Origin of the sequence: Lentilactobacillus sp. SPB1-3 (assembly GCF_026913205.2) — a bacterium.
Lineage (GTDB): Bacteria > Bacillota > Bacilli > Lactobacillales > Lactobacillaceae > Lentilactobacillus > Lentilactobacillus terminaliae.
Genome location: NZ_CP168151.1, coordinates 1,038,085 through 1,095,755 on the forward strand (window position 1 = coordinate 1,038,085; position 57,671 = coordinate 1,095,755).

Sequence of the window (57,671 nt, forward strand, 5' to 3'; positions counted from 1 at the left end):
GTAACGTTTAAGCCAGATCCAAAAGTTTTTACCAGTACCGTATATAATTTTGGAACAATCGCAGAAAGAATGCGCGAAGCAGCCTTTCTGTTAAAAGATACTAAAATAACTCTAACTGACGAAAGAACGAACCCAATCACTGAAGAAGAATATCACTTCAAAGATGGAATCAAAGAATTTGTCGGTTACTTGAACGAAGACAAGCATACATTGGGAAACGTGATGTACTTTGACGGCTCTAAACAAGGCGTCGAAGTTGAAGTCGCGGCCCAATATAACGACGGTTATTCTGAAACCCTACTTTCGTTCGTTAATAACGTTCGGACTAAAGATGGTGGAACTCATGAAGCCGGACTTAAAAATGCTTGGACTAAAGCTTTCAATGAATATGCCCGCAAGGTCAATTTGCTGAAGGATAAAGATAAAAATCTTGATGGTGCAGATGTTCGAGAAGGATTATCTGCAGTTATTTCATTGCGCGTTCCTGAAGAATTGCTTCAGTTTGAAGGCCAAACGAAGGAAAAATTAGGAACACCAGAAGCAAGAGCCATAGTAGATAGCGTTGTTTCGGAACAACTCGGCTATTACCTAATGGAAAATGGGGAGTTTGCCCAAACATTGGTACATAAGGCACTTAGAGCTCGCCAAGCTCGCCAAGCTGCCCGCAAAGCCCGTGACGAAAGTCGAAACGGCAAGCATAAGAAAAAGCAGGAACGGTTACTATCAGGTAAACTAACTCCTGCTCAATCAAAAGATTCTAGCAAAAACGAATTGTTCTTAGTCGAAGGTGATTCGGCTGGTGGTTCTGCCAAACAAGGTCGTAATCGTCGTTATCAAGCCATCCTGCCTCTTCGAGGAAAGGTTCTTAACACAGAACGTGCTAAGCTTGAAGATATTATGAAGAACGAAGAAATCAACACCATGATTTATACGATTGGTGCTGGAGTTGGTGCAGACTTTGAAATTAAGGATGCTAACTACGACAAAATCATCATCATGACCGATGCCGATGATGATGGAGCCCACATTCAAATCTTATTATTAACCTTCTTCTACAAGTACATGCGTCCAATGATCGAAAGTGGGCGAGTATTTATTGCCTTACCACCTCTATATCGTCTACAAAAGGGATCTGGCAAGAAAACGCGTACTCAATATGCTTGGACAAATGAAGAACTTGATAAACTCTCCAAAGAATTTGGTAAGGGCTACAGTCTTCAACGGTACAAAGGTCTTGGAGAAATGAATGCTGATCAGCTTTGGGAAACCACTATGGATCCTGATACTCGAACTTTAATTCGCGTTAGAATCGATGATGCAGCTTTAGCAGAGCGTCGTGTCACCACGCTAATGGGAGATAAAGTTGAGCCTCGCCGTCGTTGGATAGAGAACAATATTAAATTTACCCTTGAAGAAGATGGGAGTATTTTAGACAATACTTCAGATCAGTAGGAGGCACAATTAATTGAGTAAAATTGAAGATTTAACACTTGAAGAGGTTATGGGCGACCGCTTCGCAAGATATTCAAAATCAATTATTCAAGAACGGGCCCTTCCAGATATCAGAGATGGTTTAAAACCCGTTCAACGAAGAATACTTTATGCCATGAATAAGGATGGCAACACGTATGACAAGGGCTTTCGTAAATCTGCTAAATCTGTTGGTAACGTCATGGGTAACTTTCACCCCCATGGTGATAGTTCAATCTATGAAGCCATCGTTAGACTTAGCCAAGATTGGAAGTTGCGGGAACCATTAATCGAAATGCATGGTAACAATGGTTCAATGGATGGAGATTCAGCTGCCGCAATGCGTTACACGGAAGCTCGACTTAGCAAAATCTCAACAGAAATGTTGCGCGACATTGACAAGGATACAGTTGATTGGGTATTGAATTTTGATGATACTGAATATGAACCAACCGTATTACCTTCTAGGTTTCCCAATCTGTTAGTTAATGGTTCCACAGGGATTTCAGCCGGTTATGCCACGGATATTCCACCTCACAATTTAGGTGAAGTCATCGACGCAATTTTATATTTACAAAAGCATCCGGATGCTAGCCTCGATGAATTGATGCAATTTATCAAAGGACCTGATTTTCCAACTGGTGGAATTGTTCAGGGAATTGATGGTATTAAAAAAGCCTATGAAACTGGCCATGGTAAAATTGTGATTCGATCAAAGACCACTATCGAGAATCTTCGTGGTAACAAATCACAAATTGTGATTACCGAAATTCCATACGAAGTAAATAAAGCTCAATTAGTCAAAAGAATTGATGAAATTAGACTAAATAAGAAAATCGATGGAATTGCTGAAGTTCGTGATCAAAGTGATCGAGAAGGTCTCTCAATTGTTGTCGAATTAAAACGTGATGTTGATAGTCAGGGTGTCTTAAATTATTTATTGAAGAATACTGACCTACAAGTTTCTTATACGTTTAATGTGGTCGCTATTAATCATATGCGTCCCGAAAGATTGTCATTACGGACTGTTTTGACTTCCTACTTAACATTCCAACAAGAGATTGTTAAGAAGCGAACTCAGTATAGTTTGAACAAAGCATCTAGTCGCCAACACATTGTTGAAGGGTTGATCAAAGCTTTATCCATCCTGGATCAAGTAATTAAAACAATTAGAGCTAGTAAAAACCGAAAAGACGCTCGTGATAATTTAGTTCACGAATATGAATTTTCTGAAAATCAAGCTGATGCAATTGTTGCATTACAACTTTACCGATTAACTAATACTGATGTAACTGATCTTGAAAATGAGTCTAAAAAACTTTCTGAAGAGATTGCCGAATATACCAAGATCCTAAACGACGACAAGGAGCTTAATCGCGTTCTTGCCAAGGAGCTTAAAGCTATCGGTAAAGAATATCGAAATGATCGAAAGACTGAAATTCAAGATAAGGTCGCTGACATTAAGATCAATACTGATGTTATTGTTCCCGATGAAGACGTTATGGTATTAGTATCACACGACGGTTATATCAAGCGAAGTAGTCTTCGATCATTCACCGCTTCAGCTGATGAATCAGGGTTGAAAGATGATGATTACGCAATCTTCACTAAAAAGGTAAACGCGCGTGATCACTTGTTCATGTTTACAAGTCAAGGTAACTTGATTTATCGACCAGTCTTTGAAATTACTGATGTGAAATGGAAGGATACTGGTGAGCATATATCTCAATCAATCGGTTTAGATATCAACGAAGAAATTATCGCTACTTACAGCTTTACTGATCTTAAAGCTGCTGGCTGCTTCTTGATAGCTACTAGTGATGGATATATTAAACGGGTTAACTTTAGTGACTTAATTCCAGGAAGAACATATAAGAAACATGCATACACATATGTTAAGATGAAGACAGATGATGCCAGTGTGGTTTCAGTTAATTTCATTGATGATGCTCAGAAAGATCAAGAAATTTTGCTTGCTTCCAAACGTGGTTTAGCACTTAGATTCTCAATCAACGAAGTATCAATGTATGGCCCTAGAACTAGTGGGGTTAAATCTATGTCCTTAGCAGACGATGATAACGTAACCGACTTGGCAATCGTCAGTGAGTCTGACACGTTAGGATTTATCACTCAGCGTGGTTCGTTTAAGAAGATGGCGGTATCAGATGTGCCTGTTACGTCAAGAGCACGTAAGGGAATCAATATCCTTCGTGCATTGAAGGCAGAACCACATGAAATCGTTGATTTCACTGTATTACCATCAGCAAATGATCCATTAGAAGTGATCACATCGAGAAGAAAGTTCCACGATATCATTCCTAGTGACTACTCATTAGGTGGTAGGTACTCTAATGGCTCTTTCGTTGTTGACGTTCAGACAGAAGGAACTCCAGTAGTAATCAGACCTAAAACACAAGAAATTTCTATCGTTTAATTAAGAAAGATTAAATTTAAGGATAATGTTTGATAATCCATTATTTTGGCATTATAGTAGTTATAACAAATATTTATGATGTTAATTTTATTTTTAAGGAGAGTCAATGTGAAAACTACACAAGAGAATATATTTTCATCCAAAACCCTGACTTACTTTTTACAACTATCAGAAACTATGAACTACACGCAAGCTGCCCAAATCCTTGGAATTACTCAGCCAGCGTTAACACAACAAATTAAGAAACTTGAACGGACTGTGGGAACCAACTTATTTTATTCAGTAGGTAAGAAATTAAAAATGTCTGATGCTGGTTACATTATGCTTAAAGCAACCCACCAGATTTATGACATTTTGAACCAAGCCACTGATGAGATTCAGACGACTACAAGTTCAACCAATGGTGAAATCAATTTAGGAATCTTAGCTTCAATTGAAACTAAGGTCTTCGAAAAATTCGCTCTACAACTTTACAAAGAAAATCCTGACTTGGTCATTAACTTTCATATGTTGACCAGAAAAGAAATTTGGGAAAGTTTAGAAAACAACAAAATTGATTTAGCAATTATGTACTTGCCTGATGAATCAATTAAAAACTGGAAACCTTACAGTTCTCAAAAGATCATTTCAGATGATTTATGGTTGATCCATCATAACGAGAAAAATGCCGGTAAGAAGAAGATTAAGCTTAAAGATGCTAATGATCGTGGTTGGGTCGTTTATCCAGCTGAGTATTACTTAAGCATCGCTATCAAGGAAATCTTTAAGAACAACATGGTTGATGCTCCTAAAGTTCAAGCAAGATTTACTATGCCAGAACAAATTCTAAACTTTGCTGTTCACGCTGGTTTAAACACTGCTTTGCCAAAGTCTTACTTGCTCAATGTTGATTTAGACAAGTTAAGAGAAAAGGGACTTTACACTGCTGAATTAGAGCCAAACGTTGATTTCGATTTAGAATTTGTGTATCGTAAAAACAAGAACGAAATTCCTCGAATTGGTCGTTTCCTCGATAAGTTCAATGCATACCTTGAAGAAAAAGACTATATTTCGAGATTAACTGAAAAAGACGAATAGGGAGATTTTTATAATGAGTAAAGAATTAATTTTTGGTCATTCAAATCCTGATACTGATGCGATTGTGGCCGCAAAAGCATATTCATATCTACAAAACAAGCTTGGTTACGACACTGAAGCAGTTGCTTTAGGCGAACCAAATCCTGAAACTCAATTCGTGTTGAATTATTTTGACGAATCAACCCCTAGAGTTATCAAAGAAGCTTCTTCAGAAGTTGATGAAGTAATGTTAGTTGACCACAACGAAAATCAACAAAGTGTGAGTGACATTGATAAAGTAACTGTTACTCATGTTGTTGACCATCACCGTATCGCTAACTTCAGTACTACATTGCCTTTGTACTATCGTGCTGAACCAGTTGGATGTACCAGCACTATTTTGACTAAAATGTTTGATGAAAACAAAGTTGAAATTCCTGCTCAACTTGCTGGTTTGATGCTTTCAGCAATTATCTCAGATACTTTATTGTTGAAGTCACCAACTACTACTGATGATGACAAAATTGCTTTAAAGACTCTTGCAGAAATTGCTGATATCGATGTTGATAAGTATGGTATTGAAATGCTTAAGGCTGGTACTAATACCGATGCTAAGAGTGATAAAGAGTTAATCGATTCAGATGCTAAATCATTTGATTTAGGTGGTAAGAGTGTTCGCATCGATCAAATCAACGTTGTTGATTTTGATGATATTTTAAAGCGTAAGTCAGACATTCTAAAAGCTATGTCCGATGAAGCTAGTGCTGAAAATTATGATTTATTCTTAGTATTAGTTACCAACGTGTTGAACAGTGATTCTAAGCTTATCGTGCTTGGAGAACCTAAAGATGCTGTTGAATCTGCCTTTAATGAAAAAATTAATGACGACATTATGGAACTTCCAGGAGTTGTTTCTCGTAAGAAACAAGTCGTTCCACAATTAACTGATGCAATGGTTAAGTAATTGTAAAGGAGACTGCTAATGGCAGTCTCTTTTATTTACTATTCATCTACTTTCATTATAATGATAATTAGTTGTGTACAATTTAATCGTTTTTTGCATGGAGGTAAGATAATGGATAAATCAGATTTAAAAAAGAAATTAACTGATGAACAGTATCGAGTAACTCAAGAAGCCGCTACTGAAGCTCCGTTTACTGGCCAGTATGATGATTTCTATGAAGATGGTATATATGTTGATGTTGTATCTGGTGAGCCACTATTTTCATCCACGAATAAATACGATGCCGGCTGTGGTTGGCCATCATTTACAAAACCAATTGATAAAGATAAGATAAATAACAACATGGACTTATCTCATGGCATGATTCGTGAAGAAGTTAGAAGTAAGGAAGCCAATTCTCATTTAGGACATGTCTTTCCAGATGGTCCTAAAGATCAAGGCGGCAATCGTTTTTGCATTAATTCAGCCGCTTTGAAGTTCATTCCAGTTTCTGAATTACGCGATGCAGGCTACGAGAAGTACCTACAATTATTTACAAAATAGACATAAATACAAAGGAGGTTGATTGATTTGACTGAAACAGCAATTTTTGCCGGTGGATGTTTTTGGTGCATGGTCAAGCCTTTCGACGAAATGCCCGGAATTGAAAAAGTTGTGTCTGGCTACACAGGTGGCCACGTTGCTAACCCCACGTATGAACAGGTTAGCAGTCACACCACTGGACACACAGAGGCAGTTAAAATTACCTTTGATCCTGAAGTTATTAGCTATAGAGATTTAGTGCAGATTTACTGGCAACAAACTGATCCAACAGATGCGATGGGACAGTTCCAAGATCGCGGCGATAATTATCGACCAGTCATCTTTGTCAAAGATGATGAGCAAAGAAAGATTGCCGAAGAATCTAAACAAGCGCTTCAAGAAAGCGAAATGTTTGATAAACCAATCGTTACTAAGATTGAAAAAGTTCAACCTTTCTATGATGCCGAAGAAGAACATCAAGAGTTCTATAAGAAGGATCCACTACGTTTTGAACTCGAAGAACGTGGTGGCCGTGAACAATTTAAACAGCAACATTGGAATAATTAAGCAAAAAACACAGATGAAGTGATCTATAAATCACTTCATCTGTGTTTTTATTTAGTCATTATTTTCATCATGTAGGTTGTCCAATGCGGCTCGTTGCTTAGTATCAACAATATGAGTGTATAGACTAGTTGCCTTGGTCGAAGATTGACCCAATTGAGTGGCCACAAGACGTTCGTTATTAGTTTGTAAGTAAAGCTTCGAAGCTAATGTATGACGTAACTTATGAGGCGTTATACGAACACTATTAAATGCTTGAGAGTATTTACCAACTAATAGTTCCACTGTTGCTGTAGAAATTCTTCTGGGTCCCTCAGTCCCCTTTGTTAAAAAAAGGGCAGGGGTGTTTGTGGTAGCCATGTATCTTTGATTCCTGATCAATAGGTAAGGTTCTATATACTTAATAACCCAGCTTGCAATGGGAACAGCGTCCCATTTACCACCTTTACGACGAACAGAAATGGTGTTTTTTGTTAAATTCAGGTCTTTAAAATTAGCATTGGTAAGTTCAGACACACGAATTCCAGTACCAAGTAATAAAGCATTAATGGCAACATCACGTTCTTTATCACGCTCATACATCTTTAAGATACGTTTACCAGTTATTTGCTGTGAATACTCAGATTGAATAAAGTCTAGATAATGGACATCAGTGTCACCAAGCATTAACTTATCTTTGATATTATTGGCTCTAGTTTGATAAGTTTCACTATCTTGTACAAGATTGATTTTCTTCATCACGTTACGGTAAAAATAAGGCTCACCATCGTCGTTTTCTGATTCCACAGTTAAGTACCTAAAAAGTGCGGATAAAGCGTTTAAAGAGCGATTTACGGTACTGTGTGCCAGTGTACTTCGTTTATCAGAAGAATTTTCTTTAGATCTATTTAACAGATAGGACTTGTACAATTCCATATCTTGTTTTTTCAAGTGCTCAAGATCGGTTAAAGAAACATCAGCAATCTTATTAGCAGAGGTGATACCAGTATCGATTAACCAATTAAAGAAGCGATTAAATTCATTCAAGTATTGGTAAAGCGTGGCTGGAGAGAGTGGAATCGTTGATTTTTCAATATAATAATCATTAACATACGCCGGTAATGAAGAAATTAATTGTTCATTGTGTTTAATATAATCATTTTTACGCATTTTAAAAACTCCTAAAAATTGAAGATTTTTGGTGGGGCTTCTTTTCTTTTTAATTATAACTTGATAAAACTTATATTTTACTAATTTAATTGTATCATACAAAATGCGTAAAACCAATGTATTTACTAGGATTGATAGGCTCAGTTTTATAAGAGCTAGGACATTTTTAAACGATGTTAATTTCTGCAACTAAATGGCTTTATCTCAATATCATAATTGGTACCGCGGACTTAGGTTTCAAATATATGTCTGATCCTGGTTCGTCCGGAGCCATCTGTTCCTATAGTTTTATATAGTATTGAAGAATTGTTAATTGAGACTATCTTAAGGACATAAGTTAGCAAAGATCCTCAATTAATACCCAAATTGCTGATTCATCGGTGCTTCATGGGAATAGCAAATCTATCTGCATTTGAGACGTTATATAAACGCGTTTTGACGACATGTTTAATCAGTAGACCATCACTTTATCCAGATAATGAATCACTTCATTAGACGATTATTTAAAACAATGTTCATTTGTGAGAATATGATATGAAGTCTAACCAAAGAATATTTACGTTAGCAAGCAACAGTTACATTTTTAAATAGTATTCAGCATATGTAGCGATCAATACAGGCCAGATCGTTAATGATTCATCAAAATGAATTTGAAATCAAAGTCGATAATAGAATTTGGATTTAACATTTAAGCAATATTTATTAAAAGTCGATTTGTTTTGTTGATGATACTATTTAAGTCATAAAAAGTATAAGAGTAAATATTCATTCAAAACAAAGAATCCGCCTTGAACCACATTAATTTTTGCTAACTATATACTTCGTATAATATATATTATGTAAAGTAGAAAATGTAAAACTAAATATATCTGTTTTCTTGCTGTCCCCTTACAAAAAAATCCCTAAATCCTATTCTATAGAATTCAGAGATTAATTGTCTATGAAATTAATTATTCAATTACATCATCACAACTGGTCGACCAGACGCTGTCCAAGCTGTAGAAATATCAGCCAAACTAAACTTATTAACGTTTAACTGCAAGTTACCTTCAGCAGCATAAGCATATAATTTTGGTAGTTCGTTTTGTAGATACTTCATAAAGTCCTCTCCTGAGAAACTACCAATTCCAGAACCAACTATAGTTAAATCACGACCACGAAGTAGCTGTGACGCCAAATTAATTTCGGCACCAGCCATTTGACCGATTGTCACGTAGGTCAACGGCGTAACCAATTTAATACGACTAAGTGCATTAAGAATAATTTCGGCTGGATGTCCCCATAAATAATCAACAATGACACTAAATGAAGAATTAGCATACAAATCTTTGATCTGTTTTTCAATCTCCTTATCATCATCGGTCAATTTGATAACTTCATCAGCACCCATTTTTTTAAGTTCTGCTAACTTGGATTCACTTCTACCAGTGGCAATAACTTTACTTGCACCACGATATTTTGCCATTTGAACGGCCATCATACCAGTAGAACCAGTTGCACCGTTAACTAAAACGACGTCGCCAGGCTTAACTTTACCACGAAGAGTTAATGCAATGTCTGATCCCATTAACACATTGGGCATTGCCGCGGCGAGTGCTGGATCTAAGTTGTCAGGTATTGGAACTAACTGGTTCTTATTCACAATTGCCTTTTCTGCCATCATTCCAGACAATCCCATAGCAAATACTAGTTTACCGTCATCTGTTCTGACCACACCATCCATACCCATAACTGCAGGCAAAGGATCAAAATTGGTGTAATGCTTACCAGCTGCCTTACCAATATCCAATCTCTTGATCGATGACGCCACTGGAGTAACAATAATTTGATCCTCGTTGTGAGTTGTAGGATCTTCAATATCTTGATATACAGGAACTTGCCCATATTCATTTAATACTGCTGCCTTCACTAAATTCACCCCATCATTCACCCTTGAATTGTCATTATTCAAGCGGAAAATTTTATTACAAGTATATTATGTTACTGAATGAATGACATTGCAAAGCATTTAGAACTTAGCACCATGATCAATTAAGGGAGCTAATAACTATCGATAGTTGTATAATACAATTATTCAAATTGCATTATACAATAAGCCTATAAATCAGTACTTATCACTTATGCAAAAGAACACCATTAATACTGTCGTATTAATGGTGTTCTGACATAATTATTTAACTATTTTATCTTTAATACGGGCAAATTGTGATGATTTTAAAATCGTATATACGATACCCATTTGAATTGGTGTCATAATTAATTCCTTGAGTCCCCGAGTCGCTATCAAGGCTATAAAAGGTGTTTGATACATTAATGAAATCCATAGTGTATTTAAAAGTAGATTTACAAATATGCCAATTAATAATTGTGCAACGACTACTCTAGTTAATTTAACTGGTCTATCGTACAATAACCAGCCATAAATTAGCGCGCCTAGAATTGCTGATATCGTGAAGCCAACGTTATACACTTGACCAGATATCAAAGTACCAATAATATCAGTTAAACCGGCAACTGTCGCTGACCATATTGGCCCGTACAAATAACTAGCCATGACAACAACAATGAACCCAGCGCCAATCTGTATCGACTTGGTACTAAATGTTAATCGATCGGCAATCAACCCCAATGCCATGATGATTCCTAGCATTGCTACATCAAACGTGTGAAGCTTAGAAAACCTAAAAACTGAAGCCATAATAATGCATCTCCTCAACGGAGCTCACCAATATTGGGAATTTAAAGATAAATAAATTCGAACGGTGAATGCGGGTATAGCACCGCAAGTAAAGAATTACTTTTCGTTCAGAGTTCACATTCCGTTCCTCTGACACTTAACGCGCTATATCCTACCCCAAAATTTTAATTCGAAGATAAGTATATCACAGTAAACAAAAACAACCATAAATTAATTATGGTTGCTAAATACATTTTTTATAATTCGTCTTTTTCAAAATCTCTAAGCCAGGCAAGAGCCAGAGCTTTTTCACCCAAATGAGTACCAATGACCGGTCCAAAGTAACTTCTTTCAATCGGAATATCAGGGTACTGCTCATGAATGGTTTTAGCCCATTCTTCACCAGATTTAGGGTCATTAGCATCTAAAATTAATGCTCTTAAGGGATAATCAAGTGTTTTTTGAGCTTCAGCAAACTTTTCTTCGACTCGTCTAAGGGCTTTTTTGCGTGATCTAATTTTTTCAATAGCAATAATTTCATGACTATCGTTATCAAACGTCAATAATGGCTTAATCTTTAACAAACCACCGATAAATGCTGAAGCGTTCGAAAGTCGGCCACCACGAACCAAGTTTTGTAAGTCATCAACAACAAAAAGTTCGTCATATGTGGAACGTAAGTCATTCAAATAAGCAATAATTTGTTCAGGAGTTCGGCCTAATTTTGCCATTTTACTAGCTTGAATAGCTAAGTAGCCCATCAATTTAACAGTGATTTGTGAATCATAGGGAATCACTTTGATTTTTTCTATGGTTGGGGCAATCGTTACTAGCGAGCTATACATACCAGAAATGGTACTAGCTAAATGGATACTAATTACGGCGTCATAACCTTCGTCTGCAAGTGAATTATAAACATCGATCATTTCACCGACTGGAGGTTGTGAAGTGCTAGGAAATGATTTTGAAGTTGCCAATTTTTCATAAAACTCTTCATTAGTAATATCAATTCCTTCTTTGTATTCTCTACCATCAATAATTAATGGTATTGGTACGACCGTAATATTATATTTTTCAACTTCCTCTTCAGAGAGGTAAGCTGTACTATCAGTTACAATTGCAGTTTTCATTTTTCACCCATCCAATATTGTTTTAGCTTCGGTTAATGCTATTATCTAACCGATTAATTAATATTTTTAATAATCTGGTTTCTTCTTCTGTCCAACGATTAAATACCGCTGTTTTTTGCTCTTCAAGCTGTTCACTGACACTATGACTAACGTTGACGCCATTTTCAGTAACAGAATAAATCAGTTGCCGTTTATCATCACCAATTGGTACTTTGATAATCATCTGCTTGGCTAACAATCTTTTTAATTGTCTTGATAAAGTAGAAGTATCAAGTTTGGTTACTGCCGAAAGTTTCTCTTGGGTATTCTCACCGCTAATAATATTTTGAAGCAGACGCCATTCAGCAAGAGTCAAATTACCCTGTTTAATAATTCTAACAGATTTTTCAGTATATGCATTAGCAGAATCAATTAATCCATCCAGAATTTCTTTCATTACGTGCCTCCTGAGACAATGAATTACTTAAAACAAGCATTATTCCTTCGCAGTCACTTAAATTTAGGATATACTAGAGGTTGCAGTTTTTATGCATAGAAAGGAAGTGGAACTATGTCATTTGATGGTTCATTCACTCATTCGATGGAAAAGGAGCTAACTTCGCTATTGGTAACAGGCAGAGTTAGCAAGATCAATCAACCCTATCCTAACGAACTTTTACTTACAATCAGAGCTCATAGTAAAAATCACACTGTTTTATTATCAGCAAATCCTAGTTATGCTCGGGTACAAATTACTAAAATTCCAGCCGCTAATCCTGCGGTTCCAAATAATTTTACCATGGTCCTCAGAAAACATCTGAGCGGTTCTATTTTAACTTCAGTTAATCAACTGGATAATGATCGAGTATTACAATTTCACTTCTCAGGCCGCAACGAAATTGGTGACCAAACTTCATTAATGCTGGTCGTTGAGATCATGGCTAGACATAGTAACGTTATTTTAGTTGATGAAACTACCAACAAGGTAATCGATGCTATTAAACGAGTTGGTTCAGATGTTAACCGTTATCGAACTTTACTTCCAGGATCAACTTATGTTAATCCACCTAAGCAAGATCTATTAAATCCTTTCACATTAACCAATTTTGAAATGATTCAAAAATTGATTATTCAATATCCAAATGTCGATGTCCTAGCTGAACAGCTTAGAAGCACTTTACAAGGTCTTGGTAACGATACTTCACTAGCTCTTGCTCATGAGCTTCATCAAGAGGGAAATTTAGCAGATAACTTTAAGAACTTTTTTAAGAAATTTGATGAACCCACCCCTGTTCTTAGTGAACTTGATAATAACAAAATCAATTTTACCGCATTTCCATATCCTGATACAGTTGAAAATAAAACTTTTTCAACCTTAAGTGAATTGTTAGACGCATTTTACGCTTCAAAAGCGCAACGAGACCGTGTTCGCGAACAAGGTGCAGTCTTAATTGCAGTTGTGCGCAAACAGCTTAAAAAGAATCGAAATAAGCTAAAGAATCTCGATAAGGACTTGAAACAAACCGAACACGCCGATTCATTTAGAATTCAGGGAGAAATTCTCACTACCTATCTAAATCAAATCGAACGTGGTTCTAACAATATAGAATTACCAAACTTCTACGACGATAATAAACCTATTACTATTCAGTTAGATAATAGTATTTCGCCATCTGAAAACGCACAAAAATACTTCAAAAAATATCAAAAGCTAAAGAATGCCGTTAAGTATTTGCATGAGCAAATCGAAATCACTCAGTCTGAAGTTGATTACTTTGAAAGTATTCAAAGTCAAATTGAATTGGCCAATCCTGAGGACTTGGTTGATATCCGCCTGGAACTTGAACAAGAAGGATATCTGAGAAACCACGATCAACACAAAAAAGCCAAAAAGAACCGCCAAAAAATCAGCAAGCCAGAAAAGTATGTTTCTAGTGATGGCACAGAGATTTTAGTCGGTAAAAATAATCTACAAAATGAAAAATTGACGATGCATACTGCTGATAAACGTGAGACTTGGTTGCATACTAAAGATATTCCAGGTTCCCATGTGATTATCCGAAGCTTTGATCCTAGTGAAGAAACTATTACTGAAGCTGCTAACTTGGCCGCGTACTTCTCTAAAGCTCAAAACTCAACTAAAGTTCCGGTAGACTACACCAAGGTTAAAAACATCAGAAAACCTAATGGAACCAAACCTGGTTATGTGATTTATGATAATCAAACGACCTTGTTAATTGATCCAGATGCTAATTTGGTTGCCAAACTTCGTCAATAGTCTATCTGAATTATATAGAAACAATTATTTTGAATCATTTGAAAAAATTGATAAATAAAAATCCGTGATTATTTAAATCACGGATTTTTTTATTTAGTCTAGTTGATAATTTTCAAAATTTTGGTAACTTATCTTCGCACCGATTTCCTGAGCAATCGTGCCATCAGTCAAACTAGACTGCAGAGCTTCGAATGGAAAAACTGCATTCAAATATGCAAATCGCTTATGCGTAAATGAACGTAATTCTTCTTCAATTAATACAGTACTATCTATGTTGAGGTACTTCTTAACTAACAATGAGATCCAATCAATTCCAGTGACTTTACTTAAAAATGTTGTTTCAGTTATAGTCATTGGCCGAATTCCGATACACTCAAACTCATCATCATGCTTGTTATAAAGCACCTGAACTAATCCTTGCCAATCGTTAGGATTGATTTCATTGATGGCTAGATTAACCAGTCTAGAAGCATCTTGCTTCCAATTAGTCATCGGAATCTGTATTTGTGTTAGAAATTTCAATTTATTCTTACCCTGAGGATTAGAAAAACTAACAGTCGTGATTGGAATGACATTTTCCCCATCAATAAAGAAATCCACCGCGTTAGAAACTGTTCTTTCATTGAATTCAGAAGTCTTTTGATCAGGTGGTAAGATAACTACATTTAAATCATCGAATTTTTTCAATTGGTTAGATAAGAAATGTCGGTTACCTGGAAGAAAAATAACATCAGGATGTTCTAGGTTCACGATACTTAAAATATTACCAAGTTGAATTGGTTCGATGTACTGTTTATCACTAATGCTTGGAGCCAAAGAGACCGCATTAGGATTGGTATTCATGATAATTGTTTTGTAACCAGTCTTCCTGAGCTGTATCAATATTTGCGCAGTATAGTAATCAGCACCTGTGTTAGGCCCAAGTTGGTTGCCGCCTCGGCCAATAACCAAGGCGACTTTACTGTTCTCAAATGGATGACTCTCGTTCTCGTTTTCATAACTTGAATAAAATACATTCGTATTGTTGATCAGCTCACCGCCAGTGGGTTCGATGCCCTTAAAGGTGATCTTATGACTGACATTGCTATTCATTCTGATGATAGTCGAGATGCTGACTTGCCATAGTTCCGCCAGCATTCCATCACCAAATCCATATCGATGTCCGACTTCAATTGAATGCTCAGATAAAGGATGGTCAATAACATAATCCTGCGCTTTGAGGAGTTGATTCAACTTATAAAAATAGAATTTATCTACTTTTGTTAGCTCAGATAACTCATCAATTGAAAATCCTCTTCGTAAAGCTTCCATAAGAATTAGCATCCGACTCGCCAACGGATGAATCAATTGGTTGATCAGTTCATCATCGTTCACCTTAGAAACACTTGGTAAAATATCTCTGGGAGATAATTGAGAACTATGCAGAGCCTTAATGATAGCCTCTTCAACAGTTCTACCAACTCCAATTGTCGAACCAACTGATTTCATAATGGTATTAAGGTGCTGATCAACATCTTCAATGTCTTCAAACGGCCATATTGGAACTCTAACCACGATATGATCGGTGGTTGGTTCCATAATACCCATAAACTTATTGTAACGACTAGGGAGCTTAATTTCGGTCAATGAATAACCCAGTTCAAGAAATGTGGCTACATACGACAGAGGATAACCAGTTGCCTTAGCTGCTAGAGCAGTATTTCTGGTGAAGTAAGGACTAACTTTAGTAACAAAGTGACTGTTTTCCATTCTGTGTTGAGCAAACTGCACGTGACAAGTGCCTGTAATACCTAGAGCATCCATAATTCGAAACGTTGCAGTTCGTAAACGTTGATACTCTTCGTTTAATAACGTTTGAGTAGGAGCAAATATAATCGAATCACCAGAGTGAATTCCGATGGGATCCATATCTTCCAATCCAGATACTAAAACTTTGTTTCCTTGTGCGTCACGAATACCAACCATTTCGATTTCTTTGTATCCCACAATACTTTGCTCAATAGAGCAGCGTTTAATATAAGTTCTCTTAAAACTCACCTCAAGCGCTTCTTCTAGTTCCTCTGTATTATTACAAATGAACCGACTTGTATCGTGGTTAGGAGAAATCGGCTTAACGATGACTGGGAAATCAACTTTGCGAACAAAATCGATGGCTTCGTCTTCATTGGCAACAATCACAGATTCAATTGTTCGTTCATTGATTTGAGTTAATGTCCGTTTTAATTCGACGTTTTCTACGACCTTAGACAAGTTGGTATCTCGGACCCCGACCAAAGAAACATTATTTTCAGCCAAAACACCACTTTCAGATAACTGCCAAGCGATTTGCATCGCTTTTAGGCCACCATTGGTGGGCATGATTGCATCTGGATGTTCCCGCTCAATAATATTTACCACGTTGGTGAAATTAACTTCTAGTACGAATACGTCAGCTGCCTGAATCTCTTCAGCCATGACTGAAAACGGATTGTTATCGATCAGTAAAATTTTGGCACCTGTTTTACGCAATGCCGATAGTCGTTCTAGTCCAGACGCATCAAATTCATTTTCGATGCCAACATTGGTTGGTCCACTGCCGATAATCAAAACTTTTTTAATATCTAGAGGCATTGTTTTCCCTTCTTCTGGCCATGATTTCTATAAAGTCATCGAATAAGTCAACACTATCTTTAGGTCCTGGCGCTCCATCAGGTGAAAATTGAACTGAAAACGCAGGATAATCTCGATGTCTTAATCCTTGAACCGTGCCATTAATTAAATCAATGTGCGTAATATAGAGGTTGTCATGATCGATGGATTGCGAATCGACAACATATCCTTGTTCTTGACCTGAATAAAAAATTTCATTAGTAATAATTTCTCTAATTGGATGGTTACTACCGTGATGCTCAATCGGTAACTTTTCGACATTAGCACCATTCGCCATGGCAAAGAGTTCATGACCCAAACCAATCGCAAACATAGGAACAGTTTGTTGAACTTCACGAATCATATCCAAAACAGAATCCGGTAAACTAGCAGGATTACCAGGCCCAGTGGATAAAACAACTCCGTCTGGATCTAGGTCTAGAATTCGCTCACTTGAAAAATCTGCTGGAACAACCGTAATGTTACAATTTCTCTTCGATAATTCTCGAAGAATACCACTTTTCAATCCAAAGTCGACAACGATGACATTGTCACCATCACCAGGATTTGCATATGGTCTGGCGGTAGCAACTTGAGATACCTGTTGATTAGTTAAGACGGTTGCATGTAACTGATCAAAAGCATGTTCGTCATCAACGTCGACAATACTGGCCTTCATATTTCCAAACCTATGTAGATGATGAACTAATTCACGGGTATCAATATCATAGAGGCCCGGAATCTTATGCAATTTTAAATAACGATCAAGCGAAATACGCTTGAATTGATCTGTTGTTAAGTTTTCATATTCCCGTACTATCACACCTTTAGCAGTTGGTAATACGGATTCATATGCGTTTTGAGCCAAACCAGTATTTCCAATCGACGGCTGGGTAAATACAATAATTTGGTTATGATAAATTTGATTAGAAATTATTTCCTGGTAGCCATTCATCGTTGAATTAACAACAATTTCACCGGTCGTTGTAGAAGCCGCACCGAATGCTTTGCCACGGTATGACGTGCCATCTTCAAGAATCAAATATCTATCTGCCATACCACACCTCGTTTGTAATAATTATTTAGTAAGTTCAACCGCATCACGATCATCAACTTCTTCAACCATCACACGAATCTTTTCTTTTTGTGAACTTGGAATGTTTTTACCAACAAAATCAGCTCGAATAGGTAATTCCCGATGACCACGATCAACTAATACTGCCAAGTTGATAGATTTGGGGCGACCTAGATCCATCACTGCGCTAAGTGCCGCTCTCACAGTTCTGCCAGTGTATAAAACGTCGTCAACTAAGATCACACGTTTATTTTCAACTGAAAAATTAACCCCATTATTAGCAATGCGAACTTCAGTACTCATAGAATCATGTTCTATGTCATCGCGATAATTAGTAATATCAAGTTCCCCAACTGGAATCGTAACATTTTCCAACTGTTGTAGGCGATTGGCAATTCTGGTCGCTAGAAAAATTCCTCGTGTCTTAATGCCAATCAAAACAAGGTCATCAACACCCTTGTTACGTTCAACGATTTCATAAGTGATTCTAGTTAATGCTCTTTGCATCGCCATTTTATCTAATATAATTTTCCCCATCGTATCTGCTCCTTAAAAAGTAAGTTCTAATTCAGAATAATTTATATTAAAGATTTATGTCACATCGGGATTTCGGTTGCGGCCAATTTTTTGAGTTGTTTCTCAAAAAAATCAGGAAGAGGTGCTGAAAAAATCATCAACTCGCCAGTTTTCGGATGCTCAAATCCTAACTCCTGTGCATGTAAAAATTGCCCATGATCACCGACAACTTTCTTCGGCCCATACAGTGGGTCACCTAATAATGGATGTCCAATATACTTCAAGTGTACCCTAATTTGATGAGTTCGTCCCGTCTCTAATCGACATTCGATCAAAGTGTATTTTTCAAATCGTTTAATCACTGAAAAATGAGTAATCGCTGGTCGACCATCATCCACTATAGCTTGCTTTTTCCGATCACTCTTTGATCGACCGATTGGGGCATTGATGACACCCTGGTCCTCTTTAATTGTTCCATAGACTAATGCAACATATTTTCGTAAATTCTTTTGCTCTTTCAGTTGAGCTGACAGTTCAGCATGAGCTTGATCATTTTTAGCTACCATTAACAGTCCTGAAGTATCTTTATCGATTCTATGAACAATTCCTGGTCTAAATTCGCCATTGATCGTCGACAATGGGCTGTGAGCTAATAAGCCATTAACCAGAGTGTGATTTTCATGTCCAGCTGATGGATGCACTACCATTCCAGAAGGTTTGTTGACCACAATAACGTCACTATCTTCATATACGATATCCAGGTCCATTTTCTCTGGTATTAGATCAATTTCTTGAGGTTCTTCGTTAACGATAGTTATTTTATCGCCAGCAGACACTTTATATTTAGGTTTCACCACCGCTTCATTAACCGAAACGCTACCTTCATCACTCAATTTTTTTGCTCGTGACCTAGAAATACTTGGTTCTATCTCAGCGATGACTTTATCAATTCGCCCAGTTTGATCAGTTACTTGTAATTTTATCATTAATTAATCCCTTACAATCTTAATCGCAAGAATAATAATTCCAACGGTTAAAAACATATCTGCACAGTTAAAAATCGGAAAGTTGATAAAATCCAATTGGAACATATCAACTACATATCCATTTAAAATTCTGTCTATTAAATTACCTAAAGTTCCAGCTAATAGCAAAGTTAAACTAATCTGGTAGACCGTCTGTCCTTTAAATTTGAACAAATAATAAATTATGAATGCGGCAGCAACAAGAGCAATTACCACAAACAGCCATCTCTGACCTGTCAACATACTCCATGCAGCACCGTCATTGTTTAATCGTGTGATAGAAAAAACACCACTGATTACGGAGTTGACCTGACCAAGTTGCAAGTGACTTACGACCTGACTTTTTACTATCTGATCAATTCCGATTAGTAAAGCACTAATCAATACATATATAAATGGCATAATATTCCTCTCTAGAACAATCCTGTAATTTTGCCATTTTCATCAATATCCATATTCAAAGCAGCTGGATGAGTTGGCAAACCAGGCATAGTCAATACTTTTCCAGTCAAGGCAACAATAAAGCCCGCTCCTGAACGAATCAATAAGTCAGAAACATGAATGGTAAAGTCTGTGGGAGCGCCCAACACTTTAGGATCATCAGTGAATGAATATTGAGTTTTAGCCATACATACAGGTAATTTGTCATAACCCATTTTCTTGATTTTCTTTAGCTGAGTTTTAGCCTTGCTAGACAATTCTACATGGGCCCCACCATAAATCTTGGTGACAATTTTATCCATTTTAGATTCGATACTGTCGTCCGCTTCGTAAACTGGAGTAAAATCTTTTGATTCGTTGACTGCAGAAAGAACTCCCTTGGCTAAATCGATAGCGCCTTTACCACCCTTGGCAAAGTTTTCAGAAATATAGGTCGATAATCCCAAATTATCTTTAATTAACTTGGTCAATAATTCAACTTCAGCGTCGGTATCCGTATTAAATTTATTGATAGTAACAACAACTGGTACATTAAATCTACACATTGATCTAACATGACGGTATAAATTAGCAGCTCCCTCTTCAAGAGCTTGTAGATTCTCTGTAGTTAACTCGTTTTTGTCCATGCCACCATTTAGCTTTAAAGCTCTAATCGTAGCTACAACTACAACACAATCTGGTGTCTTACCCAGTTTAGGAGTAACGATATCCATGAATTTTTCAGCACCTAAATCAGAACCAAAACCGGCTTCGGTCAATGCAATATCTCCATAATGCATTGCGGCTTTGGTTGCTAAAATACTGTTACAACCATGGGCGATGTTAGCAAATGGTCCTCCATGAATAAAAGCTGGAGTATGTTCAATTGTTTGAACCAAATTTGGTTTGATTGCGTCTTTTAGTAGTAATGTTAGTGCCCCTTGAACCTTTAAATCGCGAACATAAATTGGTTCACGATCATATGTATAACCAATTAAAATATTAGCAATTCTTTCTTTTAAATCGATGAGGTCCGTTGATAAACAAAGAATGGCCATCAACTCACTAGCAACTGTGATATCAAAACCATCTTGGCGAGGAACTCCTGAAGTACGTCCGCCTAGTCCAACAACAGTTTGTCTTAATTCACGGTCATTAACGTCTAGTACCCGTTTCCACTCGATTTGTCTAGGATCGATATTTAATTCATTACCATGATGAATATGGTTATCGATCAATGCAGCTAGTGTATTATGCGCCTCAGTAAGTGCGTGAAAATCACCAGTAAAGTGAAGATTGATATCCTCCATAGGAACGACTTGAGAATATCCACCACCAGTGGCTCCACCCTTCATACCCATGACTGGTCCAAGAGAAGGCTCTCTTAGAGCCAACACAGGATTTGCACCAAGTTCAGTCAATGCATCACCTAGACCGACGGTTAAAGTTGTTTTTCCTTCTCCGGCAGCTGTCGGATTGATTGAAGTAACAAGCACCAATTTACCTTGATTATCATCAACGTTTTTTAAAGAAACTTTGGCTTTATAATGGCCGTATGGTTCTAAATCTTGGTTTTCAATACCGATTTTCTTTGCAATTTCACTAATTGGTTGTAATTCTGCATTTTGGGAAATCTCTACATCACTTTTCAAATTAATTCCTCCTCTTGTTTTGCGCCTCAGCAATTAAACTGCTGATTTCAATTACTGAATTAGAAGGTAAAATAAAACTATATATTTTACCCTGGGCAACAAATCCTAACTGGTATTTATTTGTTTGCACATTGGTAATTTCATCTAAATCAGCGACTAACCACTTGGGATTAATGATTCGTCCCACGACTAAGGTGCCATCTTCAATGGAAATCTTGCGAAAATGAATTTCTGACCAACTAATGAAGGCAAACATAACGAAACAGGCTAATGTAATCCATTGAAAATGAGTGATCTCTAACCAAATAATTACTCCGATAAAAAATACTGCTAACGTCCAACTCCAACAGATAATACTGCTTAATGGGTTGGGCTGATATAAAAATCGTCTTTTTTGCGTTATCATGTTTTTAAAACTCCTTAGGAAGTGAGACCTTATTAATGATTAAACTATATACTGATGCTGCAGTAAACAGAAAATACCAAAAAAGTGCTGCAGGAATCTTAATTATTAAAAATTCTAAACAAATTCAACTATCGAAGCCGTTGTCTACAACTGATAATCACGAAGCAGAATTTCAGGCAGCTTTACTTGGATTCCAACAAATTAGTCAAACTAATGAATCAGAAATTATCTTTTTTTATACGGATAGCAAAATAGTCGCTGAGGCCATTGATAAACAATATGCTAAACATTATCAAACATATGTTGATCAAATAATTGAGATTCAATCAACCATTGGCACCGTAATTACTGAATGGATTCCAGATAAAGAAAATAAAGGAGCCCATAATTTAGCATTACAGGCTCTTCATCATTTGGAACGAATATAGGTATCGACTGGTTTTGTAAATAATTCTAAAGCTTGTGGCGCCGTTTGGAAAATAATCCAATCGGCAATTTTTTTGCCAATGATCGGTCCAGTTGTAAGTCCTGATGAACCTAACCCACCAGCCACAAAGACATTTAGCTTTGGCGTTAATTTGCCAAAGAATGGGGCAAAATCAGATGTATACCCTCTTGTTCCAACCCGAATTGCAACCTGAGTTGCTGAATTCAATTCTGGAATGAACTTACTGCCACTCTCAGTTAGTTCCTCAATTTCGTTTTCAGTTGGCTCTAAATCAAATCCTTGATCATTTTCATGAGTGGCACCAATAGTAACAATACCATCTTTGAATGGAATAATATCATTTTCAGATTCCGGCATCATAACTGGTAAACGATCAGTATTTTTATCAGTAAGTCGAAAATCGACTAATTGTCCCTTTTGAGGTCGGATATCAACTTCATATCCCAGAGGTGTCAACAATTCTTTCAAAAATGCTCCAGGAGCCAACACCAAATAATCAAATTTTGATCTCTCATCGCCAAGAATGACTTCGTTATTATTTGAAATTTTCACTCGGTGCTTAACTGTGGTCATTCCGTTACCTTCAGCTGCCGAAATCAAGTGATTTACTAGCTTTTGACCATTAATTTTAGCGCCACCAGATACGTAAATTCCTGATTCGTCACAATTTACGATTGGCATGATCGCTTCAATTTCGTCTGCAGTTAATTTTTTGACAGTGCCGATGGCTTTGGTATCTTGCAATCGACTCATCGCCAAATTGTATAAATCGTCGACGGCCGCATCATCTTTTCGAGTAACAATGGTTCCCGTTTGCTCGTAAATATTTTCATCCAAATTAGCATCGTCAACTAATTGTTCATAGAACTCGGCACCAGCAGAAGCTAAATTATACCACCGTTTATTTCTTCTTTTTGACAACCATGGTGAAATAATTCCAGATGCCGCCTTGGTTGCTTGGCCATGTGAATCATCAAATAGTGTGACCTGCAAATCAGAATCTTGTGCTAAATAGTATGCAGCGGTGGCACCAATAATTCCACCACCAATAACAGCAACTGTTCTCATAGCGGCCTCCTATTTACGATTGTGGTTTCTTTGTGCCCAAAATTGGAAATAATCCGTTCTTAAGGCACCGTTGTATAATTTACGTTTTTTGGTAGCCTTTTGACCATAATACTTTTCAAAGTCCAAATCAGAAGTGATGATATATTTTGACCAATCGGTTAATGGGGCAAATGCTTGGCCCATTTGACGGTAAAGCTGGTGAACTTGTTCTTGTTCACTCATACGTTCACCATAAGGTGGGTTGGCAACCATTACTCCACCAGTTAAATCAGTTTTAAAATCAGCAATGGCAACTTGTTTAAATTGAATGTCTTGGGTCAAACCAACTTCACGAGCATTAGTTTTAGCGATTTCGATCATTGAGCCATCAATATCAGAAGCATGAATTTCTAACGGTGTGTCATAATCAGCTAAATCATCAGCTCGATCACGTTCATTTTCAATGATACTCTTATCCATAAAACCAAATTGTTCAAATGCAAAATCTCGATTGAAGCCAGGAGCAAGATTTCTACCAATTAGTGCGGCTTCAATTGGTAATGTACCTGAACCACAGAATGGATCCCAAAAGGGCATGTCTTTGTGCCAATTAGTTAAGAGAATCAATGCGGCAGCCAAATTTTCTTTTAATGGCGCAGTTCCTTTTTCAACTCTGTATCCACGTTTAAACAAGGATGATCCAGTAGTATCCAATGTCAAAATGACATGATCTTTGTTAATTGCGACTTCTAATGGATACTTGGCGCCAGTTTCTGGCAATCTCGTAGTTCGATGATACACATTAGAAAGTGAGGTTACGATGGCTTTCTTAGTGATAGCTTGGACATCTGGCACACTGTGTAACGTTGACTTTTGAGATTTTCCTTCAACAGGAAATGCTGCGTCCATTGGTAAATAGTTTTCCCAAGGAATAGTAGCAGTTTGATCAAATAGTTCAGTAAAAGATTTTGCTTCAAACTCATCCACGATGATTTTGACACGATCTGCCACTCTCAACCAAAGATTAGTTCTGACGATATCAGTTTCATCTCCACTGAACCTTACTCGACCATTTTCGGTCTGAACAGTATAGCCCATATCCTTAAGCTCATTCGCCACAAGTGATTCAACACCGGCAGCACACGTTGCAATTAAATTAAATTTCATATATATCTATCCCGATTCTTTTTTTAATTATTTTTAGGTAATAAAAAAGTGGGAGCAAGCTCCCACAAATTCCTGAATGGTGTAAATCCCTGTAAGCCATGTTTTGTGCTTATCAATTCCCCAGGACAGGAACGACAAGTAGTAATCATCTATCTCGAAAGCAATAAAGCTTTCCCCCCACACTTGGTTTGTTTTCCGTGTGTGAAGCTCCCCTACCAAAGTTTGGGTTTCCCGCTCGAGGGGTTTACCGCGTTCCAACAATTAAGTTTCCCTAATTACTCGTCTCTGTGGCACCTTAAGGATCGCTAGCATAGTCTGACGACCTTAGCCTTAAATCCGCCGTAACTCGTTAGAGTCCCCCGGCTTATTTTTTCACCGAGCACGAACACTACAGGCATTGCAGCCTGTGCGAGCATGGACTTTCCTCAGCTATCATAAAGATAGCCGCAATTACTCAGGATTTACACCATATTATATTAGAGTCTATGAGACTCGTTTGTATTGTTACCACTATCAAGTTGTGAACCAAAAACTCTTCTTTCAAGATTTGAAAGACGTTTTAAAATGTCCATGTTTGTTGCACTAGACATTGCTTGGGTTGCAGCAGGTCTTGTAACCTGACTAGCACCGGCAGAAATTCCACCTTGATTAGCAGAAAGTGATACTTGTTTATTTAATTCATCTACTTGAATCCGCAATTTCTCATTCTGATCTGTTAAATCAGAAATCTGCTTGCTATATGATTCATAATCTTTGATGATGTTATCTAAAAAAGCATCAACATCGTTAGGATCATATCCACGCATCTTTTGGCGAAATTCTTTTTGTAAAATATCCTTTGGAGTATAGTTAATATTTTCCATCTTTTCGGAACACCTCATCAATACTTTGCAACAAACTATAGATAATGATACCACACGTCATTCGTCTTGAAAACCATTATTTAAACTTTCAAAGTATTCGTCCGCCGAATTTTGAAGGTCATCAAAGCTAATCATTTTTAATGGGTATGGATGTTTGTCTGCAAATTCTTTTATCCTATTATAATCGTACTGCGTTTTTCCAGGATTGTCTAAATCATAAACCAATAAAGCACTATCTGTGTGGCTAATCATGAATTCTTGGTAATTTTTTAATTGTTTGGGTGATTGATACGGCAAATTACTTACTTCGGCAGTAAAGTCAGCCATGAGCTTGGTTTGATTATACATTGCTTGATTTACCTCATTCCAATTACTACCAAACTCTTTAAATGGCAAAATCATTGCCGTTCTAAACTCTCCTGGATATTCTTCTTTCAATTCATTTGCTGCTTGGATGGTCCATTGTTCAATACCCATTTGACCACCAGTGATGATCCAGTCCACTCCAGATTCAATGGCAGTAATGATCTCCTGTTTTAAAACATAGTCGATCACTTCTTTTTTCTTGTCTTTATTATCAAAGATTCCTAATTCGTAGCCTCGATAACCGGTTACCCATAATCTGCTCAAGTTATCACCTAAATCTATAATTATTTCAAAAATTTTTTCTCTATTGGTATAATATCATTATTAATGTGATATTTTCAGATATATCATATAATGATGTATTATTGGAAGGGATGCTTTATCAATGACGGTTAATTATCCAAGTGGCAAACCATTTGCTGCTTACAATTTAAACAAAAACGCTTTGAAACATCGACCTACTGACTTCTCAAATCGTGGAATGACGCTTGAAGATGAGCTTAATAAAAGCAACCAATATTACTTACGAAATAATATTGCTGTAATCCACAAAAAGCCGACTCCTATCCAGATTGTTTCAGTTGACTATCCCAAACGAAGTGCAGCCAAGATTAAAGAAGCTTATTTTCGTAAAGCATCCACCACTGATTACAACGGTGTTTATCGTGGAAAATATATTGACTTTGATGCAAAAGAGACTCAAAATAAAACATCATTTCCATTAAAGAACTTCCATGAACACCAAATAGAACATCTCAGGATGTGCCTTAAACAAGATGGAATTTGTTTCGCTATTATTAAATTTGTGTATAATCAATCCGTTTTCGTTTTAAAGGCCTCCGATTTAATCCATTTTTGGGATTTACAAGCATCCGGCGGAAGAAAATCAATTCCAAAGGAAACAATCGACCAAATTGGTTATGAAGTTAAGTACGGCATTAATCCTTTAATTCCTTACTTAGATGCTGTAAATCAAATAATGGAATAACTTTTTTATTAAGGAGAAACTTATGTCACAGAACAATCCGCAACACAAAAGTCCTAGCAGAAGATCCCAGCCGAAGAAAAAACGGTCATGGCTTCGTCGGACAATCAAGATAGTTATCTGGGCTATCGTAATTTTATTTGTTTTGGGCGCTGGGTTATTCACCTACTACGCTGCAACTGCACCAAAATTAACTGGCGCAGAATTATCTAGTGATAATTCAACAAAAATATATGATGCTAACAATCAAGTTATTTCCCGATTAGGTAGTCAAAATCGTGATTACGTAACCGCGAAAAACATTCCCAATACATTAAAACGGGCTGTTGTTTCAATTGAAGATCGTCGCTTCTATAAGCATCACGGAGTCGATCCCATCCGAATCATGGGAGCAGCTTTCGCCAATGTCACTGGCTCATCATTGGGCCTTCAAGGCGGAAGTACTTTAACTCAACAACTTGTTAAATTATCAGTATTTTCAACTGCTGCATCCGATCGAACAATGAAGCGTAAGGCACAAGAAGCTTGGCTAGCCATTCAAGTTGAAAATAAATACTCAAAAGATAAAATTCTAGAATTCTATATTAATAAAGTTTATATGGGTAATGGTGTTTATGGTATGCAAACTGCTGCCGAATACTATTTCAATAAACCACTATCAAGATTGACGCTTCCTCAACTGGCAATGCTTGCTGGAATGCCCCAATCACCTACCCTATATAATCCTTACAAATACCCTAAGTACGCTACTGAAAGAAGAAATGAAGTTCTAACTGCGATGGTTAAGAACAAGGCCATCACAAGTGCTCAGGGACAACAAGCTGAAGCAACCAGCGTCAAAACCGGACTTGCTACAACTCATAATAAGACTTCTACCAGTGAACGATTAAGTAAATATACAGACGCTTATTTAAAGCAAACATTGCTTGAACTTAATAAACTAGGATACAAAACTAACAGTGGTTTGAAAGTTTATACTAACTTAGATTTGAACGCCCAAAAGAAGCTTTACAACGTGTCAAACAATGATCCTTCTATCATTTATCCAAGCAAGAGATTTCAAGTTGGTGCAACTTTAGTAGATTCAAATAACGGTAAGGTTGTCGCCATGCAAGGAGCCCGGAAAACTAATGTCTCATTTGGATTAAACCGAGCCGTTCAAACTGATCGTTCATCTGGTTCAACGGCCAAGCCAATAATGGATTATGGTCCAGCTATTCAATATCTTAAGTACCCTACCTACCAACCAGTAAAAGATACACCGTATGTTTACCCAGGTAGTGATAAATCAGTAATGGACTTTGATAATAAATATCAAGGAACCATCACCATGCGAAAAGCATTGGTAGAATCTAGAAATATTCCGGCACTAAGAACTCTAGAAAATGTTGGTGTTCCAAAAGCTCAAGGATTTTTGAAGAATCTTGGTATGTCATTTGATAAGGAACTTGAACTACAAAACGGAATTGGTTTATATGTATCATCAGAGCAACTTGCCGCTGCATATGCTGCATTTGCTAACGGTGGTGTTTACCACAAGCCATACCTAATTAATAAAATCGTTCAATCTGATGGCCAAACTAAGACATTTAAATCTAAAGGTAAGCGAGCAATGTCTCCGGCAACTGCCTTCATGATTACAGATATGCTGAAAGGTGTTATGGATTCAGAAAGTGGTTCTGGTACCGCAGCTAAAGTTGACGGTCTTTATGAAGCCGGTAAAACAGGTACTACTCAGTACCCTGACGACTTCATCAACAAAGTCCCTGCAGATTCGTCAATGGATTCATGGTTCTCTGGTTACACTAAGAACTACTCACTAGCTATTTGGACGGGTTATGATAGGCAATTCTCGGCTAATTCATACATTACCGAGCCCGAGACGACAATAGCTCAACAAATCTATAAGAACGTTATGGGATACGTTTCTGAAGACAAGCCAAACACAGACTGGACTCAACCTTCAGACGTTGGTTCAAATGGAAGTGACAATTATTATGTTGCCGGTTATCCTGGTACGCAACCGGATAACAGTTCTAACCAGACAACCAGTGGCTTTACGATTGACAAGAGTGCTAGCTCTGAAACCGATTCTGTCAACGGAACCGTGACATCACCAAGAAACGATGGCGAAACATCTACTTCAGGTACTACATCTGGTTCTGACAGCGGTGCATCTCAATCAGGAACTACCACTCAGCAACCTTCAGGTGGTTCTGGAAATGGTGACGATGATAATTCAGATTCTTCTTCAGATAACACTTCTAGTGATACTAATAAAGATTCATCAACTGGAACTACTAGCGATTCTTCAAATGGTAATAGTTCTAATGATAATCAAGATAATAACAACAATGACAATCCGGACACGACTAATCAAAACAATGCTAAAGCCAATAACGCAACAGCAGATAGTGTTCAATAATTAAACAATAAAAAGAGAGCTAGGATTAAAAATCCTAGCTCTCTTTTTATTTATTTAAATCAATAAACGGAATTTCAGGCCCATTATAATCTTGATCATTATGGCGGTTATCATTACCAGTCTCGCGATTATTCAAATAATTCTGAATTTGCGTCACTGATTTGAGATTCAGCTTATCCCAATTCAACATGATCCGATCCATATACTTTAAATTATAAACTTGGTTTAAAACCGCTTCTTTTAATGCCAAAGTGATTATCTCAACGGGATAACGATCAATATCTAACCAACCACTGATTGTCTCCATTTCAATTGGTGATAGAGTTCTGCCGAACTCCTTTTCAATGGTGGTAAACAATTCAGATCGACCATTATCATCGGCAACTGGACGAGAAGATTCAACAGCAACTTCATCGTCTATGCTGACTTGCTGGTTAATTAGACTTAATAGCTTTTGATACATCGGTGAAAAATCATAAGCATCAACTCGATCATTGCCACGAGTGACAGTGGTTATCAGCGCATTTTTATGTTCAATCAGGCTATGAAACAATTGATAGATTTTATCTTTAGAAAAACCGGTCTGTGCTGCTAATTTATCAGCATCAGGCATCGGAATCACTAATTCATTATCTCGCTTAATCAAAACATAAATCAGCAACTCGTCATTAGAGACACCCAGCTTAGGATAATTGATGAGCAACAAATTATTGACGCTCGTGGCGCCCTTGAACAGATTGTTTGGATTATTATCAGTCAAAGAAATCACCTCAATTCATCTATTAAGCACCAAATTAATGATTTATGGGTAAATACGGTTTAACAATCTTGGGAATGGAATTGCCTCACGAACGTGGTCCTCACCTGTAATCCAAGTGATAGCTCGTTCAAGTCCCAATCCAAATCCTGAATGAGGAACACTACCATATTTTCTTAAATCTAAGTACCATGAGTATTCTTCTGGATCAAGCCCAGCCTGTTTAACTTGGTCTAGTAAGTAATCATAATCGACGGCACGTTCTGAACCACCGATAATTTCACCATAACCTTCTGGGGCTAACAAGTCAGCACAAATGACAACATCATCACGAGTTGGATGTGGCTTCATGTAGAATGGCTTAATTGCCTTTGGATAATTCATTACGAAAACAGGTTGTTCAAATTGGTCAGCCAAGAAAGTCTCTTCAGGAGAACCAAAATCCACGCCCCATTTAACATCAAAATCATTTTTTTGCAAAATTTCGATGGCTTCATCGTAACTGATTCGTGGGTAAGGTAATTTAGTATATTTTTTAAGTTGGTCAATATCACGTCCAAGTGTTTCTAAATCAGTTGCACAATGGTCGATAACATTTTGAACTAAGAACGCAATGTATTGTTCTTGAATTTCCAAACTTTCATCTTGATGCATGAATGCCATTTCTGGTTCAATCATCCAGAATTCAATCAAATGACGTCTAGTCTTTGATTTTTCGGCTCTAAAAGTTGGTCCGAATGTAAATACCTTACCAAAGGCCATAGCCCCTGCTTCAGCGTATAATTGGCCACTTTGAGATAAGTAAGCATCTCGATCAAAATATTCAGTATGGAATAAATCAGTAGTTCCTTCTGGGGCACTACCAGTCAAGATTGGTGAATCAACTTTAGTAAATCCTTCACGGTTAAAGAATTCGTATGTGGCACGAATTACTTCATTTCTAACTCTCATAATTGCATGAGGTCTACTTGAACGTAACCACAAGTGACGATGATCCATTAAGAAATCAATTCCGTGTTCCTTAGGAGTAATTGGGTAGTCATTTGATTCAGACACAACTTCAATATCTTCAACTTCCAGTTCATAACCGAATTTTGAACGTGCGTCTTCATGAACAACTCCAGTAACCCATAAGCTAGATTCTTGACGAATCTCCTTAGCTAATTCAAAAATTTCTGGAGCAACCTTGCTCTTAACAACTACTCCTTGAAAAAATGCCGTTCCATCACGCAATTGTAAAAACGCAATTTTCCCGCTTGATCGTTTATTAGTCAACCACACGCCAATTTTGACTCTTTCGTCAACGTACTTGGGTGCGTCAATCATATTGATTTCTTTCACGATTTTTCCTCCAACAATTATTTAGTAAAACTTTGCATGTACTCGTTAATTCGAGATACCGCCTCAATAAGATTATCAAGACTTGCGGCATAACTCAACCTAAGATATCCAGGCAACCCAAATGCAGCTCCGTCCACAGTGGCAACATGAGCTTCATCAAGTAACTTTTCGACCAGTTCGCTAGAGGAACTTAAGCCAGCGATTCTAACTGCTTCCTCAACATTTGGGAACATATAAAAGGCACCCTGTGGTTTAACTGCCATATTGAATCCAGGCACATCTTGCAGTAATGGATAAATTTTATTCAAACGGTCTTCAAAAGCTAATCTCATCTGTTCAACGACACTTTGGTCACCAGTTAGGGCTGCAATAGATGCGTATTGACTAACAGCTGCAGGATTACTAGTAGAATGTGACAAAATCGCATTAACTTTACTGATAATTTCTGGGGCAGCTGCGATATATCCAATTCGCCAGCCAGTCATAGAATAAGACTTGGAAAGACCATTCACCAAAATTGTTTGAGCAACGATATTATCATCTAGTTGAATCAATGATGTAAACTCAGCTCCGTTATAAACAAGGCTGCCATATATATCATCTGCAATGATCATGATGTTATGCATGATTGCCCAGTTACCAATGGCTGTTAATTCTTCCTTGGTATATATCGTACCCGTTGGATTTTGTGGTGAATTAATAATCAATAATCTGGTGTTCTTAGTAACTGCTTCATTCAAAGTTTCTTCAGTGATTTTGAACTCATCATTTGTCGAAACCATGACAGGATTTGCTCCTGCTAGAACAATTTGTTGTTCGTAACTGACCCATCCCGGTTTGGGGATCAATACTTCATCCCCTTCATCCACTAATACCTGCATCAATGTGTACAGTGCCATTTTGGCACCATTAGTCACACTAATGTTATCAGGAGAATAGAAGACATCAAAGTCTGCCTTGATTCGTTGAGAAATGGCATCCTTCAGTGCAGATAAGCCACTGGCTGGAGTGTAAAAGCTAGCTTTACCAGAATTTATGGCCTCTATCGCTGCCTGATCAATTGAATCAGGTGTTTGAAAATCTGGTTCCCCGATACCTAAATTAATGACATCGATTCCATCCGCAATCATCTGCTTAGCTTTATTGGAAACTTTCACAGTTGCTGATGGCTTAACTGCCAGTGAACGTTTAGAGAATTTCATATCAAATGCCCCCTTTAAATGTTTTGAATTAGTTGTTTAATTGTGCCTGTTTTGTAGTTTAGCGTGGCAAAACATAGTTTATTTTGCTTGTTCATATAACTGACGATCCAATAAGGTTTTGATTGAATCAACGTAATTGCAACACTGTTGATTTTCTTAGGATGTTGACGCTGCTGAATAAGTGTTTTAATTTGATTGGCACTCATCCCCGCCTTTTGGTCAACTACCGTTACCTTGCCACCTTTTTTGGCAATCACGGCATAAATAGCTTTACCACGATTATCATTTCCAGCAACCGTATAGTAAGTTTGTTTACCGAGATTTTCGCTATAAAATCCAGTAACCTTCCCCATCTTGGCTGAATTTTGCGCAATTTCAATCGCTTCAGTTTTAGCATTAGCAATTGGTGATTCTGCCTGATGAAAAACAATAAAGCCGCTGAATAGTATAACTACCACAACGATTGCAGTAATAATCCAGATTCTGCGGTTAGACTTCTTCATTCTTCGTTGACGTTGCATAATCTTACTCCCATCACTTTTTGGATATTCTCATAGTATATCAAATATTTACCAACCGATTTTTTCCAACTAACGTTTTTCATAAAAACTTAGCATTCTTAAAATCGATTCATCTAAACTACCAGTTTCCACAGGAATGGTGCTATCCATATTAGCCATCATGATGGTCCCGTAGTGTTTAGAAACAATACGAGAATCCAAGACGAATACTGTCCCAACATCATCCTTAGTCCGCAATAGTCTGCCAATTCCTTGTCTCATCTTTAACGTCGCGTTTGGCAAACTGATGGAATAAAAAGGATTTTGCTTGTTTGCACGTGCCCGTTGGTACAATGCACTATTGTATGGGTCAGTTGGCACATCGAATGGTAACTGAGCGATTATTAGGGTTTCCAATAAATCTCCTGGGAAATCAACTCCTGACCAAAAAGTCCCTGTACCCAGCAATATCGCTGGCTCTTGTTGGCCAAAGGTCCGACTGATTTTGTTAGCAGTTCCGTTGACTCCTTGCGCCAAAACATTATGGTTCTCAGTAAAACCATCTTCGGCCATAAAATGATAAGTTTTTCTAATTGCCTCTAGCGAATTAAACAACACCATCGTTTGTCTAGGAGAGTTTTTATATATTCTCTGAATTGAATTTCCTAAGTATTTAAAATACTCATCACTATTTACTTGTTTGTCATCAGCAAAGTTATTTACTAAGAACATTTTCGCGTTAGTCGTATCTTTAAAATCATTTTTCAAACGTTTTGATACTGTTTCACTCCGGTCTAAACCTAGAGTATCAAAAATATACTTAGCTTTTCTGGAAGAAAATATGGTGGCACCGGTAAATGTCGGCTGAATAAAGTGGTCATAAACCGTATTTTGTAAATAACGATTAGTTTCAAATAGTGCCCAATTAAAAGCTAAACTCTCGTAATTTGAAATGTCTTTTACTGTGATCCAGAAGACTTGCTCGTCAAAATGATTGATATATAAATTGATCATCACAGCCAAATCACTGAGTCCTGTAATCAATTTGGTTAACTGATTTAGCCAATTGTCTATCATTTGCTTATCCGACTCTGCTGTGGTTTGGCTATTTACCTTTAATTCTCTTTGGAGTTTTTTACTGAGCTTACCAAGTTTTTTTATCTGTGGTTCGATCTCATTTTTTAAATTGGTCAATAAGTCTAAGTACCCGGTGCGATTATGAGCATCAATATTAACACTTAGCTCAGTATTAGCGCGTTTATAACTTGCGTTAGCAATGACTTGACTAAAAATCGTCGAAAATGTTTCATTAACGCTAGCTCTAGTTGAACTTAAGAGCCAGACGATTTTTTGTTTTAAATTATTTAGTGTCTGGTTATTATTAAATAACTCGTCAGTCAAAGAATATCTCAATCCCATGGATGAGCGATCAAAATCAGCTAATAAGTTACCTAACACGATTCTCTGTTTATTCTCGGTACGGACAACATCGAGAAATTGATGAGTTTCATCAATACATAGATATGGCTTTTCCGTCATCTTAGCAAATGACTGCCAATTAGATAACAAGTAATTATGATTCACAATTAAGAAATTAGCGCGCTTGGAATTTTGAATGTTAAATCTAAGAAAATCATCTTCATAGAATGGATTGCTTTTACTCAATTCATGAATGCTGCGATGATTGATTGACTCTAACAATGAATTTTGTTCGCCATTTAGATGTAGTTCATCCAAATCGCCGGTCTTAGTCATCGTTAACCAAATCAAAATTTGGGCCTTTAAAAACACATTATGCGGATGAGCTTCAGCGTTATATAGTAATTGCTTAAATCTACTAAGGTCAATATAGTGACTGCTTCCCTTCATAATGACCGTTGAAGTTTTAAACGGCAGACTTTCATTGATCATTGGAATTGTCTGATCTTTTAACTGCTGTTGTAAATAATTCGTCGCTGTACTAATAACCACTTGACGATCCCCAGCCAGATATGCAAAAGGCAGACAGTAACCTAAACTTTTTCCAATACCGGTTGGAGCCTCAATAATCAGATTCTTAGGCTCTCTGTGACTACTTTCAGCATAATTGTTGTAGATCATGTTCATCATCGTGTTTTGCTGAGGACGAGATTCCATGTTATCTGGCAAAAGTTTCTTTTTTTGTCGCTTATTTTTAGGAAATTCAAATTCAGAATGTTGAACGCTCTTCTCAATTAATTCTTTATTTCTAAGAACTAGTCCATCAACGATGTGTAAATAATCCGCCAATTTGGGAGCAGTTGCTTGAGAACGATTTTTACTATCTCTCTGTTGTAAGACCATTAACGTATCTAGAGGCAGTTTCGGATTTAGACGAACAATCTGTGACAAAGTCATCGCTGGTAATGCTTGCAGTTGTTTAAATAGCACGATCAACAATCTGGCTGTTGCATAAGCATCCCCATTTGCTGAATGCGGATGATCATGAAAAATATTAAAATATTTACTCATATCTGATAGTCGGTAGCTAGTTAGTGTGGGTAATAACAACTGGCTTAACGTAACGGTATCAATTGCAGTTAAGTCTAACTCGGGATAGCCCACCCGTTGAAATTCACTATTTAAAAACGGAAAATCAAAATTAACGTTATGCGCCACAAAAATAGTACCGCTAAGTAGCTTATAGATTGTCCCCGCTAAAGAATCAAAAGACTGTGCCGTGTTGACCCTAGTTTGATCAATTCCAGTTAACTGAGTAATTCTGGGCGACAGAGTTTGCTGCGGATTGACGTCCGTTGTAAATTCATTGATTATTTGATTGTCTTGAACCTGGTAACAACTAAACTGAATAATCCTGTCGTCACTATTCGGGTCCGTCCCAGTCGTCTCAATATCGACGACCGAATATATCGAATGATTGTCCATTAAATTCACCGTTACTTTTATTTTCGCTTATTTACTAAAGTCTATAATACTACATTCTTAGCTTCATTAGCTAGTCTACATAAGTTGTTACGAAACATTAAAGTCTCCTGTGATTCACAAAAACTGCTGCGTTTTATGCTAGAATTATACTGTTTGAAAGTGAGCGATTATATTGAAAACAACAGTCTCAGCAAATAGTTTTGCTAAAATAATTTTATTTGGTGAGCATAGCGTAGTCTATGGTCACCCTGCTATTGCGCTCCCGCTTTATTCTGTCAATGTCACGGCTACCATAATTCCAGCCGAATCTGGTCAGTGGATTCGTAGTCGTTATTTTGACGGCCAAATTGCCCAACTTGGCGAAAATTTGCTAGGGATTAAGCGATTAATAGCTTGGATCTTAACCGATCTAAACCAAACTAGTTCTTCATTTACGATTCAAATTGAGAGTAAGATTCCTGCCGAACGAGGGATGGGATCGTCAGCAGCTACCGCGGTCGCAATTACTAGAGCATTATATAAATATTTTGATAAGACCATCACTAGGGACACTCTATTACAGATTGCCAACGTCGAAGAACAGGTAACTCATGGCAATCCTAGTGGTATTGATACTGCTACAGTCAGTTCTGAATATCCTATCTGGTTTGTTAAACATCAAGAAAATGAACAAATCGCATTTAATCTAACTTCTGACTATCTAGTAATAGCCGATAGTGGCATCAAAGGAAAAACGTCTGAAGCGGTCAACTTGATTGCGGATAATTTGATTACCGATGCCAACGAAATGCAACCATTGATCGATGATCTTGGTAAAATTGCTCTACAAGGTAAAACCGCATTACAACAGGCTGATTCTAAACTAGTTGGCCATCTTATGACTACTAGCCACCATCATTTACAACAATTGGGTGTTAGTACACCAACTCTAGACAAATTTGTTGACCTAGCAATTGCCAATGGCGCCTATGGTGCTAAATTAACTGGCAGTGGCATGGGCGGCTGTATGATTGCCCTGGTCGATTCTAATAAACAAGCGCATGAACTAGCTTCTGTTTTACAAGATGCTGGGGCAACTTCTACTTGGATTCAATCTTTTAAAAATTACGGTCACACTACGGGGGATTCAGATGACAACATCAGTTGATAATACCGCCAGTGCAATTGCACATACTAACATTGCACTTATCAAATATTGGGGAAAAGCTAACGAAAAGTTAACCATCCCCTATACCGGTAGCATTTCATTAACTCTAGATAAATTCTATACTAAGACTAAGGTCACATTTGATTCCCAACTACATGCCGATAAATTATTTGTTAATGGTACCGAGCAAACTAACCTGAAAAAAGCTGCCAGAGTGTTAAACCGAGTTAGGCAGCTTGCTGATACTAACAGTTTTGCAAAAATTGAATCTGAAAATTTTGTACCGACATCAGCCGGGTTTGCTTCATCTGCCTCTGCATTTGCGGCATTAGCTGGTGCTAGCGCAGCAGCAGCTGGATTAGAATTGGATAAACCGGCTTTATCCAGATTAGCTCGTTTAGGCTCTGGATCGGCTAGTCGATCAATCTTTGGTGATTTTGTCGAATGGTTACCCGGTGATAACGATGAGAATTCATTTGCTCAACCTTTAGAGAACGTGACGCTGACCGATATCGCCGTGGTTGCTGTGAAAGTTAACGCTCATCAAAAGACTATTTCCAGTAGTGAAGGCATGAAATCATCAGCACAGACTTCCCCTTACTACGCTGAATGGCAAAACGTGGTCAACCGCGATATAGTTAATTTGAAACATGCTTTAACTACGAATAATTTTTCTTTATTCGGTCAAATTAGTGAAGCAAACGCCATGCGGATGCACGCCTTAACGTTAAGCTCATTACCTCCATTCACCTACTTTGAACCTGGAACCTTAGAAGTGATAAATGAAGTCCAAGATTTACGAGCTCAAGGCATCGAATGCTACTACACGATTGATGCCGGTCCTAATGTTAAGATATTAACTCAAACAGCTAACATCCCTTTGATCAAAGACCAATTATCTAAGCAATTCAGTCCCACTAAAATCTCCGTGGCCCATCCTGGACCTGGAATCGAAGTAATAAAACATTGAAAGGAATTGATGGTTTGATTACAGCAAAAGCTCCAGGAAAACTATACATCGCCGGTGAATACGCCATTGTGGAACCCGGTTACCCATCGATTATTGTCGCACTTGATCAGTTTGTAACCATTCAAATTGAACGCAGTGAAGGATTTGGTAAGATCGTTTCTCACCAATATCAGGATGGTGCTATTAGATGGCGTAGAAATGGTTCCCAAATGGTAATCGATAATCGAGATAACACATTTAGTTATATTCTCTCAGCTATTTCTTTAACTGAGGAGTATGCCCAACTTTTAGGAAAAAATATGGCTGTTTATGATTTATTCGTAAATAGCCAACTGGACAGTCCAAGCGGTCGCAAATATGGTCTCGGTTCTTCTGCAGCAGTCACTGTTGCGACTATCAAGGCACTTTGCCAATTCTATGGTCTACCACTCACCAAAACCAAACTATTTAAATTAGCAGCTATCGCCCACTTAGAAGTTCAAGGTAACGGTTCATTGGGAGACATCGCCGCCAGTGTGTATGGTGGTTGGATCGAATACCGTTCATTTAATCGAGACTGGCTCTTAGCCATGCGTAATACATCAGACTTAGATGCAATTATTAATCAACCATGGCCTGAATTAAAAATTACCGAACTTACCCCGCCCGATGATCTGAAACTAATTATCGGCTGGACCGGAACACCAGCTTCAACTTCACACTTAGTCGACAAGGTAACCATTAAAAAGAGTCGTAACTACAAAGCTTACTCAGAATTCTTAAATGCTAGTAAACAATGTATTGAAGATCTGCTGATTGGATTTAATAATGGTGACGTTCAACAAATTGCGGCTGGTATCAAAGAAAACCGCCGAATTCTCAATTCACTTGCTGAATTTACTGAGGTGCAAATTGAAACCCCAATGTTAAAGCAAATGTGCGATATTGCCGTTGAAAATGGTGCCGCTGCCAAATCTTCTGGTGCAGGTGGTGGTGATTGCGGTATCGTAATCATTGATCGAAATTTACCAACCGATAATCTAATTAATGAGTGGCGAAACATTGATATTACTCCGTTACCATTAACGGTACATGAAATTACTGATCTTAGTTTTTAGGAGGAGATATAATGGTTTCACAACAATCACATCGTAAAGATGAACATTTATCACTCGCAGAACATTTTTACTCAGACAACACAAATAATTTCTCAGGTGTCCGCCTAATTCCAACATCATTACCTAAATATGGAATAAAAGACATTGATATTAGTACCAAGCTTGAGCAAATCAATTTTAAAGTACCTTTTTATATCAATGCCATCACTGGTGGTAGTGAACAATCTCAAAAGATCAATGCTCGAATAGCCAATATTGCTAAGCAAACTGGCTTAGCAATGTCAGTTGGTTCGCAAAGCATCGCAATTAATGATCCTGATCAAGTACCATCTTTCACCGTTGTTAGAGACATTAATCCTGAAGGTATCGTCATGGCTAACATTGGTGCCAACCACAACGCTGCTGATGCTCAAAAAGCGGTTGACATGTTGCACGCTGATATTCTTGAGGTGCATATTAACCCTACCCAAGAATTAGTTATGCCTGAAGGCGATCGTGAATTTCACTTCATCGAAAACATCAAAGACATGATTGTCAATGTCTCCGTACCAGTCATCGTTAAAGAAGTCGGTTTTGGCATGAGTCAGCAAACTATGACTGAGTTGGCAAATTTAGGTGTCAAAACCGTTGATGTCAGTGGTTCTGGTGGCACTAACTTTGCTAAAATCGAGAATTTCCGCCGGCCAAACAAAGATATGGACTATTTGTCCGCATGGGGACTTTCAACTATTGAATCATTAATTGAGGCCGCCCCCATCAATTTAGAAATGAACGTGATCGCATCTGGTGGCGTCAAAACGCCGCTAGACATCGCCAAGTGTTTTGCTCTGGGGGCCGATCTTGTTGGAATGTCTGGTCAAGTGCTTCACTTACTACTCAGTAATCACGATGATCAAGATGTAATCGATCAAATCAATGATTGGATTTATGGTTTAAAGGCCATTATGGTGTTAACCAATTCCAAAACGATCAGTGATCTTAAAAAAGCTGATAAGATTTTTGATTCTGAATTACTTAATTTTCAAAATCAAAGAAATAGTGGTTTGTATTAATCATTTTAAAAATAAAAAAGCGTTACGACAATTGTCGTAACGCTTTTAATTTACTCAGCCTTAAATCTTAATCCTTTAGGATAGAAGTTTTTAACTGTCTGACCAACTAACTTACCAAATCCAACTGGTAAACCAGCAAAGACTAGTTGGTACCAGCCCTTACTTAATTGTTGATCAATAGAAAATACATCCCCATGCACGTAGTCAGCCCACTGTTGGTGAGTAATTGGTAATTGCTGAGAGTTTTCTTCAGCAGTCAACGCCAATCCCAGGGCAAAACTTGGTTCAAAACGGCCTTTTTTAAACTCTCCAAGTGGCATTCCAATTCTGACAACTTTAACTTTACTCAAGTCAGGTAAATCATAATTACTAGCGAATAACAGATTTTTATAAACAACTAAACCGTCAAAATTTGCAGTAATGTGATTATCGGATAGGAATGTATTATATAAGTTTAATTCATCTTTACTAGGACGAACCAAATTCTTATTCTTCCAGAAAGACTTGACCTTAGAGGTGGTATCGCCGTTGCCTTTTACCAGCTTAGCAATAAAATGACCTTCTCCAGCGAAATGAAATGGGAACAAGCGGACACAATCCTTAAGACTTGGATCACCATTTCCCCACTCAGGACGACCATCATCCATTCCTGAGAACTTTTTGATTGGCTCGATGGTCAAATCAAAGTTTTCAAGCAGCCAGGAAATAATTTCTTCGTCTTCTTCTGGAGCGAATGTACAAGTTGAATAGATTAACTGACCACCTGGTTTAATAACCTTGTATGCCTCAGTTAGTATGTCTCGTTGGCGCTTGGTACATTGTTCAGGATAGTCCAAACTCCAATAATCCATTGCAGCAGGATCTTTTCTAAACATTCCTTCTCCTGAGCATGGTGCATCAACTAAGACCTTGTCGAAATATTCAGGAAAAGTTTGAGCAATCTTCTCTGGCGTCGTATTAGTAATGACCGCATTTCTCAAAGAAAAACGCTCGACGTTTTCAGCCAATACGCTGGCACGCTTGCTATTAATTTCATTGGCAACTAATATACCCTGATTGCGCATAAAACTTCCCAAATGGGTTGTTTTGCCCCCTGGAGCGGCACATAGATCCAATACCCGTTCTCCTGGGTTTGGATGTGCTACTTCGCCAACAAACATGGCGCTGGGTTCTTGACTGTATACCAAACCTGCTTGATGGGAGACTGACTTACCGTCAACTTTGCCAAAGTAACCAAATTCGCTGTGTTCAGCTGGACTATCTGTGTCGACAATTTCTGAGTAATCGACGTTTTCTTTTAATGGATTGATACGAAAACCATGACGGGACTCGCGGTCAAACCCATCAAAAAATTGTTTGGCTTCGGTTTCCCCTAATAGTGTCGTGTATTTTTGTTTAAAATCTGCTGGTAATTCCAATGTGTACGGCTCCTTTAAAAATTTAAATATCGTTCAGACCAATTGACCCGTACCATAATTTACGTTAGTATTAACGCCATATGGACTAAGGAGTGATACTTATCGCAAAAAAATTAATCGCCCTTGACTTAGACGGGACGACCCTAAACGACAAGCCAGAAATATCAGAAATGACCAAACAAGCAATTAAAGCCGCTCAACAAGACGGCTATATCGTCAGCATTGTGACTGGCCGGCCAAATCGAATTTCTGAAAATTTTTATGATGACTTATCATTGAATACCCCAATGATCAACTTTAATGGTAACTTGGGTATTTTACCACATAATCGTTGGGAACTGGAATATCAGTATACCATTGAAAAAGATATTGTCATGGATCTTTTGGAACAAAGTAAACAATTGGGAATCAATTTGTTGGCCGTTGAAGGCCGCAACATGTTCCTTGCCAACCACGGGGCTAAAAGTAACCTTGGCTTCTTCCCTAGCGTAATCAAATCAGATGAAATCTTGAATCAACATACACTGACTGATAATCCCATCAGTATCACGGTCGAATTACAACCGGATGCTAAACAAGCTTTTATTGACTATACCGAAACAAAATTTGGGGATGCCGTTGATGTTGCCCCTTGGGGTGGACCGCATCCAATCGTGGAAGTGACAACTAAAGGAATCAAGAAGTCTACGGGATTAAAAGTACTTGCTGATTATTTTGGTGTCAGTCAAAAGGACATCTACGCATTTGGTGACGAGGCTAACGATTTATCGATGATCAGTTACGCCGGCCATGGAATCGCTATGAAAAATGCCATTCCAAGTATCAAAGATATTGCTACTGATGTGACTGATTACACCAATGATCAAAACGGAGTCGCTAAATATCTTCGTGACCATATGGACATTGCCGTTGGGTTATAATTTTAAACACTATTAAAAAGCCAAGATAAAGTTACCTTTATCTTGGCTTTTTGTATATTAATCTTCCGGATGAAACATTCTGGTAGCAGCGACCGCTTGCCGCCATCCTGAATATAATTTTTCCTGTTTTTCAACAGACATCTTAGGATCAAATTCATCACCGATTTTAACATTGCGACGAATTTCATCAACATTATTCCAAAAACCAACTGCAAGTCCAGCCAAGTAAGCTGCTCCTAAAGCAGTAGTCTCTGAAATTAGTGCCCGTTTAATTGGTGTGTTTAAAATATCTGCTTGAAATTGCATCAAATAATTGTTGTTAGCTGCGCCACCATCAACTGCCAAAGCTTTGATATCGATCCCAGTTTCCTTAGCCATAGTGTCCACAACATCTCGGGTTTGATATGCTAATGAATCAAGTGTCGCACGCACAAACTGTGCTTTATTGGTGCCTCGAGTTAATCCAAGAACGGCACCTCTAGCATCTTGATCCCAGAATGGCGCACCTAAACCTGTGAATGCAGGAACCACATACACGCCATCGGTAGTTTCAGCCTCAATTGCCAGGTCTTCTGACTCTGATGACTTATTAACCATTTGCATTCCATCACGTAACCACTGGACAGCAGACCCAGCCACAAAAATGCTTCCTTCTAAAGCATAGTTAACTTTTCCATCCAAGCCATAGGCGATGGTAGTTAGTAACCCATTGTTTGAAAGAGTTGGTTCTTCACCCGTATTCATCACAATGAAGGCACCCGTTCCATACGTGTTTTTAACCATCCCTCTGTCCAAGGCCATTTGTCCAAATAATGCCGCCTGTTGGTCACCAGCGATACCGGCGACAGGAACTTGAACTCCTGAAAAGGTATACCCTGCAGTATATCCATACACTTCAGATGATTGTTTGACCTCAGGTAATAATGATTCTGGAATATTTAATTCTTGTAAGATGTCCTTATCCCATGCCAAATCATGAATATTAAATAGCATAGTTCGACTGGCATTAGTGTAGTCAGTCGCATGCACCTTACCACCTGTTAGTTTCCATAAGATCCAAGTATCGATCGTACCAAACAATAATTCTCCTCGTTCAGCGCGTTCCCTGACACCAGGAACGTTATCTAAAATCCACATAATTTTAGTTGCCGAGAAATATGAATCAATTACTAATCCAGTTTTTTCATGGATCATTGACTCTAGTCCCGAAGATTTTAATTTATCGGCAATTTCAGCAGTTTGCTTTGATTGCCAAACAATTGCATGATACACGGGTTCACCAGTCGTTTTATCCCAAATGATCGTGGTTTCACGTTGATTAGTAACGCCAATTCCCCGAACTTTGTATGGTGGGATATCTGCACCGATCAATGATTCGGAGATAACCGATTGAACTGCGTTCCAAATCTCGTTAGCATCATGCTCAACCCAGCCAGATTTAGGAAAATATTGATGGAATTCTCGCTGTGATTTAGAGACAATCTCCCCTGCATTATTGAACAAAATTGCTCGTGTGCTTGTGGTTCCCTCATCCACAGCCATTATGTATTGTTCATCACTCATTGTTTATCTCCGTTTCAATCATTTATTTACTCGAGTTACACTCCCACCATTATACAATATGGTGACCGGTTAGACCATTTCTATACAAAAAAAGACCCGTTTCCGGGTCAAATTTTATTACTTTTCATCACTTTTTAAAACGCCACCGACACTGTAACGGTTAGGTTGCATTTCATTTAAAATAATGTGAACGTGTTCTGCAGGTGCTCCAGTGTTCTTAACAACTGCACTGGTAACATCTTCGATAAGTCCCTTTAATTGATCCTGACTTCTTCCTGCAATTAAATCAATATTTACGATTGGCATATGCGCGAATCCTCCATTTGTGAATTTAAAAAGATTATACTGTAATTGTGGGAGCTTAACAACCTAGCCTGTCAAAAACGCCCAATAATCCGAAATTGATGTTACAATACCTGTATTAAAAAATTGGAGGTTCTCATGAAACCAATTAGAAATTATTCAGCATGTACCAGCATGATAGTTGGTAAAAAAGCCAGCATGGACGGTTCGATCATGATTGCTAGAAATGAAGACAGTAAGACTTCATGGCCTAAGAATTATGTAGTCCATCCGGAACAAACATTTACTGAAGCACCCGTTTTTAAATCAAATGACAATGGTTTTGAATTAACACTAGAGACCAGTCAAGCAAAATACACTGCTACTCCAGAATGGACAACGAAATATGGTCTATTTGAAGAAAATGGCTTTAATCAATATGGTGTGGCCATGAGTGCCACTGAAAGTACGTATACAAATGACCGCATCCTTTCAGTTGATCCACTTATTAAAGAAGGTATCGGTGAAGAAGCGATGATTACGGTAACTTTGCCATATGTTAAAACTGCCCGTGAAGGTATCCAAAGATTAGGCAAAATTATCGAAGAATTTGGTACTGATGAATCAAATGGTATTCTATTTGCTGACCACGATGAAGCTTGGTATATGGAAACTGGTGGCGGACATAATTGGGTTGCCATGAGAATTCCTGACGACGCTTATGTGGTGATATCTAACCAAATGGCTGTTCAAGATATTGATTTTAATGATTCAGACAACTTTATGTGGTCAGAAAACATCCAATCATTCGTGGCTGACAATCACTTAAATCCAGATTTAGAAGGAAAAACTTTTAATTTCAGAAAAATTTTTGGGACTGCTGATCTATCAGACACTTATTACAACACTCCAAGAGTTTGGTATGGTGTCAAAATGTTTTCACCAGATGAACATCACGAACCAACTGACCAAGATATTCCATTCATTCACCATGCTAACCGTAAATTAAGTGCCTATGACGTGCAGGACTTTCTTAGTTCTCACTACCAAGGAACTGAATTTGATCCCATTGGTGAAGGTGATGATGCCAGCAAGCATCGATTCCGACCAGTTAGTGTAGCCAAGACTCAAGAAGCACATATTTTACAAATTCGACCCGACATGCCAGTTGAAGCTAATATTCAGTGGTTATTAATGGGTGTCGGCGCACAAAGCGTATTCGTGCCGTTCTACGCTGGTGCCAATGACACACCGGTCACTTATAAGGACACTCCTGGAGAATTTGATCCAAGCAAAGCTTACTGGGTTTACAAGCAAGCTGGTGTTTTAGTTGATCCACACTACCTTGAATTAGGTGGCTTCTTAAGCGAAACACAACAAAACTTACGGATTGAATTCAATCAAAACATCATGGCGGCCGATAAAAAAATCAGGTCGTTGTCCGGAAAAGAGCTAACTGACTTTGTTACTGAAATTAACGCCAAGAATGCTCAAGCTGGTATTGATGGTTACAACAAATTAATTAGCAAGTTGATTACTAACTCAACCAACTTTTCACCAATCAACTACAAGCAAGATCTTAACTTATAATCTTGTCAAATCAAAAAGCGCTGAAGAATTAAATTCTTCGGCGCTTTTTTTGTAAGTAATAATTTATTTTTGAGCTTCCTCTTCGTAATCACCATTAGGACATACTACTTGAACTCCGCCCTTAACCTTCTTTTCAACTAAGAAGTGGCCATCCTTTGGACAGTCACGACCAATTGGCTTATCCCATGAGACAAAGTCACAATCTGGGAATCGTGAACAACCATAGAAAATTCGGTTCTTCTTTGATTTACGTTCAATAACTTGACCTTGATGACATTTAGGACAAATTACACCGATTTCTTTAACGATTGGTTTAGTGTTTCGACAATCTGGGAATCGTGAACAGGCGTAGAACTTACCATAACGTCCCATCTTGATAACCATCGGCGCACCACAGATATCACAATCGAATCCTGCAGGTTCATCTTTGATTTGAATTTTTTCCATTTTCTCAGTAGCTGAGTCAACTTCTTCAGAAAATGGCTTGTAGAATGAATCAACGACTTTGACCCAATCTTCAATTCCATCTTCGACCTTATCCAAATCTCCTTCAAGATTAGCCGTGAAATCAACGTTAACCACATCAGGGAAATACTTCACGATAATGTCATTAACGATTTCACCAAGCTCGGTTGGCTCAAATCTTCTACCAACTAACTTAACGTAATAACGTTTTTGAATAGTTTCAAGGGTTGGTGAATAAGTTGATGGTCGGCCAACACCATTTTCTTCAAGTGTCTTGATCAAAGTAGCTTCACTGTATCTTGCAGGTGGCTGAGTGAAATGTTGGTCTGGGTTAGTATTAGCTAACTTAACCTCATCTCCTTCATCTAGGTCAGGTAAGATATTGTCTTTTTCTTTACCGTCACCATAGACCTTCAAGAAACCATCAAACTTCATTTTTGAACCATTGGCTTTGAAAATAACGTCATTTTGTTCAATAGTGACAGCCATAGTATCCATTACAGCAGGTGTCATTTGACTGGCCATAAATCGTGACCAAATTAATTGATACAACTTGAATTGATCATTGTTCAAATATTCTTTCAAACTTTGAGGAGTTCTGAATACTGAAGTTGGTCGAATAGCTTCATGGGCATCTTGAGCCCCTTCAGGCATTTTACCCTTAATTGGTTTAGTAGCCGCATATTCAGCTCCGTACTTTTCATGAATAAAAGTAGACGCTTCATGCTTAGCAATAGCGGAAATTCTAGTTGAATCAGTACGCATGTACGTAATCAAACCTTGACTTCCTTCTTTACCAATGTTGATTCCTTCATATAATTGCTGAGCTGCCATCATTGTCCGTCTAGTTCTGAAGTTCAACTTACGGTTAGCTTCCTGTTGTAGCGTACTGGTGGTGAATGGTGCTTGTGGTTGGCGCTTACGCTCTTTACGGGTAACTTTAGTGATGTCAAAGGGTGCGTCCTTATCAATTTGTCCCAGAATCTTCTCTACGGCTTCATTGTTAGGTAATTCTTTCTTCTTACCTTTCACACCATAAAAACTGGCAGCAAATTGTGCACGGCCTTTTTTAAACTTAGAATCGATAGTCCAATATTCTTGTGGTTCAAAGTTTTCAATTTCTCGTTCTCGCTGAATGATCAACCAAAGAGCGATAGACTGAACTCGGCCAGCACTAAGGCCCTTCTTAACTTTTTGCCATAATAAAGGCGAAATCGAATAACCCACTAATCGGTCAAGAATTCTTCGAGCCTGTTGTGCGTCAACCAAATTCATATCGATGCCACGAGGATTCTTAAATGATTCCTTAACGGCATCTTTAGTGATTTCATTGAAGACTACTCGGTTTTTATCATCAGGATCTAAATCAAGAACATGAGATAGATGCCAAGCAATTGATTCACCTTCACGATCCGGATCGGCTGCCAGATAGACTTTTTTAGCTTTCTTAGCGGCTGATTTTAGTTCTTTGATCGTATCACCCTTACCACGAATCGAAATGTAATGGGGATCATAGTCATTTTCGATATCGACCCCCATTTTACTTTTTGGTAAGTCACGAACGTGTCCTTTACTTGCGACTACTTTATAAGAACGACCTAAGTACTTTTCAATGGTCTTAGCTTTCGCAGGTGATTCGACAATCACCAAGTTTTTCTGAGGAGCTTTTCGTTTGGTTTTAGACTTTGTTTTTGTCTTTGTTGCCATAATTTCTCCTTTCAAATATTTGATATTATTTTTAAATTATTATTGGGTTTTATTATTCACAAATCTTCAATATCATATTGCACTTGGATATATGTGTCAATATAATAACTCTTCTATAATATGATTTGCGTTTAGAACAGGTTTTGCTCCAGCCAATATCAGTTCATTGGTGCCAACGGATAATGGCGAAGTGATTGGCCCAGGAACGGCAAAAACATCACGGTTATTTTGCAGTGCCAAATTAGCAGTAATCAAACTGCCAGAATGGTTTTTAGCCTCGGTAACTAACACTCCTTGGCAAAGTCCAGCGATGATCCGATTACGTTCCGGAAAATGATGCTTTCTGGGACCAACATTGCTCATATATTCACTTAAAATCAGATGATGCGCCCCAATATATTTCTGGAGCGGTAGGTTTTCACTTGGATAGAATTTTGCAAGTCCTGTACCAATTACCGCAATCGTTTTGCCACCATTAGCGATTGTTAGCCGATGAATTACTGTATCGACACCCTTGGCAAGGCCTGACACCATCGTGACGTCTTTTAAAACTAATTCCGGAACTAATTGGTTAAGGACGACTTGCGAATAATTAGTCGGCAATCTACTACCAACAACTCCTAACATCCTACTTTGTAATAATTGTAAGTTACCTTGATAGAATAGTCCAATCGGTGGCAAATATGATTCTCTTAGTTGTTCAGGATAACGTTCATCATTTATAGCTAACCAATAATTTTCTGTCAGCTCTGGTGAAAAATTCTTTTTTTGAATTTCAAATGAATCAATAAATTTATCCTTACTTTTGCCAGTTATGCCAACCAACTTAGCAATAGAATCACCATTTAAAGCCGATAATTCAGACTTACTAAATTGTTTAACTAATTGATAAAGTTCCACCTGCTTCTTTAAACTAATGCCTTCACTAGTTTTAATCAAAAATAAAAAATCATTTAATCGCATATTATCACCTTTTTAGATAATAGATACGAAAATGATTTAAAACATCTCCGAAACTGGTGAAAAACTTCGCCGGTGAATAGGTGTCGCACCATACTTTCTTAATGCATCCAAGTGGACTTTCGTACCGTAGCCGGCATTATGTTCAAAATCATACTCTGGATATTGCTTGGCATAATCCAACATTAATTCGTCACGATACACCTTAGCTATGATACTAGCAGCAGAAACACTAATACTTTGAGCATCCGCCTTAACCATGTCTAACTGTGGCGTATTTACTGGCACATTCATCGCATCAACAATTAACTGATCAGGCTGGGGAGATAAATCTTGAACAGCTAACTTCATGGCCTGCCTTGCTGATTCATAAATGTTGATCCGATCAATCGTCTGACTATCCACCACACCAAAGCCAAATGCGACGGCTTCCTGCTTAATTAGTGGGGCTAACATCTCGCGCTTTTTTTGACTTAACTGCTTAGAATCGTTGACTTCAACTAAATCAAAATCACTCGGCAAGATAACAGCTGCTGCCACTACTGGGCCTGCCAATGGTCCCCGGCCAACTTCATCCACTCCGGCCACAAACTCTATGCCTTGTTGCCAGAGTTGTCTTTCAAATTTAAATCGCTTCTCGAATGCCACTAATTGTTGTTCGGATTTTTCAATCCGACTCTGAGTGCGCTTGATCAACTGGATAACACCTTTACGTTCATCATGACTCAACTGTGCAAACACTGGATCATCCAGGGCGGTAACTTCTGCCAATTGTTTAGAAATCTCTTTAATCGTTAGTGTCATCATTAGCCTCTAAATCAGCTACGCTATCTAATGTAAACCCGCCTAATTTACCCGCACGAGCATCTAAAATAATGCGATCACTTGCTCTTAAATAATCGTCTCTCATTCCAACATTCTGGGTAATTTTTAGCAGCATATCAACATCTGATAACTCAAAATCATCTTTAGTTAGTCGATAACGGTTCATTAAGCCTTCAGGCATAGTTTCTCTGAATCTATTAATGGCATACAACGCGATATCATCAGATGAAAAGGCATTTTCTTTGATAGCTCCCGTCAGTGCAAGTTTATTAGCCACCTCTTGAGTGTCAAATTTAGGCCATAAAATTCCGGGAGTATCTAGTAATTCAAGCTTATCGCTAGACTTTAGCCACTGTTGTCCCTTAGTAACCCCTGGACGATTACCGACTTGAGCTGCCCGACGATTAACCAATCTATTAAGAACCGTTGATTTTCCAACGTTAGGCACACCAACGCTAATGGCACGAATTGGTCGACTCTTCATTCCCTTAGCTTCTTCTCGAGCTAATTTATCTTTTAAGATAGGATTTACTTTATCCAAGACAGCGTTAGGACCAAACTTCGTCTTGGCATCGACAGCCATTGCTGGTTGATTAATTGATGCAAAGTATTGTAGCCATTCCCTAACTCTAGTCTCGTCCGCCAAATCCCGCTTTGTCATGATATATAGATGTGGCTTATCACCACTAATTCTCTTAACCTCAGGGTTCATTGACGTTAATGGAATTCGAGCGTCTAAAATTTCAAACACCACGTCCACTAAGGTGATATTTTCTTCAAATTGTCTGATGGCCTTAGCCATATGTCCTGGAAACCATTGTATGTTAACAGCCATTGTTAACCTCCGTATTATTGTTCATTATATTCGTTAAATGCTTTATCAAAGATTTCCATACTAGGTAAATAGCCAGCATTTTCCTCTAAATACTTTGATATTTCTTCAAAATCCTTAGACTGCTTGGGAAATGATTGATCATAAAAAGCATTGTTTGCGAATTCGGCAACTTCGTCATTGCTACCTGGATGACGCTTTGTCATTAAGAATTCATAGAATGTTCTTCTCATTTGTTAACTGCCCCATTTCATTACTGTGCTGGTAACAAGATTTTAAATTTAAACTTACCAGCACCAGCCATATCAACTTTCGTTGCTTTAAAGTTCAGCCCATTTTTACCATTTAAGTTGGTAGTATTCAAATATACTTGCTCAGTAGCGGGATTGATAGTGACCCAACTTGGAAAGTGATAACTTTGCTTAACATATAGCAAGACTAGCCTCAATGGCAAAGATTGTCTACCAATCGATAATTTTTTAGCTTTCAATTCAACGTTACCATTGTTGGTAACACTTGGTGTGAATTCTAAAGCATATGGGACGTCAGAACCTAATAATTTGAATTTCCCATAAACGATTCCACTATCTTTTTGAAGTTGAAACCGGTATTTAACGTTGCTAGCCTGTTGTTTTTGTAAATCGCCAAGATACACATCCGCTAATTCATTTATCTGGTTCTTATTCAGGGTCAAATCTATTCCTTGTCTGCTGGAATACTGGTTCGTGGGCTCTTTAGTATTGCCCGAAAACATCATCACTACCACGACAATCATACCAGCAACTATCAATCCAATTAAAGTAAAGAATGCCACCTTATAAGGTTTACGTGTTTTTTGAGTTCTTTTCATGTTATCTCCTTAATTCCGCAATCTGAGTGCTCATAACTTTATACAATTTATCAGTCATAATTTCATAACCATGTTTGTTAGGATGGAAATGATCCGTTGTTGAAATCAAATCATTTTGATTTGATCCATTACCGCCAAACAAGGCCAATATTTCTGCATCACTCAATTTGCCGGAAAAATCCATTTTGCTGCCAGCCTGTTTTTCGAGGCGATTCTGTTGTGATCTGCTTTGATACTGACCGTCAGAAATCTCTTTGTCGATTGACACAAAATAAGCATTATTTTGATTTTTAATAACATTTTGAGTAACTTTATTCGTATCACTCACGGCTTGTCCGATTAATTTAACTTGTGGCAAATATACGTAAACCGGATTATATATGCCAAAAACAAAAATTTTTGCATCAGGATTTTGTCGGCGAACATCACCAATTAACTTTTGCACTCTACTAGAATAATCAGTTTCAAAAGTTTTTAGACGCGATTTCATGGTCACATTGTTACTGAGCATGGCATTTTTTCTTAAGAATTGCATCAAATCATTGCCACCAAAAGTCATAACAATGACGTTTGACTGTTTTAGATTCTTTTGTAATCGCTGCTTTTTGTTAACTCTGGCATCAATCTGGGTGCTGGTCTCACCAGCAATTCCGAAATTAGCCGTCGTTACTTTAATGTCTGGATGATTCGATTTAATTTTTTTATTGATCATATATACATACCCGCCCCGATTATTCGGGTCACCAACTCCTTGAGTTAATGAATCACCAACGGCAGTTATGTTCACAGGTTGGGGCCGTCGTTTAGCCACATGTTTCGTTGTTGAAAGATGCTGGTACCCAAACCAACCACCAAAACCAATAATCACAATTAAAATCAGTGCTATCACTGAATATTTAGCTTTATTTTTCATGAGCGTCCCTTAATTTACAAAAAACTTTAACTTTACCAATAACAAAACAAAGACTGGTACAAAACATCCGTTTTGTATCAGTCTCACAACCATTTTCTAGTAGTCTTCTAGATAGAATAATGCAAAAGCACCTTCGCCAGCATGAGTAGTAATTACTGGTGAAGTAACCCGATAAAGAAACGGAACATCAGCAAATGTTTGTTTTACCTTATCAGCAACTTCTGAAATAAAATCTGTTGAGTTGACGTATGAAATGTTAACAGCCTGAATTGGACCGTTTTCCTTAATTTCGTCAATTGCATTGTTAAAGTATTTCTTCATGGATTTCATACCACGAAGTTTAGAAACAACTTTTAAGTCGCCATCATAGACTGAGAGGACGATTTTAATATTCAACAAGTTTGAAATGGCACCAACAAATGGATGTAGACGGCCACCCTTAACAATGTTATCAAGGTTCATCACACCCATATACATCTTAGTGTGAATTCGAACCTTTTCTAACTCAGTTAAGATTTCATCGACAGTGTTTCCAGCCTTGGCCATTTCCCCGGCTTTGACAACTTGGAAACCAAGTCCGCGATCGGTATTACCACTGTCAATAACAGTAACATCAGCAGACGATAATGTGGCTGCTTGGCGAGCTGCGTTAACGGTCCCACTTAAGCCTTCCATCATGTTGATACTAAGCACTTTACTGCCGTCTTTACCTAATTCATTAAAAGCGTCAACAAATCGACCAACTGGTGGCTGACTAGTCTTTGGCAAGTTATCAGCCGTAATCATTTGTTTAACGAATTCTTCTCTAGTAATCGTTTCACCATCAACATAGACAGTTTCATCGATCATAACTGTTAGTGGAATTACTGTGATTCCTAAATCATTAATTTCTTCTTCGCTTAATTGTGCAGATGAATCTGTAACAATTTTAACGTTTGCCATATTTAGCCACTCGTTTCCTTTTAAAAATAAAATACCAATTGTTATTATAGCAAAAAACCACCGATGACGCATGATGATTTCTTGACTTAATCGACACGATCATAGATTTCAAAAGTATGCGGATACTTATTTTTTTCATCAACTATTCCTGGAGTTTCAGCAACTAATTTAAAATGTGAATAGTCAACTGCAGGCATACTTGTATCACCTGAAAATTCCGCATCGATTTTAGTTCGATATAACCTATCAACTTGATCCATTAATTGTTTAAAAACATTCGCGCCGCCCAGCACAAAATAATTTGTTTCTGGATTGTCTGAAACTATTGATAAAAAACTGGTGATATCCGGTAAAACTTGCACGCCATCAGGAAAATCACTTTTAGATGAAATGACGTAGTTCGTCCGACCCGGTAATGGCCGATTAAAGCTGTGAAAGGTTCTTGATCCGGCAACGATTGGATGTCCCATTGTGGTCTGTTTAAAGAAATGCATGTCGTCAGGTAGATGCCAAGGCAACTTTCCCTGATTGCCGATAATACCATGACTGTCTTCAGCCCAAATAAATGATATCATTCTACTTCTTCCCTTCTACACCGCAACTGGAGCTTTAATTGCTGGATATGGGTCATAATTTTCAACTTTAATATCTTTCAACTCAAAATCATCGATATTCGTCTTATCAGGATTTAACCACAATTGAGGTGCCTGACGAGGAGTTCTTGTCAATAATTCTTTAGCTTGTTCAATATGGTTAGAGTAGATATGTGCATCCCCTAAAGTATGCACAAACTCACCAGGTTCCAAACCAGTTTCACGCGCAATTAACATAGTTAATAAAGCATAACTTGCGATATTAAATGGAACTCCAAGGAAAATATCTCCAGACCGTTGATACAACTGGCAACTAAGCTTGCCATCGGCAACATAAAATTGAAACATTGTGTGACAAGGAGGCAATGCCATTGATGGAACATCCTCAGGATTCCATGCTGAAACAATCATCCTTCTAGAATCAGGATGAGTTTTAATTTGATTGATGACATTTTGGATCTGATCGATTGTCTCACCAGTAGAAGTTTGCCAAGCCCGCCATTGACTACCGTAAATCAAACCAAGGTCACCGTATTTTTTAGCAAAATCGTCATCATTAATGATCTGCTCACAAAACTTGTTTTTTTCGTCTTGATAGATGTCATTGAATTCAGCATCTTTCAAAGCCCGATGCGCAAAATCAGTCATGTCTGGACCATTGTAATCATCGGAAGCTACATATTTTTCGAATGCCCACTCGTCCCAGATGTGGTTTTTGTGTTTTAACAAATATTGAATATTAGTATCACCCTTTAAAAACCACAACAATTCACTCTTAATTAAACCAAATGGGACTTTCTTAGTTGTTAATAATGGAAACCCTTTGGATAGATCAAAACGCATTTGATAACCAAAGGTACTGAGTGTTCCAGTATTAGTCCGATCAGTTTTTTTATTTCCGTAGTCTAAAACGTAGCGAACTAAATCTAAATAAGCATCTTCAAGCATAAAACAGCCTCCAATAATTAATTGTCAAATTGAGAAAGATATTCCCAACGTTCCATCTTGTCGTTTATTTTACCATCAAGTTCATCATTTTGTTTCTGAAGATCTGATAATTTACCATAATCACTACCATCAACAGTGGTCATTTCCTCTTCTACCGCAGCCTTTTGGGATTCCAACTTGTCAATATCCTGCTCAATAGTAGCATATTCCTTTTTCTCCATATAAGTTAACTTGGTTTTTTCTTTAGACTCAGTTACTTTTTCTGGAGTATCTTCGAAACGTTTGGCCTTATTACGCTTTTTGTCATCAACCCTAGTTTGTGCCAACGAGGCTAAATACTCACTAAATTGTCCTCTGTGTTCGGATACCTTACCGTTACCTTCAAATATCAATAAGCGATCGGCAACTTTGTCCAAAAAGTATCTATCATGAGAAACCGTGATAACTGTTCCCTGAAAATGATTAATATAATTTTCGAGAACAGTTAATGTGGAAATATCTAAATCGTTAGACGGTTCATCCAACAAAAGAACGTTTGGTTGTTCCATTAACAATTTAAGTAAATACAGTCTTCTTTTTTCACCACCGGAAAGCTTACGAATCAATGTACCATGCATGAACTTCGGAAACAGAAATTCTTCAAGTAATTCAGTGACACTGATTTTTTCACCATTGTTGTTAGTCACTTGTTGACCAACATCACTAAGATATGAAATTACTCGTTTGTCTTCATCAATAGGTTCCGTAATCTGACGATAATAAGCTAATTTAACTGTCTCTCCAATTTTGATAGTCCCAGAATCAAGTGGTAAATCACCGGCAATGGCATTCAAAAGAGAGGTTTTACCAGCTCCGTTTTCTCCAGAAATCCCAATTCGCTCGTTTCCTTGAATCAGAATGCTGAAATCTTTTAATATCGGCTTGTTATCAATATTAAGATTAGCATCCTTGATATTGATAACTTCTTTTCCTAGCCTTGACTGTCCCAAAGATACTGTGACATCTTCATCAACTTGTAAGTTACCCACATTATCTTTAAGTTCGTTGAAGCGATTGATTCTAGCTTGTTGCTTAGTTGAACGGGCCTTTGCCCCAGCCTTCATCCACGCCAACTCTGATTTATAAAGTTGTTGTGCTTTGTGCTCAGCTTCAATTTCTGTCTGAACCCTAGTAGCTTTTTGTTCTACATAATCTTGATAATTACCCGTGTATTCAAAAAGCTTACCAAAAGATAATTCAAAGATTTTGGTTGCCACTTGGTCCAAGAAGTAACGATCATGAGTAACCAACATGATGGCACCCTTATAGCCGCTTAAATACTTCTCTAACCAGTCAATTGAGTCAAAGTCCAAATGGTTAGTCGGCTCATCGAGAAGGAGCAAATCAGGTGATTCAACGAGGACTTGGGCTAAAGCCACCCGACGCTTTTGGCCACCTGATAATTCACCGACTTTTTTATCGTAATCATTTATTTTTAACTGCGTCAAAATTGTTTTAACATCACTTTGCACATTCCAAGCGTCATCTTCATTCATTCGCGCTTCGGCTTTTTCATAGCGATTGATAATCGCTTCATCATTGGGATGAGCAGAATATGCATCAACTGCTTGTTCATAGTTTTTAATTGTTTGATATATTTTTTGTGATCCACTAAAAACAGCTTCCATGATTGGTAAGCTATCATCTAAATCTGGATTCTGTGTCAAATAAGCGATCGAATACGCTTTGGAAGTGATGATATCTCCAGTAGAATCATTATCACGACCAGATATGGCATTTAATAATGAAGTTTTTCCTGTTCCATTAGTACCAATTAGTCCTATTCGGTCATGTTCATTGATAATGAATCCAAGATTATCAAATAAAGTTTTTTCACCATACGTTTTTGTTAAATTCTCTACCCGCATCGTTTCCATTTAATTGCTTCCTTCACCTTTAATTGATTTAGCCGCTGTTAATAATTCAACATAATTATTATTAAGCTTATTTTCGACCACTGACTGCTCCAAATTATTTAAAACCTGTCCCAGTTGTGGACCTGGCGTTAAGACTTTGTTAGTTATCAAGTCTTTAGCAGAAATCGCTAAATCACGTTTTGTTTTAATTTGTAATTGTTTATATTTACTTGCCAGTTTGTCCGGTTCAATTGGCAAACTTAAAATCTGCGCCAAATGATCTGCAGCAACGACCGCTGTTTCACCAGCTTTGTATAATTCTAGATTTCCTGCTTGACCTTCTGCGACCTCGTTTAATAAGAGTGCTGTCTTACTGACTTCTTCTGTTAATTGATTTGAACTTTTCCAGTTCCGCATAAATTTATTTATTCTTGCTTGATCGTACTTAAAGCCAAAGGCAAACAAGGCCCAAATTTGAATCTCGTCCAATCCCGTTAATGGCAATTGACTTAATTGCTTTAGGGCAGTTTCTTGATCTTTAAAATCGGGAACATGTTTGGCCAAGCCCATCTCAATCATTTTGTTCAATCCAAGGTTAGGACGAACGCCCATCATCATTTTGACAAACTCTTCATGGATTCGTTCGATTGCAATTTTTTCTAACAAATGTGCGTGTCGATCAATTGCTCCTTCTGTTTCAGGCTCAATATCAAAATCAAGTTGACTTGAAAATCGAATCGCTCTCATCATTC

At 37.7% G+C, this 57,671-nt stretch carries 52 protein-coding genes, 1 other RNA gene and 1 riboswitch (2 of these 54 only partly in view); of the genes, 16 read left to right on the top strand and 37 right to left on the bottom strand.

Going from position 1 to position 57,671, the window contains the following annotated elements; translation table 11 throughout:
- The 6 genes from parE to msrA form a co-directional block, all read left to right on the top strand.
- Nucleotides 1–1,452: the 3' portion of a DNA topoisomerase IV subunit B gene (parE, locus tag O0236_RS05245; protein ID WP_268913056.1), read on the top strand. 507 nt of this gene lie to the left of the window's left edge; 1,452 of the gene's 1,959 nt are visible here — the last part of the coding sequence; its start codon lies beyond the left edge, outside the window; it ends in the stop codon at nucleotides 1,450–1,452.
- A 49-nt stretch (nucleotides 1,453–1,501) separates the two neighbouring features.
- Nucleotides 1,502–3,904: a DNA topoisomerase IV subunit A gene (gene parC, locus O0236_RS05250; protein ID WP_372791790.1), complete on the top strand. Its 2,403-nt coding sequence runs from the start codon at nucleotides 1,502–1,504 to the stop codon at nucleotides 3,902–3,904.
- A 108-nt stretch (nucleotides 3,905–4,012) separates the two neighbouring features.
- Nucleotides 4,013–4,981 carry a LysR family transcriptional regulator gene (locus O0236_RS05255; protein ID WP_268913058.1) on the top strand — a complete coding sequence of 323 codons (969 nt, stop codon included), beginning with the start codon at nucleotides 4,013–4,015 and terminating at the stop codon, nucleotides 4,979–4,981.
- Nucleotides 4,982–4,994: 13 nt separating this feature from the next.
- On the top strand, nucleotides 4,995–5,924 hold the full coding sequence (locus O0236_RS05260) for a manganese-dependent inorganic pyrophosphatase (RefSeq protein WP_268913059.1): 930 nt from the start codon (nucleotides 4,995–4,997) through the stop codon (nucleotides 5,922–5,924).
- Between the two features lie 111 nt (nucleotides 5,925–6,035).
- Nucleotides 6,036–6,467, top strand: a complete 432-nt coding sequence (gene msrB / locus O0236_RS05265) for a peptide-methionine (R)-S-oxide reductase MsrB (RefSeq protein ID WP_268913060.1) — start codon at nucleotides 6,036–6,038, stop codon at nucleotides 6,465–6,467.
- Nucleotides 6,468–6,494: 27 nt separating this feature from the next.
- The gene (msrA, locus tag O0236_RS05270) at nucleotides 6,495–7,013 is read left to right on the top strand and encodes a peptide-methionine (S)-S-oxide reductase MsrA (RefSeq protein WP_268913061.1); all 519 of its coding nucleotides are present in this window, start codon (nucleotides 6,495–6,497) and stop codon (nucleotides 7,011–7,013) included.
- Nucleotides 7,014–7,064: 51 nt separating this feature from the next.
- Here the strand turns inward: msrA and xerS are convergent, their stop codons facing one another.
- The 5 genes from xerS to O0236_RS05295 all read right to left on the bottom strand — a co-directional run bounded on the left by xerS (nucleotide 7,065) and on the right by O0236_RS05295 (nucleotide 12,402).
- On the bottom strand, nucleotides 7,065–8,159 hold the full coding sequence (xerS, locus tag O0236_RS05275) for a tyrosine recombinase XerS (protein WP_268913062.1): 1,095 nt from the start codon (nucleotides 8,157–8,159) through the stop codon (nucleotides 7,065–7,067).
- Between the two features lie 958 nt (nucleotides 8,160–9,117).
- Nucleotides 9,118–10,068, bottom strand: a complete 951-nt coding sequence (locus O0236_RS05280) for a quinone oxidoreductase family protein (protein ID WP_268913063.1) — start codon at nucleotides 10,066–10,068, stop codon at nucleotides 9,118–9,120.
- Nucleotides 10,069–10,329: 261 nt separating this feature from the next.
- The gene (locus tag O0236_RS05285; RefSeq protein WP_268913064.1) at nucleotides 10,330–10,857 is read right to left on the bottom strand and encodes a folate family ECF transporter S component; all 528 of its coding nucleotides are present in this window, start codon (nucleotides 10,855–10,857) and stop codon (nucleotides 10,330–10,332) included.
- Nucleotides 10,858–10,917: 60 nt separating this feature from the next.
- Nucleotides 10,918–11,018: riboswitch (THF riboswitch) on the bottom strand.
- Between the two features lie 75 nt (nucleotides 11,019–11,093).
- Nucleotides 11,094–11,966: a DegV family protein gene (locus tag O0236_RS05290; protein ID WP_268913065.1), complete on the bottom strand. Its 873-nt coding sequence runs from the start codon at nucleotides 11,964–11,966 to the stop codon at nucleotides 11,094–11,096.
- A 22-nt stretch (nucleotides 11,967–11,988) separates the two neighbouring features.
- Complete coding sequence (locus tag O0236_RS05295) at nucleotides 11,989–12,402, bottom strand: MarR family winged helix-turn-helix transcriptional regulator (protein ID WP_268913066.1); 414 nt, start codon at nucleotides 12,400–12,402, stop codon at nucleotides 11,989–11,991.
- 114 nt (nucleotides 12,403–12,516) lie between these two features.
- Between O0236_RS05295 and O0236_RS05300 the strand changes: the two genes are divergently transcribed.
- Nucleotides 12,517–14,223 (top strand): NFACT RNA binding domain-containing protein, encoded by a 1,707-nt coding sequence (locus O0236_RS05300; RefSeq protein ID WP_268913067.1) that lies wholly within the window; start codon nucleotides 12,517–12,519, stop codon nucleotides 14,221–14,223.
- Nucleotides 14,224–14,316: 93 nt separating this feature from the next.
- Here O0236_RS05300 and O0236_RS05305 read toward each other — a convergent pair whose 3' ends face one another.
- From O0236_RS05305 to O0236_RS05335, 7 genes are read right to left on the bottom strand one after another with little or no spacing between them, the layout of a single operon-like run.
- Nucleotides 14,317–16,833, bottom strand: coding sequence for an ATP-grasp domain-containing protein (locus O0236_RS05305; protein WP_268913068.1), 2,517 nt, complete (start codon nucleotides 16,831–16,833; stop codon nucleotides 14,317–14,319).
- Entirely contained in the window at nucleotides 16,817–17,908 is a 1,092-nt protein-coding gene (locus O0236_RS05310; RefSeq protein ID WP_268913069.1) for a carbamoyl phosphate synthase small subunit, read from the bottom strand. Before O0236_RS05310 ends, O0236_RS05305 begins: the two co-directional genes overlap by 17 nt.
- Before the next feature lie 21 nt (nucleotides 17,909–17,929).
- Nucleotides 17,930–18,463: a bifunctional pyr operon transcriptional regulator/uracil phosphoribosyltransferase PyrR gene (gene pyrR, locus O0236_RS05315; RefSeq protein ID WP_268913070.1), complete on the bottom strand. Its 534-nt coding sequence runs from the start codon at nucleotides 18,461–18,463 to the stop codon at nucleotides 17,930–17,932.
- A 59-nt stretch (nucleotides 18,464–18,522) separates the two neighbouring features.
- The gene (locus O0236_RS05320) at nucleotides 18,523–19,428 is read right to left on the bottom strand and encodes an RluA family pseudouridine synthase (RefSeq protein WP_268913071.1); all 906 of its coding nucleotides are present in this window, start codon (nucleotides 19,426–19,428) and stop codon (nucleotides 18,523–18,525) included.
- Nucleotides 19,429–19,431: 3 nt separating this feature from the next.
- The gene (lspA, locus tag O0236_RS05325; RefSeq protein ID WP_268913072.1) at nucleotides 19,432–19,869 is read right to left on the bottom strand and encodes a signal peptidase II; all 438 of its coding nucleotides are present in this window, start codon (nucleotides 19,867–19,869) and stop codon (nucleotides 19,432–19,434) included.
- An 11-nt stretch (nucleotides 19,870–19,880) separates the two neighbouring features.
- Nucleotides 19,881–21,539, bottom strand: coding sequence for a formate--tetrahydrofolate ligase (locus O0236_RS05330; RefSeq protein WP_268913073.1), 1,659 nt, complete (start codon nucleotides 21,537–21,539; stop codon nucleotides 19,881–19,883).
- Between the two features lies 1 nt (nucleotide 21,540).
- Entirely contained in the window at nucleotides 21,541–21,945 is a 405-nt protein-coding gene (locus tag O0236_RS05335; RefSeq protein ID WP_268913074.1) for an EbsA family protein, read from the bottom strand.
- Nucleotides 21,946–21,980: 35 nt separating this feature from the next.
- Here O0236_RS05335 and O0236_RS05340 point away from each other — a divergent pair, with 35 nt between their 5' ends.
- Nucleotides 21,981–22,373 (top strand): ribonuclease HI family protein, encoded by a 393-nt coding sequence (locus tag O0236_RS05340; protein ID WP_268913075.1) that lies wholly within the window; start codon nucleotides 21,981–21,983, stop codon nucleotides 22,371–22,373.
- On the opposite strand, the gene O0236_RS05345 is transcribed toward O0236_RS05340, so the two are convergent.
- The 5 genes from O0236_RS05345 to O0236_RS05365 all read right to left on the bottom strand — a co-directional run bounded on the left by O0236_RS05345 (nucleotide 22,355) and on the right by O0236_RS05365 (nucleotide 26,100).
- The gene (locus O0236_RS05345; RefSeq protein ID WP_268913076.1) at nucleotides 22,355–23,461 is read right to left on the bottom strand and encodes an NAD(P)/FAD-dependent oxidoreductase; all 1,107 of its coding nucleotides are present in this window, start codon (nucleotides 23,459–23,461) and stop codon (nucleotides 22,355–22,357) included. The genes O0236_RS05340 and O0236_RS05345 overlap by 19 nt on opposite strands.
- A gap of 9 nt (nucleotides 23,462–23,470) precedes the next feature.
- The gene (locus O0236_RS05350) at nucleotides 23,471–24,607 is read right to left on the bottom strand and encodes a THUMP domain-containing class I SAM-dependent RNA methyltransferase (protein ID WP_268913077.1); all 1,137 of its coding nucleotides are present in this window, start codon (nucleotides 24,605–24,607) and stop codon (nucleotides 23,471–23,473) included.
- Between the two features lie 87 nt (nucleotides 24,608–24,694).
- An RNA gene (gene rnpB / locus O0236_RS05355) (RNase P RNA component class B) lies at nucleotides 24,695–25,069 on the bottom strand.
- 14 nt (nucleotides 25,070–25,083) lie between these two features.
- On the bottom strand, nucleotides 25,084–25,470 hold the full coding sequence (gpsB, locus tag O0236_RS05360) for a cell division regulator GpsB (protein ID WP_268913078.1): 387 nt from the start codon (nucleotides 25,468–25,470) through the stop codon (nucleotides 25,084–25,086).
- A gap of 57 nt (nucleotides 25,471–25,527) precedes the next feature.
- Entirely contained in the window at nucleotides 25,528–26,100 is a 573-nt protein-coding gene (locus tag O0236_RS05365) for a DUF1273 domain-containing protein (protein ID WP_268913079.1), read from the bottom strand.
- A gap of 121 nt (nucleotides 26,101–26,221) precedes the next feature.
- Here O0236_RS05365 and recU point away from each other — a divergent pair, with 121 nt between their 5' ends.
- Both recU and O0236_RS05375 read left to right on the top strand, forming a co-directional pair.
- Complete coding sequence (recU, locus tag O0236_RS05370) at nucleotides 26,222–26,824, top strand: Holliday junction resolvase RecU (protein WP_268913080.1); 603 nt, start codon at nucleotides 26,222–26,224, stop codon at nucleotides 26,822–26,824.
- 22 nt (nucleotides 26,825–26,846) lie between these two features.
- The gene (locus tag O0236_RS05375) at nucleotides 26,847–29,246 is read left to right on the top strand and encodes a PBP1A family penicillin-binding protein (protein WP_268913081.1); all 2,400 of its coding nucleotides are present in this window, start codon (nucleotides 26,847–26,849) and stop codon (nucleotides 29,244–29,246) included.
- A gap of 46 nt (nucleotides 29,247–29,292) precedes the next feature.
- On the opposite strand, the gene O0236_RS05380 is transcribed toward O0236_RS05375, so the two are convergent.
- The 5 genes from O0236_RS05380 to O0236_RS05400 all read right to left on the bottom strand — a co-directional run bounded on the left by O0236_RS05380 (nucleotide 29,293) and on the right by O0236_RS05400 (nucleotide 35,950).
- The gene (locus tag O0236_RS05380) at nucleotides 29,293–30,006 is read right to left on the bottom strand and encodes a DnaD domain-containing protein (RefSeq protein WP_268913082.1); all 714 of its coding nucleotides are present in this window, start codon (nucleotides 30,004–30,006) and stop codon (nucleotides 29,293–29,295) included.
- A gap of 42 nt (nucleotides 30,007–30,048) precedes the next feature.
- Entirely contained in the window at nucleotides 30,049–31,344 is a 1,296-nt protein-coding gene (gene asnS / locus O0236_RS05385; RefSeq protein ID WP_268913083.1) for an asparagine--tRNA ligase, read from the bottom strand.
- 17 nt (nucleotides 31,345–31,361) lie between these two features.
- Nucleotides 31,362–32,546, bottom strand: a complete 1,185-nt coding sequence (locus tag O0236_RS05390; RefSeq protein WP_268913084.1) for a pyridoxal phosphate-dependent aminotransferase — start codon at nucleotides 32,544–32,546, stop codon at nucleotides 31,362–31,364.
- 14 nt (nucleotides 32,547–32,560) lie between these two features.
- Nucleotides 32,561–33,067, bottom strand: a complete 507-nt coding sequence (locus tag O0236_RS05395; protein ID WP_268913085.1) for a DUF5590 domain-containing protein — start codon at nucleotides 33,065–33,067, stop codon at nucleotides 32,561–32,563.
- Between the two features lie 69 nt (nucleotides 33,068–33,136).
- On the bottom strand, nucleotides 33,137–35,950 hold the full coding sequence (locus O0236_RS05400) for a helicase C-terminal domain-containing protein (protein ID WP_268913086.1): 2,814 nt from the start codon (nucleotides 35,948–35,950) through the stop codon (nucleotides 33,137–33,139).
- A gap of 172 nt (nucleotides 35,951–36,122) precedes the next feature.
- On the opposite strand from O0236_RS05400, the gene mvk reads away from it, so the two are divergent.
- Genes mvk through fni form a run of 4 tightly spaced genes read left to right on the top strand, consistent with a single transcriptional unit; the run spans nucleotide 36,123 to nucleotide 40,216 of the window.
- Nucleotides 36,123–37,097, top strand: coding sequence for a mevalonate kinase (gene mvk, locus O0236_RS05405; protein ID WP_268913087.1), 975 nt, complete (start codon nucleotides 36,123–36,125; stop codon nucleotides 37,095–37,097).
- Nucleotides 37,081–38,067, top strand: coding sequence for a diphosphomevalonate decarboxylase (mvaD, locus tag O0236_RS05410; RefSeq protein ID WP_268913088.1), 987 nt, complete (start codon nucleotides 37,081–37,083; stop codon nucleotides 38,065–38,067). The genes mvk and mvaD overlap by 17 nt, the downstream gene beginning before the upstream one ends.
- A gap of 14 nt (nucleotides 38,068–38,081) precedes the next feature.
- Nucleotides 38,082–39,164 carry a phosphomevalonate kinase gene (locus tag O0236_RS05415; protein ID WP_268913089.1) on the top strand — a complete coding sequence of 361 codons (1,083 nt, stop codon included), beginning with the start codon at nucleotides 38,082–38,084 and terminating at the stop codon, nucleotides 39,162–39,164.
- A gap of 11 nt (nucleotides 39,165–39,175) precedes the next feature.
- Entirely contained in the window at nucleotides 39,176–40,216 is a 1,041-nt protein-coding gene (gene fni / locus O0236_RS05420; RefSeq protein ID WP_268913090.1) for a type 2 isopentenyl-diphosphate Delta-isomerase, read from the top strand.
- Between the two features lie 50 nt (nucleotides 40,217–40,266).
- Here fni and O0236_RS05425 read toward each other — a convergent pair whose 3' ends face one another.
- Nucleotides 40,267–41,634, bottom strand: a complete 1,368-nt coding sequence (locus O0236_RS05425) for an RsmF rRNA methyltransferase first C-terminal domain-containing protein (RefSeq protein WP_268913091.1) — start codon at nucleotides 41,632–41,634, stop codon at nucleotides 40,267–40,269.
- A gap of 92 nt (nucleotides 41,635–41,726) precedes the next feature.
- On the opposite strand from O0236_RS05425, the gene O0236_RS05430 reads away from it, so the two are divergent.
- Entirely contained in the window at nucleotides 41,727–42,554 is an 828-nt protein-coding gene (locus O0236_RS05430) for a Cof-type HAD-IIB family hydrolase (protein ID WP_268913092.1), read from the top strand.
- Between the two features lie 57 nt (nucleotides 42,555–42,611).
- On the opposite strand, the gene glpK is transcribed toward O0236_RS05430, so the two are convergent.
- A complete protein-coding gene (gene glpK / locus O0236_RS05435; RefSeq protein ID WP_268913093.1) occupies nucleotides 42,612–44,117 on the bottom strand; it encodes a glycerol kinase GlpK in 1,506 nt (501 codons plus the stop codon).
- A gap of 117 nt (nucleotides 44,118–44,234) precedes the next feature.
- Nucleotides 44,235–44,423, bottom strand: coding sequence for a 2-hydroxymuconate tautomerase (locus O0236_RS05440; protein WP_125008177.1), 189 nt, complete (start codon nucleotides 44,421–44,423; stop codon nucleotides 44,235–44,237).
- A gap of 135 nt (nucleotides 44,424–44,558) precedes the next feature.
- Between O0236_RS05440 and O0236_RS05445 the strand changes: the two genes are divergently transcribed.
- Nucleotides 44,559–45,989: a C69 family dipeptidase gene (locus tag O0236_RS05445; protein WP_268913094.1), complete on the top strand. Its 1,431-nt coding sequence runs from the start codon at nucleotides 44,559–44,561 to the stop codon at nucleotides 45,987–45,989.
- A gap of 63 nt (nucleotides 45,990–46,052) precedes the next feature.
- Here O0236_RS05445 and topA read toward each other — a convergent pair whose 3' ends face one another.
- From topA to O0236_RS05505, 12 genes are all read right to left on the bottom strand, one after another.
- A complete protein-coding gene (gene topA, locus O0236_RS05450) occupies nucleotides 46,053–48,161 on the bottom strand; it encodes a type I DNA topoisomerase (RefSeq protein ID WP_268913095.1) in 2,109 nt (702 codons plus the stop codon).
- Nucleotides 48,162–48,257: 96 nt separating this feature from the next.
- Complete coding sequence (gene dprA / locus O0236_RS05455; RefSeq protein ID WP_268913096.1) at nucleotides 48,258–49,124, bottom strand: DNA-processing protein DprA; 867 nt, start codon at nucleotides 49,122–49,124, stop codon at nucleotides 48,258–48,260.
- 36 nt (nucleotides 49,125–49,160) lie between these two features.
- Nucleotides 49,161–49,928, bottom strand: coding sequence for a ribonuclease HII (locus O0236_RS05460; protein ID WP_268913097.1), 768 nt, complete (start codon nucleotides 49,926–49,928; stop codon nucleotides 49,161–49,163).
- The gene (gene ylqF / locus O0236_RS05465; protein ID WP_268913098.1) at nucleotides 49,909–50,781 is read right to left on the bottom strand and encodes a ribosome biogenesis GTPase YlqF; all 873 of its coding nucleotides are present in this window, start codon (nucleotides 50,779–50,781) and stop codon (nucleotides 49,909–49,911) included. The genes O0236_RS05460 and ylqF overlap by 20 nt, the downstream gene beginning before the upstream one ends.
- A gap of 14 nt (nucleotides 50,782–50,795) precedes the next feature.
- A complete protein-coding gene (locus O0236_RS05470) occupies nucleotides 50,796–51,011 on the bottom strand; it encodes a YozE family protein (protein ID WP_268913099.1) in 216 nt (71 codons plus the stop codon).
- Between the two features lie 20 nt (nucleotides 51,012–51,031).
- Nucleotides 51,032–51,628: a YpmS family protein gene (locus tag O0236_RS05475; protein WP_268913100.1), complete on the bottom strand. Its 597-nt coding sequence runs from the start codon at nucleotides 51,626–51,628 to the stop codon at nucleotides 51,032–51,034.
- Nucleotide 51,629: 1 nt separating this feature from the next.
- Nucleotides 51,630–52,541 (bottom strand): GDSL-type esterase/lipase family protein, encoded by a 912-nt coding sequence (locus O0236_RS05480; RefSeq protein ID WP_268913101.1) that lies wholly within the window; start codon nucleotides 52,539–52,541, stop codon nucleotides 51,630–51,632.
- Nucleotides 52,542–52,637: 96 nt separating this feature from the next.
- Complete coding sequence (locus O0236_RS05485) at nucleotides 52,638–53,483, bottom strand: DegV family protein (RefSeq protein ID WP_268913102.1); 846 nt, start codon at nucleotides 53,481–53,483, stop codon at nucleotides 52,638–52,640.
- A gap of 86 nt (nucleotides 53,484–53,569) precedes the next feature.
- Nucleotides 53,570–54,058, bottom strand: coding sequence for a dihydrofolate reductase (locus tag O0236_RS05490; protein ID WP_268913103.1), 489 nt, complete (start codon nucleotides 54,056–54,058; stop codon nucleotides 53,570–53,572).
- A 15-nt stretch (nucleotides 54,059–54,073) separates the two neighbouring features.
- Nucleotides 54,074–55,024 carry a thymidylate synthase gene (locus tag O0236_RS05495; RefSeq protein WP_268913104.1) on the bottom strand — a complete coding sequence of 317 codons (951 nt, stop codon included), beginning with the start codon at nucleotides 55,022–55,024 and terminating at the stop codon, nucleotides 54,074–54,076.
- A 17-nt stretch (nucleotides 55,025–55,041) separates the two neighbouring features.
- The gene (locus O0236_RS05500) at nucleotides 55,042–56,940 is read right to left on the bottom strand and encodes an ABC-F family ATP-binding cassette domain-containing protein (RefSeq protein WP_268913105.1); all 1,899 of its coding nucleotides are present in this window, start codon (nucleotides 56,938–56,940) and stop codon (nucleotides 55,042–55,044) included.
- Nucleotides 56,941–57,671, bottom strand: the 3' portion of a protein-coding gene (locus O0236_RS05505; protein ID WP_372791029.1) for a CCA tRNA nucleotidyltransferase. It continues 496 nt past the right edge of the window; 731 of the gene's 1,227 nt are visible here — the last part of the coding sequence; its start codon lies off the right edge, out of view; it ends in the stop codon at nucleotides 56,941–56,943. It lies immediately after the preceding gene.

Excerpts from the sequence above, each read along its gene's own strand:
- O0236_RS05260 (WP_268913059.1), top strand. The coding sequence starts at position 4,995 with ATGAGTAAAGAATTAATTTTTGGTCATTCAAATCCTGATACTGATGCG.
- O0236_RS05310 (WP_268913069.1), bottom strand. The coding sequence starts at position 17,908 with ATGGCAGATAGATATTTGATTCTTGAAGATGGCACGTCATACCGTGGC.
- O0236_RS05440 (WP_125008177.1), bottom strand. The coding sequence starts at position 44,423 with ATGCCAATCGTAAATATTGATTTAATTGCAGGAAGAAGTCAGGATCAA.
- O0236_RS05490 (WP_268913103.1), bottom strand. The coding sequence starts at position 54,058 with ATGATATCATTTATTTGGGCTGAAGACAGTCATGGTATTATCGGCAAT.
- ylqF (WP_268913098.1), bottom strand. The coding sequence starts at position 50,781 with ATGGCTGTTAACATACAATGGTTTCCAGGACATATGGCTAAGGCCATC.
- O0236_RS05335 (WP_268913074.1), bottom strand. The coding sequence starts at position 21,945 with ATGATAACGCAAAAAAGACGATTTTTATATCAGCCCAACCCATTAAGC.
- lspA (WP_268913072.1), bottom strand. The coding sequence starts at position 19,869 with ATGCCATTTATATATGTATTGATTAGTGCTTTACTAATCGGAATTGAT.
- O0236_RS05500 (WP_268913105.1), bottom strand. The coding sequence starts at position 56,940 with ATGGAAACGATGCGGGTAGAGAATTTAACAAAAACGTATGGTGAAAAA.
- glpK (WP_268913093.1), bottom strand. The coding sequence starts at position 44,117 with ATGAGTGATGAACAATACATAATGGCTGTGGATGAGGGAACCACAAGC.
- O0236_RS05320 (WP_268913071.1), bottom strand. The coding sequence starts at position 19,428 with ATGATAAAATTACAAGTAACTGATCAAACTGGGCGAATTGATAAAGTC.
- O0236_RS05390 (WP_268913084.1), bottom strand. The coding sequence starts at position 32,546 with ATGAAATTCTCTAAACGTTCACTGGCAGTTAAGCCATCAGCAACTGTG.
- pyrR (WP_268913070.1), bottom strand. The coding sequence starts at position 18,463 with ATGGGGAAAATTATATTAGATAAAATGGCGATGCAAAGAGCATTAACT.
- O0236_RS05290 (WP_268913065.1), bottom strand. The coding sequence starts at position 11,966 with ATGAAAACTGCAATTGTAACTGATAGTACAGCTTACCTCTCTGAAGAG.
- O0236_RS05345 (WP_268913076.1), bottom strand. The coding sequence starts at position 23,461 with ATGAGAACAGTTGCTGTTATTGGTGGTGGAATTATTGGTGCCACCGCT.
- dprA (WP_268913096.1), bottom strand. The coding sequence starts at position 49,124 with ATGCGATTAAATGATTTTTTATTTTTGATTAAAACTAGTGAAGGCATT.
- O0236_RS05400 (WP_268913086.1), bottom strand. The coding sequence starts at position 35,950 with ATGGACAATCATTCGATATATTCGGTCGTCGATATTGAGACGACTGGG.
- O0236_RS05350 (WP_268913077.1), bottom strand. The coding sequence starts at position 24,607 with ATGAAATTTAATTTAATTGCAACGTGTGCTGCCGGTGTTGAATCACTT.
- O0236_RS05395 (WP_268913085.1), bottom strand. The coding sequence starts at position 33,067 with ATGCAACGTCAACGAAGAATGAAGAAGTCTAACCGCAGAATCTGGATT.
- O0236_RS05485 (WP_268913102.1), bottom strand. The coding sequence starts at position 53,483 with ATGGCAAACGTTAAAATTGTTACAGATTCATCTGCACAATTAAGCGAA.
- mvaD (WP_268913088.1), top strand. The coding sequence starts at position 37,081 with ATGACAACATCAGTTGATAATACCGCCAGTGCAATTGCACATACTAAC.
- parC (WP_372791790.1), top strand. The coding sequence starts at position 1,502 with ATGGGCGACCGCTTCGCAAGATATTCAAAATCAATTATTCAAGAACGG.
- O0236_RS05295 (WP_268913066.1), bottom strand. The coding sequence starts at position 12,402 with ATGAAAGAAATTCTGGATGGATTAATTGATTCTGCTAATGCATATACT.
- O0236_RS05475 (WP_268913100.1), bottom strand. The coding sequence starts at position 51,628 with ATGAAAAGAACTCAAAAAACACGTAAACCTTATAAGGTGGCATTCTTT.
- O0236_RS05375 (WP_268913081.1), top strand. The coding sequence starts at position 26,847 with ATGTCACAGAACAATCCGCAACACAAAAGTCCTAGCAGAAGATCCCAG.
- O0236_RS05305 (WP_268913068.1), bottom strand. The coding sequence starts at position 16,833 with ATGCCTCTAGATATTAAAAAAGTTTTGATTATCGGCAGTGGACCAACC.
- gpsB (WP_268913078.1), bottom strand. The coding sequence starts at position 25,470 with ATGGAAAATATTAACTATACTCCAAAGGATATTTTACAAAAAGAATTT.
- recU (WP_268913080.1), top strand. The coding sequence starts at position 26,222 with ATGACGGTTAATTATCCAAGTGGCAAACCATTTGCTGCTTACAATTTA.
- O0236_RS05340 (WP_268913075.1), top strand. The coding sequence starts at position 21,981 with ATGATTAAACTATATACTGATGCTGCAGTAAACAGAAAATACCAAAAA.
- O0236_RS05460 (WP_268913097.1), bottom strand. The coding sequence starts at position 49,928 with ATGATGACACTAACGATTAAAGAGATTTCTAAACAATTGGCAGAAGTT.
- O0236_RS05285 (WP_268913064.1), bottom strand. The coding sequence starts at position 10,857 with ATGGCTTCAGTTTTTAGGTTTTCTAAGCTTCACACGTTTGATGTAGCA.
- O0236_RS05495 (WP_268913104.1), bottom strand. The coding sequence starts at position 55,024 with ATGCTTGAAGATGCTTATTTAGATTTAGTTCGCTACGTTTTAGACTAC.
- topA (WP_268913095.1), bottom strand. The coding sequence starts at position 48,161 with ATGGCAACAAAGACAAAAACAAAGTCTAAAACCAAACGAAAAGCTCCT.
- fni (WP_268913090.1), top strand. The coding sequence starts at position 39,176 with ATGGTTTCACAACAATCACATCGTAAAGATGAACATTTATCACTCGCA.
- O0236_RS05470 (WP_268913099.1), bottom strand. The coding sequence starts at position 51,011 with ATGAGAAGAACATTCTATGAATTCTTAATGACAAAGCGTCATCCAGGT.
- xerS (WP_268913062.1), bottom strand. The coding sequence starts at position 8,159 with ATGCGTAAAAATGATTATATTAAACACAATGAACAATTAATTTCTTCA.
- O0236_RS05300 (WP_268913067.1), top strand. The coding sequence starts at position 12,517 with ATGTCATTTGATGGTTCATTCACTCATTCGATGGAAAAGGAGCTAACT.
- O0236_RS05445 (WP_268913094.1), top strand. The coding sequence starts at position 44,559 with ATGAAACCAATTAGAAATTATTCAGCATGTACCAGCATGATAGTTGGT.
- msrB (WP_268913060.1), top strand. The coding sequence starts at position 6,036 with ATGGATAAATCAGATTTAAAAAAGAAATTAACTGATGAACAGTATCGA.
- O0236_RS05480 (WP_268913101.1), bottom strand. The coding sequence starts at position 52,541 with ATGAAAAATAAAGCTAAATATTCAGTGATAGCACTGATTTTAATTGTG.